This window comes from Pseudomonas sp. P4_C4 (assembly GCF_056402055.1).
This window is the reverse complement of sequence record NZ_JBFUID010000051.1, coordinates 1-57,671: the sequence shown is the minus strand read 5'-3', so window position 1 is coordinate 57,671 and position 57,671 is coordinate 1. Positions and strand designations below refer to the sequence as shown.

Sequence of the window (57,671 nt, the reverse complement as noted above, 5' to 3'; positions counted from 1 at the left end):
GCGTGCTGGTCAGGGAATCGAAAAACACCCACTGGCACTTCCCGATGCAAGTCGTGTTTGACAGTGAGGCCTTCTGGAAATGGTTCGGCGTCGTGGACGACGCTGACCTGCCCTCCACCTTCACAATCGATTACTTAAAGGTATGGCACCGAGGCCAGTAACCGGCGCTGATGTGTGCCTTTGCTCCCGCAGTACGCCCTTCCAGGCGGAATCAGGATTCCTTCGATTTTTGCGCAGGAGCCGGGTACCACTTGTCCCTGGGCACCCACTTTTCCTGTTGCGGATCGCCCAGGTAGTGCGGCGACATGATCTGCACGCCGTACTCGTTGAATACATCCTGGATGTTGGCGTGCAGCATGCTCAGCAGCACCGCTCGCGGCCGAGGCTGGCTGGGAATGGCCTGGGCCACCAGCCGGTATTCCGGGTAGAAGTCCGACAATGCCGTCTGGAACACCTGGGCCGGCGGCACTTCGAGAATCCCCGGCGTGCGTTTTGCGGCCTCCAGCAACATCGCCTCCACCTGCCGCCACGGCGTGTCGTAGCCGATGGTCACGACGGTGTCGACCACGTAGCCAGGGCCTTGCACTACACGCGAGTAGTTCTTGGTGACGGTGCCGGTGATCATCGAATTGGGCAGGGTCAGCACCTCGCCCAGGCCGGTGCGAATGCTGGTGGTAAACATGCCCAGTTCGGTAACCGTGCCTTCGTAGTCGCCAATGCGCACAAATTCGCCGGGGCGCAGGGTACGGGTGTAGGTCAGGATCAACCCCGCCGCCGCCTGGCCAACCACGCTGGTGGCGCCCAGGGAAATCATCAGGCCGATCAGGACCGACAAGCCTTTGAATGCATCGGTGCCGGCACCCGGCAGGTACGGATAGGCCATGGCCAGGGCAAACAGCCAGATCGCCAGGGACGTCAGGCGTTGGGTCGGTTGCAGGGTTTCATGGTTCAGCCAGCTGACGGTTCCCGGTGCAGCCATGCGCCGCAGTATCCGCCGCATGAACGCGGTTGCGCCGCGGGCGATAAAGAAGATCGCCAGCGCCACGCCCAGCCCGGGTATGGCACCGACGATCCCTTGCAGCAGATAGCCGCCGAGTTCCAACAGATAGTTATTCAGGCTTTCGCCCCAGGGACGGGTATAGGGAAAGCGTGACAGGACAAAGCCCAGCCACTCGTACGTAAACAGCGCGACGACGATCCAGCGCACCAGCTCCAGCAGGCGGCTGACCAAGGGATACAGGTAATTGGCGTCGACCAGCGGAACTTTTCCGACTTTCAGGGCCTGGGTGTGCCGATGCATCAGTTCGGGCAGTTTCTTCAGCACTCTGCGCCGCAAAAACATCATGCCGTACAGCAGAGCGATGTAAATGCCGGTGGCGAGCAACGCGGCGACTACGGAACGCAGGATCAATTGCAAGCTACGGGCTTCCCGGGATTCGGCCACGACCTGGCGCAGCCTGTCAGCCGCGGCTTCCGCGGCCTGCTGTACCGAGTCGTATTCGGTCTCGTCGAAGTCCTTGGGCGAAACGATAAAGGCGCGCCGGCTACCCAGCAGCACCATGTAGCTTTTCATGATCGGGTCGAGGGTGACATTGAGGTCGTCGGCGTCATCCAGCGCCTCACCGATCACCACTTTCGCCCGTTTGACCCGCGAGGCCGGGGCTTCACCGAGGATGGTCGCGCGAAATACCATGATGCTGCGGTTGGCCACTTTCAATTCGACGGGAGCATCAACCGCTTTAGGTGCATCCTCGGCCCACAGTTGCACCGACCAAAACATCCCGAAAACAGTAACCATTACAGCGAGCAGCCTGCTCCGCATGTGTCGGATCCTTACGTCACAAAATTCAGATCGAGGGTACGTATCGCAGCGTAGTTCACCGATGAACGGTTGTCAGATTAGAGCTACAGGCAGTTTCCTTATCCGCCTGCTTCCTTGAAACAGCGAGCTCGGGGATCCTGTAGGAGCGAGCTTGCTCGCGATAAACCGGAGAGCACCGCGGGGCACCTGCCAACCAGCGTTATCGTTGACGACCATCGCGAGCAAGCTCGCTCCTACAGTGTGTTCCGTACCTGACTCAAGGGTTGACCTGATAACCCTTGCCCTGCAAACAGCTGCTGTAGGCCGACGCGGTATTCGTCTGGGTGGTTTTCGCATCCGCCCGGCGTTCCTGGCGTTGACGTGAACCACCGACCACAGCGCCGGCCGCTGCCGTCGACTTGGCGCGGTTCTGGCGATAGTCCTGTTTCGTGTCATCGTCGACGCGGTCATAAGCCTCGTCATGCTGATTGCCGCGTACCTGGGCAGCCGTTGCGCCAGCGGCGGCCCCCACAGCGGCACCCTTGACCCTCCCGCCGGAAGGCGTGGAAGCCGTCGAGGCGCTTTGGCTGGCGGCGATGCTGTTGCATTCGTTGATGTCGGCCTGGGTTTGTTGCGAACTTTGCCCTTTCATCGGAACCACCGATTGCGCCCATCCCGGGGCACTGAGAACCGACAAGGCAAGGCACAGACTGATGGGTGACAACCTTTTCATGATGACCTCCGACAGGCTTGCCACAACGGGCAAGCCTTTGGGTCGACTGGCGGCGGCAAGCGACGCCATGCGTCGCCTGCCGATCGGGTGGAGCAACTGAAAAGTGTAGTTCAATGGCTCCGCTGAGAAGGACTTCCGAACAAGCGGTGGGTGTTGTGTAGGAGTGAGCCTGCTCGCGATGGCGGTCGACCAGCCAGCATCTATGTTGGGAGTCCTTGCGCCATCGCGAGCAGGCTCGCTCCCACAGGGGTTGGGGTGTTAGTCAGGCATTGGTGGTCAGTGGATAGAGCTTGTCATCAAACTGCGCCAACTTCGGAAACACCAACGGCTGATCATCACTCAGATGCTGCAGCCGCTGGCCGTAATCAACCAGAAATTGCTGGCGCGCTTCGTCGCTGATGTACGGCACATGCCAGGCCACGAACGGTTCCAGCACATCGAACCCGACGTAAGCCAGGGTGCCACGCAGGATCGGCCGCAGCATGTCCTCTAGCGGGCCATGAATCGCGCCTTCGCCGAACATGTGTTCGCGCCCGCCCAGGGTCACGGTCACCAGTGCCTTCTTCCCAGCCAATCCGCCCTGATCGTAAAAGCGTTTGCCGCCGTAGCAGATGCCGGACACCAGCACCCGGTCGATCCAGCCCTTGAGCATCGCCGGGGTGGAGAACCAGAAGATCGGGAAGTTGAGGATCAGCAGGTCGGCCCACAGCAGTTTGTCCAGCTCGGCCTGGATGTCCGGCGCCAGCGACTGGCTCTTCACGCCCAGGCGTTGTTCCAGGGCATAGACCAGGTACTCGGGGTTTTCCCGATTCGAGAAGTCTGCGTCACTGGCCACCGGGTTCCAGTTCATTTTGTACAGGTCGCTGACCTGCACCTCGTGGCCCTGGGCTTCGAGGGTGGCGACAGCCTGGTCCCGCAGGGCGGCGGTGAAGGATTGCGGTTCCGGGTGAGCGTGGACGATCAGTACTTTCATGGTGGTTCCTTAGACTTTTTCCGGCGTATCGGTTGAAGGTGTGGAGTCGCAACATCGTGGGTGATGAACAGTTTGAGTCGCCAACCGTCACACCTGGATCGCCTTCACTTCGACGAACTCGTTCAGCCCCTCCTCACCCCATTCGCGACCGTTACCCGACTGTTTGTAGCCACCGAACGGCGCGTGATAATTGAACGCCGCACCGTTGAGGAAGCACTGACCGGCGCGCATCTGCCGTCCCAGGTGCAAGGCGCGTTCGGCACTGCCGGCCCAGACGCCACTGGATAAGCCGAACGGCGAGTCGTTGGCGATCTGGATCGCTTGCGCCTCATCGGTGTAGGGAATCAGGCACAGCACGGGGCCGAAGATTTCTTCCTGGGCAATGCGCATGCGGTTGTCGACATCGGCGAACAGCGTCGGGCTGACATGGAAGCCGCGCCCCGGCATGTCACCGCCGCACAGCAGGCGAGCGCCTTCCTGCTGGCCAACCTTGATGTAGTCGAGCACGGTGCGTTTTTGCCCGGCCGAACACATCGGGCCGAGGAAGCTTTGCGGGTCGAGGGGATCGCCCATGCGCAGGCTCAGGGTTTGCGCCAGCGCCACTTCCACAGCCTCGGCGTAGCGGCTGGCCGGCAGCAGCATGCGGGTCAACGCGGTGCAGGTCTGGCCGGAATTGATCATCACGTCCTGCACGCCGTAGCGCACGGCCGCTGCCAGATCCGCATCCTCGGCGATCAGCAGCGGCGACTTGCCGCCCAGTTCCAGGCACACGCGCTTGACCGAAGGTGCCGCCGCTTGCGCAACCCGAACCCCGGCGCCGGTGGATCCGGTGAACGACACCATGTCCACGTCCGGGTGCTTGGCCAGCGCTTCGCCGACTTTCGAGCCCGGACCGCTGACCAGGTTGAACACCCCGGCCGGCAGGCCGATGTCCTCGATCATTTGCGCCAACAGGAAGGCATGCAGCGGAGTTTCCTGGCTCGGTTTGACCACCACGGTGCAACCGGCGGCCAGTGCCGGGGCCAGTTTGCCGATCAATTGGTGCAGCGGGTAATTCCACGGGTTGATGAACGCGCAGACACCCACGGCCTCGCGGATCACCAGCGAATTGCCGACTTCGCGCACCTCGTCCATGAGATGAGCCAGTTCGACGTATTGCTCAAGGCCAGTGATCGGCCCATCGACCTGCACCGAACGGCACCATTGCACCGGCATGCCCAGCTCCATGGTGATGACCGAGGCCATCTCATCGGCACGCTTGCGCAGTTGATCGGCCAGTGCACGGATATAGCCCGCACGCACGCTGGACGGCGTGCGCGACCATGAATCGAAGGCCCGGCGTGCAGCCGCCACGGCGTTTTCGACATCGAGTTCATCACCCAGCGGCACGCTGCCGCACACTTGCCCGGTGGCCGGGTTGATCACCTCGGCGATGCCCTGCCCCGAAGGTTTCTGCCAGCGACCATCAATAAACAACGCCTTGTGGTTAAGCATATAGCTGAGCCTCCATCAGTTCTTGAGCACAACGGGCAATGCGCTGGCAGGCATCGCGCAGCGGTTCGGCGCCGACCACCAGACCGAGGCGAATATGCCCCGCCGCGCTCGGACCAAAGGCCTCGCCAGCCAGTACCGACACGCCGTGGCGATCCAGCAGACGGTCGGCAAACGCCTGGGCGCTGAGCCCGGTCTGGCGGATATCGAGCATCACGAACATCCCGCCATCGGGTTTCAACGGCCGCACGCCGGGGCAATCGGCCAGGCTGTCGCACACCAGATCACGACGCTGGCGATACGCTTCGCGCATGGCTTCGAGCTCTGGCAGGTTGCTTTCCAGGGCCACCACGGCGGCGTCCTGAATGAAATCCGGCGAGCCGTAGAGCATGCACAACGCGAGGTTTTCCAGGTGCGCGGCCAGGGATGGCGGCGCCACCACCCAGCCGACGCGCCAGCCGGTCATGGCGTGGGATTTCGACAGGCTGTTGAGGGTCGCGGTGCGCTCGGCCATGCCCGGCAGGCTCGCCGGGCTGACGTGCTCGCCGTCGAACAGCAATTCGCTGTAGACCTCATCGGAAATCAGCCACAGGTCGTGGCCGATGCACAGTTCAGCCAAAGCAGCCCAGGTGCTGCGCGGCAGACTCGCGCCTGACGGGTTGTGCGGGCTGTTCAGTGCCAAGGCACGGGTACGCGCAGTGATACGCGCGGCGACATCTTCTGGCAACACGCGAAAACCGTTTTCCGAGTGCACCGGCACCGGCACCACCACGGCACCGCAGGCACCGAACACCGCTTCGTAGGTGACGTACATCGGTTCGGCGACGATCACTTCGTCACCTGGATTGAGCACGCATTGGGCCACGCTGAACAATGCACATTGCGCCCCGGCCAGCACGGTGACCTGATCGGCCGAAACGGATTGGCCGCTGCGCTGTTGATAACGCCTGGCAATGGCTTCACGCAGGGCACGCTTGCCGCGCACCTCGGCATAGTGAGTGTTGCCGCTCAGCAGGCTGTCGATGGCGCCCTGCACGATGGGCTGTGGCGTGTCGAAATCCGGGTCGCCCACGGACAACAGCAGAATGTCTTCACCCTGCTCGCGCAGCGCCAGGGCGCGGTAGTGAATATCCCACGCGGCGGCGCCGTCACCGGCGATTCGTTGAGTCAGATCGGAAAAGCGCATGGCTTCATCCCCTTAATATGCAGATCAATGCGCGCAGGCATGCTTGAGTTCGATCAGGGTCACGCCGTTACGCTTGAAGCCATGGCGCAGGTCGGTCTGCAACTCGGCCAGGCTTTGCGGTTGAGTCACGGTGCAGCCGAACGCACGTGCGAGGGCGGCGAAATCCGGGTTGCGCGGCAACACGCCGATGGGCTCGATGTCGAGGCCGAGCATGTCGTCACGGATCTGCCCCAGCGCGTCGTTGTTCCACAGCAGCACCACCAGCGGGCTCTCCAGTTCTTCAACAGCCGTGGCCAGTTCCTGGGCGGTGTAGAGGAAACCACCGTCGCCCACCAGCACCAGGCCCGGCCGCTGCGGCGCGCCGAACTTGGCGCCGATGCCGGCCGGCAGGCCGTAACCCAAGGTGCCGTAGCCGGTGGGGTGCAGCCAACTGCGGATCGCCAGGCTGTCGAAGGCGTAGTTGCCGGTGTAGGCCAGTTGGGTCATGTCGGTGCTGATGAACGCGTTGTCCGGCAGCTCCGTGGCGATACGGTCGAGAATCGATTGATGAATGGACTGCAACGGTCCATGGCTGGCCTTGACCGCTTCGCGCAGGGCGACAACCGAGGCAATGGCGGCGCCAGCGTCGCGCACGTCGGTGGGCAAACGCTCAAGCAACCCACTGAGGGTTTGTTGTGCATCGCCATGCAACGCCACCGCGCACGGGTAGAAGTCGTTGAACTTGCGCGGGTCGATGTCGACGCGCAGCAGCTCGGCATTGAGCGGCAGGCGTTCACGCCAGTAGTCGGTGTCGGCCATTTCGGTGCCGACCGCCAGCACCACGTCGGCCTCGGCGATGAGGTTCCAGCCCGGCTCCACACACAGGGATGAGCCGGCGTTGAGTGGCGCATCCGGCGGTAGCAAGCCCTTGCCGGCGACGCTGGTGAACAGCGGCGCAGCGAGTCGGGTGCTGATGTCCTGTAGCTGCGAAGTGGCATTGAGCGCACCACCACCGGCGATGATCATCGGCCGCTTGGCAGCCTTCAGTTTGGCCACAGCTTGATCGATGGCGGTAACGGATGCCGGGCCACGACCCGGACGACGCACTACGTCGTTGCTCCAGTCACGAGCGATCGGCGCTGACAACACGTCCAGCGGCACCGAGATGTGCACCGGGCGCGGGCGCTCGCTGTCGAACACCGCGTAGGCACGGGCGATCAGTTCCGGCAGATCTTCGGCGGTCAGCGCCACTGCGGAGAACGCAGTAATCGGCGCGGTCATCGCACGCTGGTCCTGACATTCGTGCAGGCTGCCCCAGCCCTTGCCAAGGCTGGCGCTGTGGTTGACGCTGGAAATCACCAGCATCGGAATCGAGTCAGCGTAGGCCTGGCCGATGCCGGTGGCGGCGTTGGTCACGCCGGGGCCGGTAATGACGAAACACACACCGGGTTTGCCGCTGACCCGGGCATAGCCGTCGGCCATGAAGCTGGCGCCCTGCTCATGACGGGTCAAGACGTGGCGGATGCCGCTGCCGGGCAAGCCGCGATACAGCTCCAGGGTGTGTACGCCGGGGATGCCGAACACGGTATCGACGCCGTAGTTGGCCAACAGACGCACCAGGGCCTGGCCACCGGTCAAGGATTTGCTTTGCATATTCATGTCCTCACTCGTGGCCGAGGCGAATCAACGCATCGACCGCAGTCGTGCCTTGGGCACCGACCAACAATGGGTTCACATCGAGTTCCAGCAGGTGTGCGGAGGTCTCGCAGGCGTAATCGGCCACGGCGCGGATCGCGGTCACCAAGGCGTCCAGGTCAGCAGACTCGCGTCCACGGAAACCTTGCAGCAACGGCGCGCTGCGCAGACTGAGCAAGGCGTTGCGGATCGCGCCGTCGGTGGTCGGCAGCAACAGGCTGCGACTGTCCTTGAGCAACTCCACCAGAATGCCGCCGGCACCGATCACCAGCGCGAGGCCGAAATCGTTTTCGCGTTTGATGCCGACGATCAGCTCAGCCAGTGGCGGCTTGGCCATGGGTTCAAGCAACAGTTGATCGAACACTACGCCCGGGGCGTAGGCGGCAATGCTGGCGCGCATCTTCTCCAGTGCAGCGCCCAATGCCGCGCCGTCCTTGAGGTTCAGCGCCACGGCACCGGCCTCGGTCTTGTGTGGCAGTTGAGCGCTGACCGCTTTGAGTACCAGCGGATAACCCAATGCTTCGGCATCCTTCAGGGCCTTGTCCGGGGTGCTCAATACGCCATTTGGCGTTGGCAGGCCAAAGGCTTTCAACGCCTGTTTGGAGTTCCACTCATTGAGCAAACACCCCTCACCTTCCAGCGCTTGCGGGCATAACGGCACCAATGCTGATTCGCCCAAGGCCAGCAAGGCCTGGCGGTTGCGCTGATAACCGGCGATGCGACCCCACGCGGCCAGGCCATCTTCAACGCCTTGCAACGCCGCGACACCCTGCGCGTGCAAACGCTCGCGGGCATGGGGCGGCAGCAACTCGGGGAAGGCCGAAGTGACAAAACCGGTCTTGCCGTGGCGTTGCAGTGCCGCGCAGTACAACTCCAGCAGCAGGTCGCACTCCTTGCGCTCGCCGGTGAACTCCGACGGGTAGTCGAGCACCAGCATCGCCGCATCGGCTTCGGTGCGCAGCGCGCTGTCGAGCATGCGGTTCAAGGCTTCGCCGTCGCCCCAGATCGCCGTGGTGAAATCCAGCGGGTTGACCAGGTTGGCGTAGCTCGGCAGCACTTGCGCGAGTTCGCCGACCTGTCCTTGATCGAGTTTCGGCAGGCCCAGGTCGTTGCGTTCGGCGTAGTCGGCAATCAACCCGGCGTCGCCACCGGAGCAGGCCAGCGCGATCAGGCTGTTGCCCGCCGGCAGATTGCCGCAAGCCGCGGCTTTGAGGGTTTCGACAAAACTCACCGGGCCGCTGACGCGGATCACCCCGAGACGGTCGAACAACGCGTCGTACAGCGCATCGGAACCGGACAGCGAACTGGTGTGACTCAAGGCCAGTTCGGCGCCGATCTGCGACACGCCGGTTTTCAAGGCAATGATCGGGACGCCCTTCTCCAGTGCCTTGTGCGCGGCGCGGGCAAAACCCGGCACGTTCTTCAGGCCTTCCAGATGCAGGCCGATGGCGGTGACGCGCGGCTCGTCGAGCAACACGTCCATCAGTTCAGCGACACCCAGTTGCGCCTGATTGCCGACCGAGGCCATGTAGGCCACCGGCAGCGAACGGTCGCTCATGGACAGGTTGTAGGCGAAGTTGCCGCTCTGGGTCAGCACCGCCACGCCCTTCTCCACTGCCTTGCCGCCATGGGCCACCGGCCACAGCGCACAACTGTGCAGGTAGTCGAGCAGGCCGTAGCAGTTGGGGCCGAGCAAGGCCATGTCGCCAGCGGCCTTTAGCAGTCGCTGTTGCAGGGCCTGGCCTTCGGCGCCGGTTTCGGCGAAGCCCGAGGCGTAGCAGATCGCGCCGCCCGCGCCGATGGCGGCCAGTTCGGCGACGCAGGTCAGGGTCAGTTCGCGGTTGGTGGCGATGAACACGGCGTCCGGGCCGCAAGGCAACTCGGCCACGCTGCGCACGCACGGCACACCTTCAAGGCTGTCGTGTTGCGGGTTGACCAGCCACATCTGCCCTTGGTAGCCACCCTCGGCACAGCGCTTGAGGGCGCGGGCCATGTTGCGGCCGCCGACGAACGCCACGTGTTGCGGCGCGAGCATGCGTTTGAGGTTGTCACGAATGGTTTGGGACATGGGAATTCTCCGGGCCGATCAGCGCAACAGCGGCCGCAGCAGCTCGCGGGAAATGATGTGGCGCTGGATTTCCGAGGTGCCTTCCCAGATCCGTTCGATCCGCGCGTTGCGCCAGATGCGCTCCACCGGTCCTTCGTCCATCAGGCCCATGCCGCCGAAAATCTGCACCGCTTCATCGGCGGCACGACCGAGCACTTCACTGGCGAACAGCTTGGCCATGCCGGCCTCGCCATCGGTCATGGTGCCCTGGTCCATTTTCCACGCGGTGTGCAGGGTCAGCAGTTCGGCGGCACGGATTTGCGTGGCCATGTCCGCGAGCTTGAACGACACGCCCTGGTAGGTGCCGATCGGCTGGCCGAATTGCTTGCGGTCTGCCGCCCATTGCAAGGACACGTCCAGTGCGCGCTGGGCCTGACCGACGCAGTTGGCCGCCACCATCACCCGGCCGGCGGTCAGCCAGGCGTTGGCCACTTCCCACCCCTTGCCGACTTCGCCCAGCACTTTGCTGGCCGGTACGCGGCAGTCGTCGAAGAACATTTCGAAGGTGTGATAACCCCGGTTGCTCACGCACTTGGGCCCACGGCGAATGGTCATGCCCGGGGTATTGCGGTCGACCAGGAACGAGGTCACGGCGTTGCGCTTTTTGCCGTTGTGTTCGTAGGTGTCGGTCACGGCGAAGACAATGGCGAAATCGGCATGGCCGGCGTGGCTGATGAAATGCTTGCTGCCGTTGAGAATGAAGTCGTCGCCTTCACGCACGGCGCGGGTCTTGATCGCGTTGGCGTCGGAACCGGCACCCGGTTCGGTCAGGGCAAAGCAGTCGATCTTTTCACCCTGGATACACGGCAACAGGTAGTCGTTGATCTGGTCGCCGGTGCAGGCCATGAGGATTTTCGACGGACGCGCGACGAACACGTGCAGCGCCCAGGACACCTTGGACAGCTCACGTTCGATCAGCGCCTGGGACAGATAGTCCAGGCCACCACCGCCCACTTCTTCGGGCATGTTGAAGGCGTAGAAACCGGCGGCGATCGCCTTGCCGCGAATCTGCGCCGCCAGTTCCGGGGAGACCTCGTCGGCGCGGTCGACCTGCTCTTCATAGGGCAGCAGTTCCTTCTCGACGAAGCTGCGTACCGAGTCCACCAACATTTCTTGTTCTTGGGTCAGTTGGAAATTCATGGTGCTACCTGTTGTTCGTGTTCTGGGAGATGGAGAGGAATCAACGACCGATGAAGCGTGCCGGGCGTTTTTCCATGGCGGCACGCAGGGCTTCGTTGCCGTCTTCGCTGCGACCGCAGAGCAGGCCGGCGGCGAGTTCGGCTTGCAGTTGCTCGGCCAGGCTGCGTTCGGCGCCTTCACGCATGAGTTTTTTGGTCTGGGCGAAGGCGAAGGTCGGGCCGGCGGCCAGGCGTGCGGCGAGTTCGCTGGCCGCAGTCAGCAGTTGATCGTCAGCGCAGACGTCACTGACCAGTCCGGCACTCAGGGCACGGTCGGCGCCCCACAACTCGTCGAGGAACAGCAGGCGCTTGGCCTGCTCGCTGCCGATCAAACGCGGCAGGTGCCAACTGGCGCCGGCATCCGGCGAGTACGCCATGCTGGTATAGCCGGCCTTGAAGCGTGCCGATTGCCCGGCGATGCGCAGGTCGCAGCACAGGGTCAGGTCCATCCCGGCGCCGACGGCGGTGCCGTTGATGGCGGCGATGGTGGGTTTTTCCAGGCTGTGCAGGCGGGTCATCAGGGCGTGGGCGGTTTCGGTCCAGCCGTAGGTTTCCAGGGCGCCCCGGGCTTCGGCATCCGCCCATTCATCGAGGTCGGCGCCGGCGCAGAAGCTGCGGCCACTGCCCGTCAATACCACCACGCGCACCGCCGGATCGGCATTGAAAGCGTCGAGCAAGCCGTGCAGGTTTTTCAGCGTCGGAATGTCCAGCGCATTGCGCTGGGCAGTGCGATTGAGGGTGATCCAGGCAACGCCTGCTTCGACCTGGCTGAGCAGCGACGATTGAGTGGTCATGGGAATCCTCGAATTATTGTGATGGGTCTGAGGTGATGCGACTTGAGGCCATACTAAACGAGTGTTCAGTAAGGCGACAATCGGCGGAGAAATGAGCTGTAACAAGCTAAAAAATCGTGTAACACATTGGTTTTATTGAATTATTTATAGATGGGCGAGCGTAAGCCGCTGGCGCTGTTACAACTTCGAACAACTGGTGACAGGTGATGTTGAACCTGGTACCGCCATCGCGAGCAAGCTCGCTCCCACAGGGAATGTGCTGGATTGAAGGAATTACACAGTCGGCAAGCTCGGCGCCAACACGCCTTGACGCTTGCGATGGATCAGGAAGTACGCGCCATAGCACAGTGCAATGAATCCAAAGCCCCAATACAGCGACGGACGCTGGGTTTCATCCAGGGCCAGGAACACGAACAGCGAGCAGCACAGCGTGATGCACATCAGCGGCAATACCGGGAACCACGGTGCGCGGTACTTCAGGTCGCTGAGTTTGCCGCCGTCACGCAGATACGCCTTGCGGAACTTGTACTGCGCCAGCGCGATGACAATCCAGGTCACGGTGCCGGCCATGCCGCTCACCGCCATCAACACCATGAACAAGGTGTCGGCGGCGACGAAGCTGGTCATCAACGACACCAGCGCGAAGCACAAGGTGATGCTCAAGGCGCGCAGCGGCACGCCACGCTTGCTCAGCGGTGAAAGACTTTTCGGCGCCATGCCGGTTTTCGACATCGCCCACAGAATGCGCGTCGAGGCATACAGGCCGGAGTTGCCCACCGACAGGATCGCCGTGAGGATCACGAAGTTCATCAGGTCGGCGGCGTAGGGAATGCCGACCATGTCGAACACCTGCACGAACGGGCTTTCCATCAGGCCCGCCTGCTGCCACGGCACGATGGCCGACAGCACGATAATCGCCAGCACGTAGAAGATCAGCACGCGGAACACCACGTTGCGCACGGCGCGGGGAATGCTCTTTTCCGGCTGATCGGTTTCACCGGCGGCCACGCCCATGATCTCGCAACCCTGGAACGCGTAGACCACGGTCATCATCACCGCGAACACCGCCGACAAGCCATTGGGGAACAGCGAGTCGCCGATCAGGTTGGTCGCCATCGGTGCCGGTGCGCCGCTGCTCAGGGGCATCACGCCGAGGATCACCAGCACGCCGACCACGATGAAGCCGAGAATCGCCGCGACCTTGATCCCCGAAAACCAGTATTCCGCCTCACCGAAAGCGCGGGTCGCCATGGCATTGATACCGAACAGCACCACCACGAACAGCGCCGACCAGTACCAGATCGGCACCGTCGGGAACCAGCGGGTCATCAGCATGCCGGCGGCGGTGAACTCCAGGCCGACGGTGGTGGCCCAGCTCATCCAGTACACCCAGCCGATCATGAACCCGGTGGCCGGGCCGATGTATTTGGTGGCGTGGGTCTGGAACGAGCCCGACACCGGCATCTGCACCGACAGTTCGCCCAGGCAGACCATCACCAGGTACATCAGGAAACCCGCGACCAGGTATGCCAAGATCGCCCCCACCGGGCCGCCCTGATTGATGGTCACACCGGAGCCCATGAACAACCCGGTGCCGATGACGCCGCCCAGCGACAGCATGAAGATGTGACGGCTCTTGAGGGCACGGGTCAGCTGGATGCCTTTATGATCAGTGCTGCGATCAGTATTTTCGTTCATGTCGGCACCTCAGCAGTCAATGAGGTGTGCAGCGCGCGACAGGACGTCACGGCGCAGGGAGGGATCAGCTTTACGGCAATTCATTATTATTATCTCCAATAAGCTTCGAAGACCGCGCTGCGGCGGTTGCGTCGATTATTGGAAAGCCATGTAAGTTCGCGTTGACCGTAAAGATCGAAGTTGTACAAAGTCGTAACAAACTTGTACGTCAGCTCTGCAACAGGCCTTTGAGGGTAGTCAGTGCCTGCTGCAATTGTTCATTCAACGCGGGGTTCATGTGGCGGATCGCCGACTCATCGTTGCCCAGGGCCAACGTCTCCAGCGCCCTGAGCGTCGCGGCCAGTGAGCGAAAGCCCAGAGAATCGCAACTGCCAGCCAGACGATGCGCCAGTTGTGCGACCTCTGTGCAGTCATCGGCGGTCAGGGCTTCATTCAACGCTTCGCGGTGCTGGAGAATCGAGTCGCGCAGCACCGCCAGCAGACTCTGGACCTTTTGCTCGCCGAGCAGGTTGCGATGGGTCTGCAACAACGGCCAGTCCATTGCCTCATCGCTCAGCAGCGACTCGGCCACAGGCGCATGCCCTTCCAGCACCTGGCGCAGGTTTTCCAGCTTCAAGGGCTTGGCCAGGACACCGTTCATGCCGGCCTCCAGATAACCGCGCACCAACGCCGGTTGCACGCTGGCGGTCAGGGCGAAGATGCGGGTGTGGCGATTCGGCCCGTCGCTGTTGCGGATCTGCCGGCACAACTCGACCCCGCTGATGCCCGGCAGATGCACGTCCAGCAGCAGCAGATCGAAAACCCGCGCCGCGCAGTGTTCCAGCGCCTGTTCTGCCTCTTCGGCCAGCCATACCCGGTGACCGTCCCGCTGCAGCAAACCCTTGGCCACTTCGCGGTTGAGCACCACGTCTTCGACCACCAGGATGTTCAGTGCCGGCCCCACCGCCCGCACCGGTTCCGCCTCAACCACGCCGCTGGCCGGCTGCAAGGACAGCTCGAACCAGAAACAACTGCCGCGCCCCACTTCACTGTCCACACCGATGCAACCGCCCATCTGCTCCACCAGATGTTTGCAGATCGCCAATCCCAGCCCGGTGCCGCCAAACCGTTGCGCGACTTCTTCGCTGGCCTGGGTGAAACGCTCGAAAATCTTCGCCTGCATCAACGGGGCAATGCCGATGCCGTCGTCCGTGACACTGACCCGCAGGCGCTGCCCGGTCTGTTCGCCGGTTTCGCTGAGCAGCGCCACCTCGACGCTGACTGCGCCGCCTTCGGTGAACTTGATCGCGTTGGCCAGCAGGTTGCTCAGCACCTGCCGCAGGAACTGCTCGGCGCCGTGGTGATACTCGGCAATGCGCTGATCGACCCGGCAACTGAGGATCGTATCGTTGTTCAGCGCTCGCGGTTCCAACAGTGTCAGCACCTCGTCGAGTAACTGGCGCAGCGAGAAATCCACCGGCTCGGGATGGCTGACGCCCTCCTCCAGCTTGGCGAAATACAGCACTTCGTTGAGGATCGTCAGCAAGCCTTCGCCGGCCTTGTGCAAGGCGTCCAAACGCTTGCCGTCCCGGGCATCCAGACGCGCGCCGCGCAGCAGTTCGGCCATGCCGAGGATGCCATTTAGGGGCGTGCGCAGTTCGTGGCTCATGGTCGCCAGGAACCTCGACTTGGCAAGGTTGGCCGCTTCCGCCTCGTCTTTGGCGCGCATCAGGCTGGCGGTACGGCGCTCAACCATTTTCAGCAGCTCGTCACGGTTGTCCTGCAAGGCCAGGCGATCGGTTTCCCGGCGCTCGATGTCCCGCAGGATCGCCCGGCGCATGTCGTCCAGTGCGTGGGCCACGGTGTCGATTTCGTCGCTGCCGCGGCGCTTGTCCAGGTGCAGGGGTTCCTGCCATTCACCGGCGGCGATACGCCGGGCAAACTCGGCCATGACTTTCAGGTGCCGGGTCACCAGTCGATAAAACAGCCCCGACAAGGCAACGGCCAGACCGCAGAGGAACACCGCCATCCACAACAGGCTGGTCAAACCGGTGGCGTAGAGACGCTGGTACACCGCCCCCAGATCGGTACTGACCTCCAGCTCGCCAAGGTGGCGCAAAGGGCCTGACGGCGGCTGATAGTCCAGGGCAAAGCGCTCGATACGCAACGGTCCCGCAGGGTCCGGATTGCCTTGTACCAGATCGAAATCGGCGCTGGTCAAGTGCACCCGCGCGACGTCGGAGAAGTCCACCAGCCCGCGCAACTGCACGTTCAACTGTTCCTGGTTCAAGTCCCAGAGGCTGCGTTCCAGGCTGGCCAGGTAGCCGGCGCGGATCAGCTCCATGCGCGAATCGATATCGCGCATTTCCCGCCGATACTCGATGTACAGTTGCACGCTGCTGGCCAGCACGGTGAAGCACAGGCTGAACAACAGAATGAACAGCAACAGGCGTTGCAACAGTCCACCGGGACGGGCGCGAATCATTGCGCATCTGCCGGCAGATTGATCATGTCACGGTAGGTCACTTCGCTTTCGTTGAGCCAGCGTTCGATGTCGCCGGCATCGACCATGCGCTGCAACTGCGCATTGATCTCGGGCATGCGCTGGGCCAAGGGTGAGCGCCGCGACACGGCGACGCGCAGATAGTCCACGCTCAAGGCCTTGGGCAAGGCAATGATGTCCTGGCCGCCGGGCAGGTTTTCCACATACAACTGGCCGGTGCGCCGCTCCTGGGTGATGAAGTCGATACGCCCGCGAATCAGCTTGCCGAAGTTCTGGTGGCTGTCGGAAACCCATTCGATATTGTTGTTGTGCGCAACCATGCGATCGAACTCCACACCGTAGCTCTCGCCGAACAACAGGCCGCCACGGTAATGGGCCAGATCGTCCAGTTGTTCGAATTTCACCGGGTGTTGGCGATTGATGAACAGCGCCACTTCTTCACGCAAGACCGGCACCGTCGAGAACAGCATGCTCTGCTCGCGTTGCGCGGTGCTGTAGGCCAGCACCACGTCGACCCGGCCTTCGGCGGCGTCCAGCAAGCAGCGTTTCCAGTTGCCCAGCACGACCATCTCGACCTCATATCCCAACTGGCCGAACAGGCTTTTCACCACGCTCGGCGCCAGTCCGCGCACCTGTTTGCCGTCGCTCCAGGAGATCGGCGGGTACACCGGGTAATCGCAATAGCGAACCTTCTCCGCCGCGACGGCATGGCCGGCCACCAGCATCGCCAGCAGGCAAAGACATCGCGGCATCAGGTTCAGGCTGCCACGCTGGCGGTGAACAGGTAACCGGCGCCGTGAATGGTGATGATCAACTGCGGTTCGGCCGGATCGTCGTGCAACTTGCGGCGCAGGCGCCCGACCAGCACGTCGATGGAGCGGTCGTTGGGCACCCATTCGCGGTTGCGGATCTGGTCCATCAACTGATCGCGGCTGAGGGTGTGGCCACTGTTGCGCAGGAACACGCTGAGCAACTGGTATTCGCCGTGGGTCAGCAAGGTTTCGCTGCCGGACGAATCGATCAGGCGACGGCGGTCGGTGTCCAGCGCCCAGTCGGCGAACTGCTTGACCGGCTTGGCCGCCACGACGGCTGGCGCTGGCGTTTGCGCATGACGTACCCGGCGAATCAGGTTTTTCGCCCGGGACACCAGTTCCCTTGGATTGAGGGGTTTGATCACGTAGTCATCGGCGCCGCATTCGAGGCCGACGATGCGGTCGATCTCATCAAAGCGCCCGGTGATCAGGATGATCCCGACTTCCGAACGCACCCGCAACTCGCGGGTCAGGGTCAGGCCGTCCTTGCCCGGCAGGCGGATGTCGAGCATCACCAGGTCCACGGTCTGGCTGGCGAGGAAGGTTTCCGCCAGTTCCGCCGTGGCGGCGCAATGGACGTCGTAGCCTTCCTGGGACAGGTAGGCATGCAGCAGATCGCGAATCAGCGGATCGTCATCGACGATCAATACCCGAGGAGTCATCGCTTGGTGTCCGGCTCAGGCCCGAAGGCCAGTTTCTTATTAGAGTGTTTTCCTGCATCGGCGCCAGAGAGTATCGATTGCTGAACGACTGATCAACAGTCGCTCGTCTACACGCAGAAGCGCTGGCGTCCGCCGGCCTGCAACCCGTCGACCCAGGCCTCGCAAATCTGGATGCCTTGCTCCGGCGTGAAGGTACCTGGGTTCAGCCCGGACTCCAGCCACAAACCGTCGAGCAAGGCGCTCAGGCTGATGGCGGCGAGGTCGGCGTCGAAGTTTTCCCAGCCCTCCTCCCGGGCCAGTTCCGCCAGCACCTTGCGCAGGACGCCGCGATACTCGCCATAGGAATGATCGTGGGCCTGGTTGATGGCCTCGGCGGTTTTCACCGCGCCCCAGAACGCCAGCCACGCATCGAGCAGTTGCGGATCGAGCAGTTCGGCGGAAAACGACCCGCGGAAGAACGCCGACAAGCGCTCCCGGGCATTCGGCGCAGCTTGCTCCATGGCGTCGCGCAGCAAGGTCATGACCCGCCCGGTGATCGCCATGTAGGCCTCGGCCACCAGTTCGTCCTTGCCGGAATAGTGATGGCTGATCAGCCCCACCGAGACCCCGGCCTCGGCTGAAATCTTGCGGATCGACGCGCCCTGGAAGCCGTGACGCTTGAGGCACACCAGCGTCGCCTCGATCAGGTTGGCTTTGCGCAACTCCGGTTCCATACGGGAAAAACGGGCTTCCTGATTCATCGGCGACACGCTCCTTGGTTGAATCGTTCAGGCTCGCGCGGGTTAGCGGCGGGCTGAACGACTGTACAGCAAGAGCGGGCCAAGTCTCCAGTCGGGTGTAAGTCTGAGAACCGAGGCGCCCCCATCGCGAGCAAGCTCGCTCCCACAGGGTTARCGGGTGTTCGCAAGATCTACGAACAACCCAAACCACTGTGGGAGCGAGCTTGCTCGCGATGACGTCAGCCCAGACAGCCGAGGTCTCAGATCAGTCCCGATACCCCGGCGCCACTCGATCCAGCATTCGCAACAACGCCGCCCAGGCCAGTTGCATGGCATCCGGATCACTCAACTCCCCATCCTCCAACGGTCGCCCCGGCTCATTGAACTGCCGTTCGGTATGCGCGCAGACCTCGTGCGACGGCAGCACTACTTCCCCGGCAGCCTGCGCGGCCAACTGAATCTCACAAGCCTTTTCCAGGTAATACATGCGCAAAAACGCCTGGCTCACGGTCTCGCCGACGGTCAGCAAACCGTGGTTGCGCAGCATCAGTACCGATTTGTCGCCCAGGTCCGCCACCAGCCGTTGTTGCTCACTGAGGTCCAGCGCCACACCCTCGTAGTCGTGGTAGGCAACACGGCCATAGAACTCCATGGAAATCTGGTTCACCGGCAACAACCCGCACTTCAACGCCGCCACCGCGCACCCGGATTTGGTATGGGTGTGCAGCACGCATTGCGCATCTTCACGGGCGCCATGAATGGCACTGTGGATCACGAAACCGGCCGGGTTCACCGGGTACGGCGACGACTCCACGGCATGACCATCGAGGTCGATCTTCACCAGATTCGACGCAGTGATTTCATCGAACATCAACCCGTAAGGGTTGATCAGAAAGTGATGCTCCGGCCCCGGAATGCGCACCGAGATGTGGGTGAAGATCAAATCGGTCATGCGAAAGTGCGCAATCAAGCGGTAACAGGCCGCCAGTTCCTCGCGCAGGCGCTGCTCGGTAGCGCTGCGCTCGGGAGCCAGGTGAGTGGCGATTTTATTCATTCTCGTGGTTCTTCAGGCTGATCGGCTGGGGGCAGACAGTAAGGCTGGACGCTTCGACACGTCCAGCCATCCGCGTTTATTTACTGGCCCAGGCGTTGAAGCGCTCCTCGAGCTCTTCGCCATGATCGACCCAGAAACCGACGTTCATCGACAGTGCGCCCTTGAGGTTCTGCGGCGCGGTGGGCACCCATTGCGCCAGTTTGTCGTCCAGCCGTGCGGCGGCCTGGGTGTTGGTCGGGCCGTAGGGAATCTGCTGCACGTAGTTGACCTGGGCGTCCGGCTGGTTGGCGAAGGCGATAAAGCGCTTGGCCTGATCCACATGCCTGGAGCCCTTGATGATCGCCCAGTAGTCCATGCCGTACAGGCTGCCGGGCCAGACCAGCCCGAGGTGGCTGCCTTTCTGCGCGGCGTCGGCGATGCGTCCGCTGTAGGTCGAGGTCATCACCACATCGCCGGCGGTCAGCCATTGCGGCGGTTGCGCGCCGGCCTCCCACCACTGGATGTAAGGCTTGAGTTCAGTGAGTTTGGCGAATGCCCGGTCCACACCCTTCGGGGTGCCGAGCACCTTGTAGACGTCTTCGGTCTTGACCCCGTCCGCCAGCAAGGCGAATTCCAGGTTGTACACCGCGCGTTTACGCAGCCCACGCTTGCCGGGGGTTTTCTTCACGTCCCAAAAGTCTGCCCACGAGGTCGGGGCCTGGGCCAGTTTGTCGGTGTCGTAGGCAATCGCCACGCTCCACACCAGCGCGGCGGAACCGCATTCCTGCGCCGCTTCGGGGATCAACTGGTCGGCGTGGCCCAGGCGGGTCCAGTCCAGCCGCTCGTACATGCCTTCCTCGCAGCCGCGCATCAGGTCCGGGCCTTCGATCTGCACTACGTCCCAGTCGACGTTGCCGGTGTCGACCATCACTTTGATCCTGGCCATCTCGCCGTTGTATTCGCTCTGGATCACCTTGCTTTGATCCACGGCGGCGAACGGTTGAAAGAACGCCACGTCCTGGGCTTTCTGTCCGGCTCCGCCGTATCCGACCACCACCATGTCCGATGCTGCCTGAGCGCTGCCCAGGCCCATGGCCACGGACAACACCAAGGGATAAAAACCGTGCTTGAGCGTGTGCGATTTCATCAGTGGTTCCTCTTGCAGGTGCCACGGGACCCAAGGCCCATGCAGCCCTTTTTTATTGTTGTGAGGTTTGGCCCGGGAGCGGGCTCGAGACGAAATTACTGCAAGGCTAAGTAAAAAAACAAGTTGATTTTTTACTGAAGGTAAATTTCTATAGACCAATAATAACAACGCCGAAAACCTAAATGCCTCTGTAGGAGCGAGCTTGCTCGCGATGGACCTGAGGGCGACGCGTTCATCCAGACAACACGCGTTATCGTTAACGTCCATCGCGAGCAAGCTCGCTCCTACAGGTCAGCCTGCCAGGAGTACCGCACCATGCCGACCTCGACACCCGCCTTCGCGCACCTGTTCGAACCCCTGGAGATCCGTGGCAAGCGCCTGAAAAACCGTATCATGTCCAGCGGTCACGACACCTCGATGCCCACCGACAACCTGGTCAATGAACAATTGATCGCCTATCACCGGGCGCGTGCCGAAGGCGGTGCCGGGTTGATCGTGCTGCAAGTGGCCGGGGTGCATGACAGTGCGCGCTACACCTCCCACGTGCTGATGGCCACCGACGATGCGTGCATCGAGGGCTACCGCAAACTGGCGCAAACCTGCCATGCCCACGGCACCCTGGTGTTGTCCCAGGTGTTCCATCCGGGGCGGGAGATCATGGAGTCCAGCGATGGTCTGCTGGCGGTGGCCTACTCCGCCTCGTCGGTGCCCAACGAACGTTTCCGGGTGATGCCCCGGGCGCTGGACCAGGCCATGATCGACGAGATCATCGCCGGTTATGCCGCTGCCGCCCGGCGCCTGCATCAGGCCGGGATCGATGGCGTCGAGGTCGTGGCCAGCCACGGTTACCTGCCGGCGCAGTTCATCAATCCGCGAGTCAACCGGCGTACCGATGGTTACAACGGTGAACTGGAACAGCGATTGCGTTTTCTCCGTGAAGTGATCGCCGCGGTGCGTGCGGCGACCGATGAACAGTTCATCATCGGCCTGCGCATTTCCGCCGACGAGCGCGACCCGGAAGGCCTGACCGAAGACGAATCCCTGGCCGCCGTGCAGTCGCTACAAGCGCAGCTCGATTATGTGCATATCGTCGCCGGCACCTCGGCGTCCCTTGGCGGTGCGGTGCATATCGTGCCGCCGATGGCGATCGAGGCGGCGTACCTGGCCAGGGAAGCCGGGACGTTCAAGGCAAGCCTGGACATTCCGCTGTTCGTCACCGGGCGCATCAACCAGCCTCAGGAAGCCGAGCTGATTCTGGCTCGCGGCCAGGCCGACGTGTGCGGAATGACCCGGGCACTGATCTGCGATCCGCAAATGCCCAACAAGACCGACACCGGCCGCGTCGAAGACGTGCGAGCGTGCATTGCCTGCAATCAGGCGTGCATCGGCCACTTCCACAAGGGCTTGCCGATTTCCTGCATCCAGCACCCGGAAACCGGGCGCGAGCTGATCTTCGGCGAACGCCGACAAGCGCCACAGCGCAAACGCATCATGATCGCCGGCGGTGGTCCGGCCGGGATGAAAGCGGCCACCGTCGCGGCCCAGCGCGGGCATGAAGTGACGCTGTACGAAGCCAGTTCGCAACTGGGTGGTCAGGTGTTGCTCGCGCAGTTGCTGCCACGGCGCAGCGAGTTCGGCGGCGCCAGCACCAACCTGCAGCGAGAAATGCAACTGGCCGGTGTGCGCGTGGTGCGCAATACCCGGGTCGACCGCGCGCTGGTGGAGCAGGAAAAACCGGACATGGTGATCGTCGCTACCGGTGCCGAGCCGTACTGGCCGGCCTTCGAACGCGGCGGTGAGTTGCAGGTGGTAGACGCCTGGCAAGTGCTGCGTGACAAGGTGCAGATCGGCCGTTCGGTGGCGGTGGTCGACTGGCGTTGCGACTGGATCGGTCCCGGCATCGCCGAACGCCTGGTGCGCGCCGGGCATCAGGTGCAACTGGCGGTCAACGGCACCCATTGCGGGGAAAACCTGCCGCTGTACGTGCGCGATCAACTGGCCGGCGAGCTGCACAAGCTGGGCGTGCCGATCACGCCTTATGCGCGGCTGTATGGTTGCGATGACAACACGGTGTACCTGCAACACACCGCCAGTGGCGAGCCGATGCTGATGGAGAACATCGATACGCTGGTGCTGTGCCAGGGCCATCAACCGGTGGATACCCTGGGTGCCGAGCTGCAAGGGCTGGTGGAGTTCCGCCGCATTGGCGACTGCCTGGCGCCGCGTACCGCCGAAGAAGCGATTTATGAAGGCCTGAAAGTCGCGTGGGAGCTTTAAGGCTGTTTATACTCTGGGGCTTTAGATTCAAATGATCGCTCTCTGTAGGAGCGAGCTTGCTCCGGGCGGCGCTCCGACGATGGTCGCTAACGATGACGCGTGTTTTCTGGATAAGACGCGGTGTTCTGAAGTCCATCGCGAGCAAGCTCGCTCCTACAAGGGGCGAAGTGCAGCCCCCGGTTCGGAACATTCCATGAGCAACAACAGCAAGACCCCGCCCGCCTCAGGCAGCGCCGAACCGCATTTCCTCGGCACGCGCATTCGCGGCCTGCGTAAACGCCGGGGCATGACCCTGGCGGAACTGGCGCAACAGAGCGAGCTCACCGCCGGCTACATCAGCCAGCTGGAGCGCAACCTCGCCTACCCGTCGATCCCGGCGCTGTTCAACATTGCCCGCAGCCTCGGCGTCACCATCCAGTGGTTCTTCGCCAGTGAAGCGGTCACCGCGCCCGAAGATGACGGCATCGTGGTGCGCAAGAACAGCCGCCTGAACGTGCATTACGAAGACGGCATCGTCGATCAGTTGCTGACCCCGCAAGCCAACCGCCAACTGGAAATGCTCCACTCGCGTTTCCCGCCTGGCACCTACAGCCAGCAAAGCTACAGCCACGACGGTGAAGAAGCCGGTTACCTGCTGTCCGGCAGTTTCGAGTTGTGGGTCGGCGAACGCCATTTCCAGCTCAATGAAGGCGACAGCTTCAGCTTTTCCAGCCAGGAACCACACCGCTACGGTAATCCCGGCGAGGTGGACGCGGTGGTGATCTGGGTGATTACGCCGCCGACGTTCTAGCGCCGGCCGCGCCCGTTTGCCTGCGCGGCACTCGCACGCTTGAGGGTTTCGCTGGGCAATTCCTGGAACAGCGCACGGTAGCTGCTGGAAAACCGCCCCAGGTGCCAGAACGACCAATGCATGGCCACTTCGGCCACGGTGGTTTGCGTGGGCGTGCGGCTGAGCAATTCGCGGCGGGCGCTATTGAGGCGGCGCAGGCGCAGCCATTGGGTCGGCGCCATGCCGGTGTAGGTCTTGAACGCATGCTGCAGCTGGCGCAGTGAAACCCCGGCAACCTGGGACAGTTCCAGCAGGTTGAGGTGTTCTTCCGGGGTGTCCGCCGCCCATTCCCCTACCCGTTTCATGATCGCCCGCTCTCCCGCACGGCGCTGCAAGGCACCCTGGTCGAGGCCGACACAGGCGTTGTCGAGGATGAACAGGCAATCTTCCAGCAGTTGCTGGGTCAGCGCTTCGCGGCTCGGTGGATCGAAGGTCTGCGACAGCCGCGTCAGGGTCCCGCTGAGCCAGCGGCAGAACAGCGCGTTCTGCCGGGAGTTGAGCGGCGCCATGAACAGCCCTTCGAGCCTGGCGATGTCCAAGCTGTGGCGCTTTACAAATTCCGGCCCGAACACCACGGCGATTTCCTGGTAGTTCTCCGGGGTGATCCAGATGTTGCGGCTTTCGCCATTCAACACGTACAGCGCGTTGTCACCGCGATCGAAACAGAACGACAACGAACCCTGGGGCGCGCTGAAATTCTGCTCGACCCGGGTGTTCATCGACTCTTCGTAAATCTCCACGCCCTGCAGGTCCAGATAACGCACCCTACCCGCGAAATGCCCCGGCGACATCTGCTGGTAATGCTGCACCCAGCCCGGTGTGGCGCGGATTTGCTCGGCGACATCGGCGGTGTTGAAGGCTTGGACCAGGAGTGAATTGGAACCTGTCATGGGGCGACCTTACGCACTCTTTTGGTGCGCTTTGTGCTGCTTAAAGTGGATAGATGGAACCGCAAGGCTCGCCCAAGATAGACGTCAACGCGCTACAGGGGAAGTGTCCGGCGGATGAAACCGGCCTCTCCTGGCGTTAATAAAACCAATAACGAGGTCTTTATGAATGCCCCTTTCGATCAGCTGTTCACTTGGCTGAAAGATCACAAGATTACCGAAGTCGAGTGCGTCGTCAGCGACCTGACCGGCATTGCACGCGGCAAAATCGCACCCACCAACAAGTTCCTGCATGAGCGAGGCATGCGCCTGCCGGAAAGTGTGCTGTTGCAAACGGTAACCGGGGACTTTGTCGACGACGACATCTACTACGACCTGCTCGATCCGGCTGACATCGACATGGTCTGCAAGCCGGATGCCGACGCCGTTTACGTGGTGCCGTGGGCCATCGAGCCGACCGCCATCGTGATCCACGACACCTTCGACAAGTTCGGCAACCCGATCGAACTGTCGCCGCGCAACGTGTTGAAGAAAGTCCTGCAGTTGTACACCGACAAAGGCTGGCGGCCGATTGTGGCGCCGGAAATGGAGTTCTACCTGACTCAGCGCTGCGAAGACCCGGACCTGCCGCTCAAGGCGCCGATGGGCCGTTCGGGCCGTGCCGAAAGCGGTCGCCAGTCGTTCTCCATCGATGCGGCCAACGAATTCGATCCGCTGTTCGAAGACGTCTACGACTGGTGCGAACTGCAAGGTCTGGACCTCGACACGCTGATCCACGAAGACGGCCCGGCACAGATGGAAATCAACTTCCGTCATGGCAACGCCCTGGACCTGGCCGACCAGATCACCGTGTTCAAACGCACCATGCGTGAGGCGGCGCTCAAGCACAACGTGGCGGCAACCTTCATGGCCAAGCCGGTCGGCGATGAGCCGGGCAGCGCCATGCACCTTCACCAGAGCGTGGTGGACATTGCCACCGGCCAGCCGATCTTTGCCGATGCCGATGGCAACATGAGCGAGCTGTTCCTGCATCACATCGGTGGCTTGCAGAAGTACATCCCGAAAGTGCTGCCGATGTTCGCGCCGAACGTCAACTCGTTCCGCCGCTTCCTGCCGGACACCTCGGCACCGGTGAACGTCGAATGGGGCGAAGAAAACCGCACCGTCGGCCTGCGCGTGCCGACCTCAAGCCCGGACGCCATGCGCGTCGAGAACCGTCTGCCGGGCGCTGACGCCAACCCATACCTGGCCATCGCCGCCAGCCTGCTGTGCGGTTACCTGGGCATGGTCGAGCGCATCGAGCCGAGCGCTGCGGTACAGGGCCGCGCCTATGAGCGTCGCAACCTGCGCCTGCCGATCACCATCGAGGACGCCCTGACCCAGATGGAAGAGTGCGACACCATCGGCCGCTACCTGGGCAGCAAGTTCGTGCGGGGCTATGTCGCGGTCAAGCGCGCCGAGCACGAGAACTTCAAGCGGGTGATCAGTTCATGGGAGCGCGAGTTCCTGATGCTCAGCGTCTGAGATCTCCGCTGTCCGTAACGACCTCATCGCGAGCAAGCTCGCTCCCACAGGGGAACGCATTTCAAATGTGGGAGCGAGCTTGCTCGCGATGAGGGCCGACAGACCACCAAAGAATCACCTGAAGAATCCAATAACTCCAAGAGGTGTCGATATGCGTCTATTGAAATCCGTGGTCCCGGCCGCGCTGGCGGTCCTGTTCAGCGCCGTTGCCCAGGCTCAGCCACAGGTCAGCGTCTACAACTGGACCGACTACATCGGCGAAACCACCCTCGTCGACTTCCAGGCGAAAACCGGGATCAAGGTGATCTACGACGTATTCGATTCCAACGAAACCCTGGAGGGCAAGCTGCTTGCCGGTCGTACCGGGTATGACGTGGTGGTGCCGTCCAACCACTTCCTCGCCCGTCAGGTGAAGGCGGGTGCGTTCCTCAAGCTCGATCGCGAGCAACTGCCGAGTTTCCAGAACCTTGACCCGAAACTGCTGACGCTGCTGGAGAAAAACGATCCGGGCAACTCGCACTCGGTACCGTACCTGTGGGGTACCAACGGCATCGGCTATAACGTCGACAAGGTCAAGCAAGTGCTGGGCATCGATCACATCGATTCCTGGGCAGTGCTGTTCGAACCGGAAAACATCAAGAAGCTCAGCGCCTGCGGCGTGTCGATGATGGACTCGGCGGACGAAGTGTTCCCGGCGATGCTCAACTACATGGGCATGGACCCGCGCAGCGAAAACCCCGAGGACTTCAAAAAGGCCGAAGCCAAGCTGCTGCAGATCCGCCCCTACATCACCTACTTCCACTCCTCCAAGTACGTTTCGGACCTGGCCAATGGCGATATCTGCGTGGCCTTCGGTTACTCGGGTGACGTGTTCCAGGCCGCCAACCGCGCCAAGGAAGCCAGGAACGGCGTGAACATCGCCTACGCCATTCCCAAGGAAGGCGCCAACCTGTGGTTTGACCTGCTGGCCATCCCCGCCGACGCCAGTAATCCGAAAGAAGCCCACGCCTTCATCAACTACCTGCTGGACCCGCAAGTGATTGCCAAGGTCAGTGCTTCGGTCGGTTATGCCAACCCGAACCCGGCCGCCAAGCAGTACATGGACCCTGAGCTGGTCGGCAATCCCGAGGTTTATCCGTCCCAGGAAGTCCTCGACAAACTCTACATCTCCACCACGCCGCCGCAGTCGATCATGCGTCTGATGACCCGCTCGTGGAGCAAAGTGAAGTCCAACAAATGAATCAGTACACCAAGGAACACACCCTCTCCTATTACGCGGCGTCCGCCAGGGGCATGCGACAGCGTCCCGCGCTGTCCTCGGACCTGGAGGCCGATGTCTGCGTGGTCGGCGCGGGCTTCACCGGCATCAACACCGCCATCGAACTGGCCCAGCGCGGGCTCTCGGTGGTCCTGCTGGAGGCTCGGCGGATTGGCTGGGGCGCCAGCGGGCGCAACGGCGGCCAGTTGATTCGCGGCATCGGTCATGACGTCAGCGGCTTTGCAAAGCACATCGGTGCCGAAGGCGTGCAATACCTGGAGTACGCCGGGACCGAATCGGTGCAGGTGGTGGCCAATCGCATCCGAGAGCAAGGCATCGATTGCGACCTGCGCTGGGGCTTTTGCGAACTGGCCAATACCCCGGCCCAGTTCAAGGCGTTCAAGGCCGAGCAGGCAGAGCTGATCGAGTCCGGCTATGCCTTTGAAACCCGGCTGGTCGCGCCGGAGCAGATCCGTGAACAGGTGGTGAACTCCGGCGTGTATGCAGGAGGCCTGGTCGATATGGGCTCGGGACATTTGCATCCGCTGAACCTGGCGCTCGGTGAAGCGAAGGTCGCCGAGTCACTTGGCGTGCAGATCTTCGAGCAGAGTCCGGTGCTGGAGTTGATCCACGGCAGCACGGTGCAGGTCCGTTGCGCCGGTGGCACGGTGCGTGCCGGTACGCTGGTGCTGGCTTGTAACGCGCATCTCGAAGAGCTTGAACCGAAGCTCAGCGGCAAGGTGCTCCCGGCGGGCAGCTACATCATTGCCACCGAACCCTTGTCAGAAGATGCCGCGAGACAACTGATCCCTCACAACCTCGCGCTGTGCGACCAGAAAGTCGGCCTGGATTACTACCGGCTCTCGGCTGACCGGCGCTTGCTGTTCGGCGGAGCCTGCCATTACTCCGGGCGCGATCCTTCGGACATCAGCGCCTACATGCGCCCGCAGATGCTCAAGGTGTTCCCGCAACTGGCCAATGCGCGCATCGACTTTCAGTGGGGCGGCAAGATCGGTATCTCGGCCAACCGCTTCCCCCAGGTCGGGCGCCTGAGCCAGCACCCGAACGTGTTCTACGCCCAGGGTTACTCCGGCCATGGCCTGAACGTGACCCACTGGTGCGCGAAGTTGTTGGGCGAAGCGATCCATGCTGGCCACAGCAAAGGCTTCGACGTGTTCAGCGCCGTGCCGCACATGACCTTCCCCGGCGGACGCGCCCTGCGTTCACCGTTGCTGGCCCTTGGCATGTTCTGGTATCGGATGCGGGAAGTGCTCGGTTGACCGGGTAGCCGTGGCGAGGGAGTTCCCCCGCCTGGCTGACAGAAATGCAGCGGTCTTGAGCAAGACCGCTGCCGCACCGCTAGTTAGGCACCGGGATATTGACGCCCTCCTTCTGCAAGCTTTCCCGAATCGACTGGAATTTCTGGTACTTGGACAACTCGATCGGCCCGTCATAGCCCATGCTTTGCAGCTTGCGTGGCGGGTATTTGATGTAGGTCTGCATCAGCTTGTTGATCGCCTGACTGATCGGCACCATGGTCCAGGTGCGCTCGGTGACGTTACTCATGAAGATGTCGTAGCGCTCCTGTGGATCTTGCAGCAAGTCAAAGACTTGCGGCACGACCGCCACGTACTTCGACTCCCCTTTCCAGCCCAGGTTGGTGTCCACGGCCAGGCCGCCGGTCGGCACTCCGTTGTCGCCACGCAGGTTGAACACGGCCTTGTAGTTGCCTACGCGGGCCGCCCCCGGCGACAACTCGTTTTCGGTGAAGTAGAACCACTCTTTACGTGGGTCGGGGCCAGTGCCGGTTATCACCGGGGTCATGTCGTAGCTGTCGAAATAGATCGGCTGACCTTCGCGATCTTTCTCCGGCAACTTGATGCCGGCCACCGAGGCGAAGGTCGCCATCAAGTCGAGCCCGCCGAGAATGTCGTGGTTCTTGGCATTGGGCTTGATTTTTCCAGGCCAGGTCATGATTGCAGGGACCCGGTTACCGCCCTCGCGCACGGTGCCCTTGGTGCCACGGAATGGCGTGTAGCCGGCGTCCGGATAAACGTCCTGCCAGGCGCCGTTGTCGGTGGTGTAAACCACCAGCGTGTTCTTATCCAGGCCCAGCGCCTTGAGCTTGTCCATGATATGGCCGATGCGCGTATCCAGTTCGACCACCGAGTCGGCGTACTTGGACTTGGAGATCGACTTGTGAACGAACTCCGGTGCCGGCAGGTTCGGCTGGTGCACTTTCATGAAGTTGACGTTGATGAAGAACGGCTTGTCGGATTTGGCGGCGGTGTCGAGGAATTCCAGTGCGGCTTTTTCGACATAACCGTCAAAGTAGGGGATCCCGACTACACCGGGTTTGCCATCGATGACCGGCGTATCAACATACTGGCCGTTGATCTTGAACTCTTCGACGACCTTTTCTCCCGCCTTGCCCGAGAGTGCGCCCTTGGTCACCTTGGTAAACATTTCCCGGGTTTCCGGGTCCATGTCGGGGAACCATGTCGGGTCGGCGTAGGTGTAGGCATTGAGGTGATAGAGGCCGACGTACTTCATCACGTCATAGCCCTGGGCATTGGGCAACGCATAGTCGGCTTCACCCAGGTGCCACTTGCCGGTGAAGTAGGTCTCGTAACCGCCGGTCTTGAGCACCGAGGCCAGCGTCCACTCGGCGGCGGGCAAACCACCGCCCTGGCCCTGGAAGGCCACGGTGGTCATGCCGCTGCGATTGGGGATGCGCCCGGTCTGCATCGCGGCTCGCCCTGGCGTGCAGCTTGGTTGCGCGTAGAACGAGTAAAAGGTTGTGCCCTCAGCGGCCAGTTCGTCGATGCTGGGTGTCGGCATGCCCCGGCCGACACCGCCACCGTACGGCCCCAGATCGCCGTAGCCGGTATCGTCGGACACGATGAACAGGATATTGGGCTTTTCTGTTTGTGCTGCCAGGGCCATACCGTTAAGCGCTATCAGTAATGAACCTGCAATGTAGAACCTTGAGCGATGCGAGAGTTTTTTCATGGCGACCTTCCTTTATCGGGACGGATCCTTGTGGCCGGCTACTTGTTTTCAAGTAATCCGTGACCGGACCCTGGTGAGTTACCCCAAACCATGCCCTCTGGTTAGTTCCAGGCGTTCAACGACCCAAACAATGGAACTCCCGTTGCTACTCAAGGCACCCGAGTCAGCCTAGTACGGTTATTTTTAAAACGCCCATTGCAGGCAGTGGAATTCGAAGTCGTTCGTCGCTTGCTTCCCATGTAATTCCGTGGGTCGAGTCATCCCCCGGCGGCGGATAGCCTTCAGCTTGCGACTTTCGATTTGCTCAATTGCGAGTCACTTCTATATTGAGGGGGTGCTCTGAACTTCCTGCCTTCTGTTGAGCTTGACCCATGGCAACTACTGATCAGCTGATCATCTGCGAGCACTGCGACAGCGTGTACCAAAAAGTAACGCTCGCCAAACATCAGAAAACCCTGTGTACGCGCTGCGGCGGCGTGCTTCAGCGCTATAACGGCCTCACGGTGGAACAGCGTCTTGCCTTGACCTTCACGGCGCTGATGCTCTGGGTATTCGCCAATTTCTATCCGGTGATGAGCATCAGCTTCAAAGGCGTGAAGAACAGCGCAACGCTCTGGGACTCGGTGCTGGCCCTGAGCCTGGGGCCTATCACGTTCATCGCCATGGTGGCGGCAATCGCCATGATCATCGCGCCGATTTTCCAGCTGTTGCTGCTGATCTGGGTGCTGGGCTTCGCCCTCTCCCGGCAACGCTCGCCCGGATTCAAATTCTGCATGCGCTGGCTGGAAACCCTGAGGCCCTGGAGCATGCTCGAAGTCTGCCTGCTGGGCGCCATGGTCGCAGTGATCAAACTCGCCGGACTGCTCGATGTGCTGCCCGGCATAGGGTTGTTTGCCCTGGCTGCGCTGAGCCTGATGATGATCCGCATCGCCGGGCGCGATATCCGCGAACTATGGGACATCGTATGAGCACACCTCCGTACGCCGACGAGCTCAACCTGTGCCTGTGTCACACCTGCGGGCTGGCCTGCGACATGACTGGCGAACCTCACGAATGCGAACGCTGCGGCGCGCCTTTGCATCGACGCAAGACCAATGCCATGACCCGGACCTGGGCCTACATGATCGCCGCCCTGGTGTTTTACATCCCCGCCAATTTGCTGCCGGTAATGAACACCAAAATGGTCGGCCATGGCGCCGACAGCACGATCATGAGCGGCGTGCTGGAGTTCTGGCAAGCCGGAGCCTGGGACATCGCCCTGATCATCTTCATTGCCAGTATCGCGGTGCCGGGCATCAAGTTCGTCGCCGTCACGCTGCTGCTGGTCACCGTGCAACGCGACAGCGAGTGGGCACGTAAAGAGCGGTCGACGCTGTACCGCTTCGTCGAGGTCATCGGTTACTGGTCGATGCTCGATGTGATCGTGGTCGCCCTGGTGGCCTCGCTGGTGAAATTCCAGGCCCTGGCCGACATCGAGCCGCGCCCGGGCATTCTGTTTTTTGGTCTGGTGGTGGTGTTCACCATGCTCTCGGCCATGAGTTTCGACCCGCGCATGATCTGGGATAAAGAACGGGAAAACCCACACAATGAGGAGGTCACGGATGAAGTCACAAGCCACTGACGGGCCGCAAGCCCCCGGGCCGGCGCCGATCAAGACCCGCCGTTTCAGCGTCTCGCTGGTCTGGATCGTGCCGATCGTCGCGGTGTTGGTGGGTATTTCGCTGGTGGTTCACAGCATTCTGCAGCAAGGCCCGACCATCGTTGTCACGTTCAAGACCGGGGACGGCCTGACCGCGAATAAAACCGAGGTCAAATACCGCAATGTCGTGATTGGTCATGTCTCCGATGTGGAACTGAGCGCTGACCAGAAGAGCGTCAACGCCACGATCAAACTGGAAAAGCAGGCCGAAAGCTTTACCCGTGAAGACTCGCAGTTCTGGGTCGTGCGGCCGCGCATTGGCGCTGGCGGTGTGTCCGGCATCGATACGCTGCTGTCGGGCGATTACATCGGTGCCGATATCGGCCAGGCCAACGGCCGGGCAAAAAACTTCATGGGGCTGGAGAGTCCGCCGCCCATCACCTACGGCGAGCCGGGCAAGCGTTTCACCCTGTTCACACAGGACCTGGGGTCGCTGGATATCGGCTCTCCGGTCTACTACCGCAAGATCCCGGTGGGTCAGGTGGTGGCCTACGCGCTGGACCCGGATGGCAAAGGCGTGAACATCGAGCTGTTCATCCATGCACCCAATGACAAGTACGTCACCGAAAACACCCGTTTCTGGAACGCCAGCGGCATAGACGTGAGCGTCGGCGCCAACGGTTTTGCGGTCAAGACCGAATCGTTGTCTTCCTTGCTGGTGGGCGGTATTGCCTTCCGCGCGCCCGACTACAGCCCTGACGATAAACCTGCGGCTGCCGAGTACGCCTACGAACTGTTCGAAGACCAGCAAACCGCCCTCGCCCCGCCAAACGGCAAGCCGCAGTACCTGGCCATGCGTTTCGACCAGGCAATGCGCGGGCTCAAGGTCGATGCTCCGGTGGAATTCCTCGGCGTGGAAATCGGCAAGGTGGTGGCAGTCAATCTGGATTACGACGAGAAAAAACGCTCCTTTCCGGTCAACGTCGGCATCGTGATTTACCCGCAACGCCTGGGCCAGGCCCACATCAAAATGCTCAAGGCGCTCAATCATGACCCTAATAACGAAGCCGCTGGCGTACGCTTGATCGGCACCTTCATCGAAAACGGCCTGCGTGCCCAGGCCCGCACCGGCAACTTCCTGACCGGCCAGTTGTACATCTCCCTGGACTTCTACCCCAAGGCCGACAAAGTCGCCTTCGATGCAAATGCACGCCCGGTCATGATTCCGACCCTTCCCGGCAGCCTCGAGCAATTGCAGGAAAAACTCGAGTCCATGGTCGACAAGATCAACAAACTGCCGATCGAGCGAATCGCCGGCAATCTCGATGGCAATCTCGTCGAACTGCGCAAAGGCATCATGCAATTCAACGGCAAGATCATGCCTGGCGTGCAGACCACCTTGTCAGATGTCAGCAAAACCCTGGAAACCGCCAATTCGACCCTGCAGTCCGCCAGTTCGACCTTGGCCGACGATTCACCGCAACGGGAAAAACTGGGGCAAACCCTGGATGAACTGGGACGTACGTCGAGATCCTTGCGTGATCTTTCGGATTACCTGGGACGGCATCCGGAATCGCTGCTTCGCGGCCGTCCGAACAATGCCGCACCCGTGGATCTGCAGGGGCCACCGCGCAATTGAACACAGGAGCAACACCCATGGCTTTTCCGCTGAAGTTCACCCTGGTCACCGCGATATTGCTGCTCGCCGCTTGCCGCAGTGACCCGATTCAATTCCACACCCTGACCCCGGCCCAGGTGGGCGATCATTCAATGACCACCGTCGGGGTGATTCAGATCGAGACGATCAGCGTGCCGCCCCAGGTCGATCGTGCGCAGATCGTCATTCGCCAAGGCAACAGTGGCCTGGCGATCCTGGAAACCCATTGGTGGGCTGCGACCCTCGTGGATGAATTGCGCGGTGCGCTGGCCGATCAACTGAGCAACAGTCCGGTACAAGGCAAATATTCGGTGCGGGTCGATGTGCAGCGTTTTGACTCGGTCCCCGGTCAATACGCGTTGATGGACGTGAAATGGCGTCTGCGCAGTGCCGGCATCGGCGACACGGCACGGGTGATTTGCCGCAGCACCTTGCAAACACCGTCAGGTGCGAGCATCGATGACCTGGTGCTTGCCCAGCAAAACAACGTCAAACGCCTGGCCGCGCTGATCAGCCAGGCTGCCGCCAGACCACAGGCGAGCTGCCCTTCGCCCTGAACGCCTTTTCTCCTGCTTCCCGGATTAACGGCGACACGTTCGCCGTTAATCCCAACCCATACGCCCTCTCTGTTTCCCGCTGTCATTCCATGCAAGTGTAAAAGACAACGTTTCTCAGTACCAAACAAATTATCCGAGCGAACCTCCTATGCAATTTTTTCACATTCCTTTCACCGCCCCGACACCTGCACGGATTTAACGTGGGCCGCAGTTAATTCGCTGAACTTAGTCTCGGCGGACATTTTTTGTGCTGTTTCAGGTTTTGTTTAACAGTACTTCCCTGGCGCTCCTATTGGTGGACAAACTTGGTCAATTCCGTCTCGCGTAAACCGTCTTCGCGCCTGTCTAAATCGGTCGTGGCCATTGCTGCACTGACCGTCGCCGCGGTGGTCACCGGTTTGGTCCTGTGGCCGAAATCCCCGGCCAACCTGGCCCATGAGGGCGCGCAAGCCCGGGCCCAATTGCTGCAACAATGGAGTGCCGGCGAGATCGCGGTGCTGGTTCGTCATGCCGAGCGCTGCGACCGTTCCAGCAATCCTTGCCTGGGCCCGGCTGACGGTATTACCCGAATCGGCAGTGAAGCGGCCGCCGGTGTCGGGCAAGGCCTGGCACGCCTGGGTTTGACGCAAGCCGACATCCTGACCAGCCCGGTGACGCGCACCGTGCAGACCGCGCATTACATGTTCAACAGCGACCCACGGACCCAGGAGTGGCTGGCGACCTGCGGCACGACCCTGCGTAACGATGTCGTGGCGCACAAGGTAGCCCATCGCAACCTGGTGCTGGTGACCCACAGCGGTTGCATCGCCGACTTTGAAAAGCAGGCCGGCCTGAAGCATTCGGCGAAGGACGCCGAGTACGCCAGCGCGCTGTTTGTCCACATCGATGGAAATGGTCAACTGCAAGTACTCGGTATTGTGAATGCCGAAGACTGGAACACTCTGTTACAAGAAAAAAACTGAAATCATTACGGACCGAGAACTTTGCCACTAAGTTGTTTCAAGCCGGACTGAATGGAACCTGAACAAAACAGCGAGAAGTGTGATTGCACTTCTCGCCGTTCAATATCATTCCGGTTTTCTCTCTCACTAGTTGCACATCACTTTTCAACCAGCCATCTAAGCGCMAAGGTCGAGACATGACGTCTAATCAGCCATTGCCAGATTTTACTGGCCATTCTTCCCGTCTGTACGCCCCACCCGCGCCGACCAGCGAGCGCTGGATGCTATTGGCGTTGTTACTGGCGTTCATCGTGTTCTACTTGCTGCCGCTGATGAGCCACGGTCTGTGGATTCCCGATGAAACCCGTTATGCCCAGATCAGCCAGGAAATGCTGCAGGGCGGGAACTGGATCTCACCGCACTTCATGGGCTTGCGTTATTTCGAGAAGCCGATTGCCGGGTACTGGATGATTGCCATCGGCCAGGCGGTGTTTGGTGACAATCTGTTCGGGGTACGCATCGCCTCAGCGTTGAGTACCGGGCTGAGCGTGTGGCTGACCTACCTGATTGCCCGCCGGTTCTGGGGCGATCCGCGCAAAAGCTTTGCCTGCGCACTGTTGTACATGAGCTTCGGGCTGATTGCCGGTCAGGCCGGGTACGCCAACCTCGATCCGCAGTTCACCCTGTGGGTCAACCTGAGCCTGGTTTCACTGTGGTTTGCCATCGACAGCCGCACCACGCGTGCCCGCCTGGGTGCCTGGACGATGCTGGGTATCGCCTGCGGCATGGGCTTCATGACCAAGGGCTTTCTGGCCTGGCTGCTGCCAGCGGCGATCGCCCTGCCCTACATGCTCTGGCAGCGCCGCATGGGTGAGCTGTTGCGTTACGGGCCACTGGCTGTTGTGGTCGCCGCGGCCGTCTGCTTGCCCTGGACATTGGCCATTCATCATCAGGAACCGGACTTCTGGAATTTCTTCTTCTGGAACGAGCACGTACGCCGCTTCGCCGCCGACAATGCGCAACACGCCCGGCCGTGGTGGTTCTACCTGCCGATGCTGGTCGTCTCCGCCCTGCCCTGGGCCGCGTTGTTGCCGACAACGTTCATCCAGGCCTGGAACGACAAGCGCCAGCCCGTCAGCGGTTTTCTCCTGCTCTGGCTGTTGTTGCCATTGGCGATTTTCAGCGTGAGCAGCGGCAAGTTGCCGACCTACATCATGCCGTGCCTGTTGCCGCTGGCGCTGCTGATGGGTCATGCGCTGACCAGCCTGCTGGAACGCGCACAGGGGCGGACGATTCGCGTCAACGGCTGGCTCAACGTGGTCATTGCCACGACGGCCTTGATCGCTTTGCTGTACCTGCAACTGAGCAAAGAGGTTTTTGAGAATACCGAGATGTTCAGCCTGTCCCTGGCGTTCATCGTGCTGTTGGGCTGGATCATCGCCAACGCCCTGCAAATCCTGCGGCCATTGACGTTATGGGCGATGCCGGCCCTCGGCATCTGGCTGCTGGTGGCACTGCTGCCCGCCGCCATGCCGGGCCAGATCGTCGACAGCAAGATGCCCGACCGGTTTATCGCCGAACACCTGGACAGCCTGAACCAGACCACCTCGCTGCTGAGCAACGACCTGGGAGCGGCCTCGGCCTTGTCGTGGCTGACCAGGCGACCGGAAGTGGCGCTGTACAATGTTGTCGGCGAGCTCAAGTATGGTCTTTCGGATCCGGACGCGGCCTCGCGCAAAGTGACTCAGCAAGACATCGGGCAATGGATGACCGAAGCGCGTAAGAAGGGCTCGGTCGGGGTGGTGATGAGGGTCAACAGCGTCGATGAAATTCAGGAAGTCGAGGCGCTGCCCATCGACGGAAAACGCTATCAGCGCGGCAACCTGCAAGTCCTGATCTTCCCGCAAATCCAGCCCTGACAGGCAAGACGCAAAAAACCCGAGAGGTCGAACCGGCCTCTCGGGTTTTTCGTTTTCGCATCGTTTAAGCGACGAGTCGAACCACAGTGGGCACAGCGCTGCTAATCTGAATGAAAATTACATGTATTTACGGTTTTTTTTACGTTATTTTCTCATTTGGATCTCTACATTCCCTGCAATTCAAAATATGCAAATGATTCGCATTGATTTACAAACGTTTCAATGCGCATGACTTTCAAAAAAATGCACCAGGAGCAGCCCGCAGAATGATTCCCAACATCCCTTCGTTCTTGAAAAAGGCCCTGCTGGCCACCGCTTTGCTCAGCGCTGGCCAGGTCTACGCAGCTGACTCCGTCGGCATCGTGGTGTACAACGCGCAACACGAAGGCCTGACCAAGGCCTGGGTCGAGGGCTTTACCCAGGAAACCGGTATTCCCGTGACCTTGCGTAACGGCGATGACACCGAGATGGGCAACCAGATCGTGCAGGAAGGCACGGCTTCTCCGGCGGACGTATTCCTGACCGAAAACTCCCCGGCCATGGTACTGGTCGACAACGCCGGGCTGTTTGCGCCTGTCGACAAGACCACGCTGGAACAGGTTGACTCCGCCTACCGCCCGGCCCACGGCAAATGGGTCGGGATTGCCGCGCGCTCCACGGTGTTTGTGTACAACCCGGGCAAACTGTCGGAAGCCAATCTGCCGAAATCGATCATGGATCTGGCCGATCCGAGCTGGAAGGGTCGCTGGGCTGCCTCGCCAGGCGGTGCTGACTTCCAGGCCATCGTCGCTGCCATCCTGGAACAAAAGGGTGAAGCCGCCACGCTGGAATGGCTGAAAGCGATGAAAACCAACTACACCAACTACCGTGGCAACAGCTCGGTACTCAAGGCGGTGAATGCCGGGCAGATCGACAGCGGCGTGATCTACCACTATTACAGCCTGGTGGATCAGTCCAAGACCGGCGAAAACAGCAAAAACACCGCCCTGCACTATTTCAAGCACAAAGATCCGGGCGCTTTTGTTAGCATCTCCGGCGGCGGCGTCCTCGCTTCCAGCCAACACAAAGAACAAGCCCAGGCGTTTCTCAAATACATTACCGGCAAGGATGGCCAGGCCGTCCTGAAGAACGGCAAGTCGTTTGAGTACGCCGTGGGCAAGAACGCTGAATCCAACCCTAAACTGGTGCCCCTGCAGCAACTCGATGCGCCGACTGTCGATGCTTCCAAACTCGACAGCAAAAAAGCCGTGGAGCTGATGACACAGGCCGGACTGCTCTAAATTGATGCCTGAAACCCTGCCTGCGGGTGTCGCCGAGGCGACACCCGCACATTTGCGTCGACGATCCCGCGGAGTCTTTGCGGGACGTGGCGGTGTATGGGTGATCGGTTTGTCGGTGCTGGTTTCATTACTGGCACTGCTACCGATCGCTTACGTTATTGGCGTGTCCCTGCAGACAGGCTGGTCAACCGTCGTGACCCTGGTGTTCCGCCCCCGGGTTGGCGAACTGCTGATCAATACCGTATTGCTGGTACTGCTGACGATTCCGTTGTGCGTGGCGCTGGGGGTGACACTGGCGTGGCTCACAGAACGTACAAATTTGCCCGGACGACGCTGGTGGTCGTTGCTGGCCACCGCACCGCTGGCGGTGCCCGCGTTCGTTCACAGCTACGCCTGGGTCAGCCTGGTGCCACCGATCCACGGCTTGTTTGCCGGTGTCCTGGTCTCGGTCATCGCCTACTTCCCGTTCCTGTATTTGCCGGTAGCGGCCACCTTGCGCCGGCTCGACCCGGCCATTGAAGACGTCGCCGAATCCATGGGGCTAAAACCCTGGAAAGTGTTTTTCCGCGTGGTGTTGCCGCAATTGCGTCTGGCGATCTGCGGTGGCGCCTTGCTGGTCGGCCTGCACCTGCTGGCCGAATACGGCCTGTACGCGATGATCCGCTTCGACACCTTTACCACCGCGATCTTCGATCAGTTCAAATCGACCTTCAACGGCGCAGCGGCGCACATGCTGGCCAGCGTGCTGGCGTTGTGTTGCCTGGCGATGTTGACGGCCGAATCCGCCGCCCGGGGTTCTGCCCGTTATGCTCGCGTCGGTTCGGGAAGCGCCCGGGAGCAACGGGTCGTGTGCCTGAAACCGGCATCCACCCTGCTCTCGTTGACCCTGCAAATCGTGACCTGCACCCTGGCCCTGGGCGTGCCCTTGATCACCCTGGGCAAATGGCTGATCGCCGGCGGTGTGGAAGTCTGGGACATGGCCGAATTGCTGCCGGCCCTGGAGCAAACCCTGTTGCTCGGTATTGCGGGCGCGGCGCTGACCACCTGCGCGGCGATCCCGATCGCCTGGCTGTCAATCCGCTACCCCGGCCGACTGCAACGGGTACTGGAAAGCTGCAACTACATCACCAGTTCCCTGCCGGGAATTATCGTGGCGCTGGCGTTGGTGACCGTCACGATCCATTTTGCCCGGCCGATTTACCAGACCACCTTCACCGTGCTGCTGGCGTACCTGTTGATGTTCTTGCCCCGCGCGCTGGTGAGCCTGCGCGCAGGCATTGCCCAGGCCCCGGTGGAACTGGAAAACATTGCCCGCAGCCTGGGCCGCTCGCCGGCCCGGGCACTGTGGCTGATCACCTTGCGACTGGCCGCTCCAGGGGCTGCCGCCGGCGCGGCGCTGGTGTTCCTGGCGATCACCAACGAGCTGACCGCCACCCTGTTGCTGGCTCCGAATGGCACGCGCACCCTGGCGACCGGATTCTGGGCCATGACCAGCGAAATCGATTATGCCGCCGCTGCACCCTACGCCTTGTTGATGGTTATGCTGTCGCTGCCGCTGACCGGACTTCTTTATCACCAATCGAAAAAAACGGCTGGCCGATGAACACTCTTGAATTGAATGCCCTCTACAAATCCTATGGCGCCCATTGCGCCCTGGACAACGTCAGCCTGTCGGTGCCCAGCGGCAGTCGCACGGTGATCGTCGGTCCTTCCGGCTCCGGTAAAACCACGTTACTGCGGATGATTGCCGGCTTCGAATTCCCCGACGCCGGACGTCTTTCGTTCAATGGCCAGACCCTGGTCGACGGCACCCACGAAGTGCCGGCCCATCAACGCCTGATCGGCTACGTGCCGCAGGACGGTGCGCTGTTCCCGCACATGACCGTGGCCGCGAACATCGGCTTCGGCTTGGCGACCAAGGGCACTGAAAAACAACAGCGAATCGCCGAACTGATGGACAGCGTGGCGCTGGACGCGAAGATGGCCGAGCGCTGGCCTCACGAATTGTCCGGTGGCCAGCAACAGCGCGTGGCCCTGGCCCGGGCGTTGGCGCAACAGCCACGGCTGATGCTGCTGGACGAGCCATTCTCGGCGCTCGATACCGGATTGCGCGCCGCAATGCGCAAGATGGTTGCGCGGCTGCTGGAAGACGCAGGCGTCACCACCATTCTGGTCACCCATGACCAGAGTGAAGCCCTGTCGTTCGCCGACCAGTTGGCGGTGATGCGCCATGGCCGACTGGTCCAGTCAGGGCATCCGCTGGACCTCTACCGCTACCCCGAGGATGAACAGACCGCCCTGTTCCTGGGGGATGCCGTGGTCATGCCCGCGCGCATCGAGGCCGGTTGGGCCCATTGCGACCTGGGGCGAATCCCGGTCAACAACCACCGCAACAACAGCGCGGCACAGATCATGCTGCGTCCCGAACAGCTGCAACTGGCCAGCATCCTGCCCAGCGACCCGGAAGCCAGCGGTTGCCGGGCCGTGGTCACCGACCGGGACTTCAGCGGCAACACCTGCACGCTGACGGTGGAACTCCAGCCATTGACCAGCCGCGAGCAACCGGGCCGATCACTGCTGGTGCGCAGCTCAGGCATGTATGCACCACCCGCCGGCAGCTCGGTTCAGGTCTCGACCATCGGCCATGCCCATGTGCTGAGCGAGATGTGATCGCTCACAGATCGAATCGATCCACTGCCCGACGCCGCTCGTTGTCATCGCGCACATCGTAGTTGGCTGTGGTCTGGATGTTGCTGTGGTGCGCCAGCTTCTGCGCAATCGACAAGTCATGCTCTTCGATCACCCGGGTTATGAATGAACGCCGGAAGTCGTGGGGCATGATTTTCACCCCGACCTGCGCGCCCCGCTGCCGGGCGATGTAGTAAATCGCGTGCTTGGTGATGCGCTCACGGGTGATATGGCTGCCCCGGCGGATGCGGTTGAACAGGAACGGGTCGTCCGGCTCGCCGTCCTTGAGCAGCGAACGGCGCAGCTCAAGCCAGGCTTCAAGCTTGGCGAAGGCCCAGGCCGGGGCGTACTTGATCAACTGTTTGTTGCCCTTGGCCGTCACCCGCAGGCTGCGCTCGGTGAAATCGACCTGGTTCAGCTCCAGGTTCACCGATTCGGATTTGCGCATCCCCGAACCGTACAGAATCCCGATGATTGCTGCATCCCGCAGGCCTTGCGGCCGCGGATCGGCGGCGCAGACCGCCATCAATTCCTGAATCAGCGTGCGCCTGAGATTGCGCCCCTGGGACAGCCGTGTCCCGGCCATGCCCTTCACCGTACGCATCTTCAACAGATGGTCCTGAGAGATCAGGCTCATGCGCCACGCTTCGTTCATCACCCCGCGCACCGCGTTGACATACAGCGAGGAGGTGTTCGGCGCATAACCATCCGAACGCAAAGTGGCCACCAGGGCGATCACATCCTCGGGCTGCAAGTTGTGCCAGGGTATCTCCTCGATATCCTGGTCTTCGAAGCCCAGGCGGTCGGCGGCATCTTGCAGCACATAACGCATGGTCAGTTGGCTGGATGGCGCCAGTCGCGCCAGATACAGGGTCAGCGGATTGGTGAGGGGTGAGCGTGAGTCAGTAACAGGTAAGTCAATCAAACGAAACGGCCTTGAATGTAAACAGTTCAATGAAACAACTAAGAAGTGAAATAACGATGATATAAAAGACAATACACTTGTAGGACTTTTCCTAAAAACGCGGTAAACGGAAGAAGTCTGAACAGCGGCTTAATAGCCTTCAGATAAAACGATTCCCCAACCGTTTTTTCATGTTCCTTTCACAAAATCGGGCATAACCTTCTGTAAAGTCGGCGCAACCCAAATGGACGTCCAACCTGCCGGCCATGGCGAAAAAAGTCAACCGACGCGGTTTTTCACCTCCACACCAGTAACTAGTTGATTTGATGCAGATTCTGATTTAGCGTCTATGCTGATTTTTGGATCCCTTTTAGCCTCAAAGGCTATTTACGTTTTCAGCCCCTGAGGTGCCCATGAGTCAGGCGTTTCTCCCTTTCTCCCGTCCCAGCATCGGCGACGAAGAAATCGCGGCCGTAGAGCAAGTATTACGCTCCGGGTGGATCACTACCGGACCGAAGAACCAGGCACTGGAAGAACACTTCGCCAACTACGTCGGTTGCCGACATGCCGTGGCACTTTCCTCGGCCACCGGCGGGATGCATATCACCCTGCTGGCATTGGGCATCGGTCCCGGCGATGAAGTCATTACGCCCTCGCAAACCTGGGTTTCCACCGCCAACATGATCACCCTGCTGGGTGCCACGCCGGTGTTCGTCGACATCGACCGCGACACGCTGATGACCGACGTGGCCACTATCGAAGCTGCGATCACTTCGCGCACCAAAGCCATTATCCCGGTGCATTACGCCGGTGCGGCATTCGACCTCGATCCGCTCTACGCCCTGGCCGACAAACACGGCATTGCCGTGATCGAAGACGCCGCCCACGCGGCAGGCACTTTCTATAAAGGTCGCCACGTCGGTTCCAAAGGCACGGCGATCTTCTCGTTCCACGCGATCAAGAACATGACCTGCGCCGAAGGCGCCATGTTCGTCAGCGACGATGAAGCCCTGGCCTCGCGGGTACGCATGCTCAAGTTTCACGGGCTGGGGGTTGATGCCTACGACCGCCTGACCCACGGCCGAAAGCCCCAGGCCCAGGTGGTCGAACCCGGCTTCAAGTACAACCTGGCCGACATCAACGCGGCCATCGCGCTGGTGCAACTGGAACGCCTGGACGAAATCAACGCCAGGCGCACTCAACTGGCCCAGACCTACTTGCAGCGCCTGGAAGGCTTGCCGGTGCAGCCGCTGGCCGTTCCCGCCTATTCGCAAAAACACGCCTGGCACCTGTTCATCCTGCGTATCGATGCCGAGCGCTGCGGGCTCGATCGCGAAGCGTTCATGAAAGCGCTCCAGGAACAGAATGTCGGCACAGGTATTCACTTCATTGCAACGCACCTGCACACTTACTACCGCCAGCGTTACCCCAACCTGTACCTGCCCAACACCGAATGGAATTCGGCGCGGCTGTGTTCGATCCCGTTGTTCCCCGACATGACCACCGATGATGTCGAGCGCGTCGTCGGTGCCATCGAAAACTGTATGGACAGAAGCCTTTGAGACCTTACCCAATCAACTTCGTTTCGATCGTCATTCCGGTCTACAACGAACAGGAAAGCCTGCCTGAGTTGCTCCGGCGCACTGAAGCGGCTTGCCAGCAGTTGCACCAGGCCTATGAAATCGTGCTGGTCGACGACGGTAGCCGTGATGACTCCGCGCAGATCCTGGAAGACGCCGCCTCCCGCGAAGGCAGCCCGGTGGTGGCGGTGATCCTCAACCGCAACTACGGCCAGCACGCGGCGATCATGGCCGGTTTCGAACAGTGCAAGGGCGATGTCGTCATCACCCTCGATGCCGACCTGCAAAACCCGCCCGAAGAAATCCCGCGGCTGGTGGCCCAGGCCGAACTTGGCTATGACGTCGTCGCGACTGTACGCAACAACCGCCAGGACTCGGCCTTGCGCCGCTGGCCGTCGAAGCTGATCAACCTCGCCGTGCAGCGTTCCACCGGCGTGGCCATGAGCGATTACGGCTGCATGCTCCGCGCCTACCGACGCACCATCGTCGACGCCATGCTCGCCTGCCGTGAACGCAGCACCTTCATTCCGATCCTGGCCAACAGCTTTGCCCGCCACACCACGGAAATCCCCGTGACCCACGCCGAGCGTGAACACGGCGATTCCAAGTACAGCCCCATGCGCCTGATCAACCTGATGTTCGACCTGGTCACCTGCATGACCACCACGCCGCTGCGACTGCTGAGCATCGTCGGCGTCGGCATGGCGGCCCTGGGTGTTCTATTCGCCATTGCGCTGATCCTGTTGCGTCTGGTGTTCGGTTCCGGCTGGGCCGGTGGCGGTACCTTCGTACTGTTCGCCGTGCTGTTCGTCTTCACCGGTGGTCAATTCATCGGCATGGGCCTGTTGGGTGAATACCTGGGCCGCATGTACAGCGACGTACGCGCACGTCCGCGCTTCTTCATTGAAAAGGTGCTGCGTAGCCAGCCCGCCCCCCCCTCTTCCGTTGTTACCGTCGACGGCCTTACTTCCACTTCTTCAGATCAGGTTCCTTCATGAGTGCAAAAGCTGTTGTCTTCGCCTATCACGATATTGGCTGCGCCGGCATCGAATCCCTGCTCTCCACAGGTTTTGAGATCGCTGCGGTGTTCACCCACGCCGACGATCCGAAGGAGAATGCGTTCTACGGTTCCGTCGCACAGTTGTGCGCCCGCCACGGCATTGCCGTGCATGCACCGGAAGATGCCAACCACCCGTTGTGGATCGAGCGTATCGCCAAACTCGATCCCGACTACATTTTCTCCTTCTACTACCGCAACCTGCTGAGCGAACCGCTGTTGGCCACTGCGCGCAAAGGCGCGTTCAACCTGCACGGTTCCCTGTTGCCACGCTATCGTGGTCGCGCACCGGCCAACTGGGTACTGGTCAACGGCGAAACGGAAACCGGCGTGACCCTGCACCGCATGGTCAAGCGCGCCGATGCGGGCGCCATCGTGGCCCAGCAAAAGGTCGCCATCGAGCGCAGCGACACCGCGCTGAGCCTGCACGGCAAGTTGCGCACCGCCGCCGCTGAACTGCTGCGCGACACCCTGCCGGCGCTGCTGCAAGGCAAGGTCAGCGAAACACCGCAAGACGAATCCAAAGCCACGGTGTTCGGCCGTCGCACTCCGGCTGACGGCAAACTGGTCTGGGCCAAGCCGGCCGAAGAACTGTTCAACCTCGTGCGCGCCGTGACCCAGCCATACCCCGGTGCCTTCTGCGCGGTAGGCGAGCACAAGCTGATTGTCTGGAGCGCTGAAGTCGCCAAGGGCAACGAAGGCCTGGCGCCAGGCCGCGTCATCAGCGTCGACCCGCTGCGCATCGCCTGCGGTCAAGATTCGCTGATCATCAACGCCGGCCAGCGCAACGACAACGGTCTGTACCTGAGCGGTCCGCAACTGGCCAACGAACTGGGCCTGGTGGACGGTTCCGTGCTGCGCGGTGCCGAATCCGGCCGTGCCCCACGTCGCACCCGCGTGCTGATCCTCGGCGTCAACGGCTTCATCGGCAACCACTTGTCCGAGCGCCTGTTGCGTGACGACCGCTACGAGGTCTACGGCCTGGACATCGGTTCGGACGCCATCGAGCGCCTGCGCAGCCACCCGAACTTCCACTTCGTCGAAGGCGACATCAGCATCCACTCCGAATGGATCGAGTACCACATCAAGAAGTGCGACGTCGTACTGCCGCTGGTGGCCATCGCCACGCCAATCGAATACACCCGTAACCCGCTGCGCGTGTTCGAACTGGACTTCGAAGAAAACCTGAAACTGGTTCGCTACTGCGTCAAGTACAATAAGCGCGTGATCTTCCCGTCGACCTCGGAAGTCTATGGCATGTGCCAGGACAACAACTTCGACGAAGACAACTCCAACCTGGTGGTCGGCCCGATCAACAAGCAGCGCTGGATCTACTCGGTCTCCAAGCAACTGCTGGACCGCGTGATCTGGGCCTATGGCCAGAAGGGTCTGAATTTCACCCTGTTCCGTCCGTTCAACTGGATGGGTCCACGCCTGGACCGTCTGGATTCGGCCCGAATCGGCAGCTCCCGCGCCATTACCCAGCTGATCCTGAACCTGGTGGAAGGTACGCCGATTCGCCTGTTCGACGGTGGCGAGCAAAAACGCTGCTTCACCGACATCGCCGACGGTGTTGAAGCCCTGGCACGGATCATCGATAACGACAACGATGTCTGCAATGGCCAGATCATCAACATCGGCAACCCGGAAAACGAGGCCAGCATCCGTCAGTTGGGCGAAGAGCTGCTGCGTCAGTTCGAAGCCCACCCGCTGCGCGCCAACTTCCCTCCGTTCGCCGGTTTCCGCGACATCGAAAGCAAGGCGTTCTACGGCACCGGTTACCAGGACGTGTCGCACCGCAAGCCGAGCATCGCCAACGCCAAACGCCTGCTGGACTGGACGCCAACCGTGGAGATGAGTGAAACCATCGGCAACACCCTGGACTTCTTCTTGCGCGAAGCCATGCTCGAAATCGCGGACAAGCGTTGATGCAGGCGGGACTGCGGATCGATGTCGACACCTACCGGGGCACCCGAGAGGGAGTGCCTCGGTTGCTGGAAATCCTTGATGAAGCACAGATCAAGGCGACGTTCTTCTTCAGTGTCGGGCCGGACAACATGGGGCGCCACTTGTGGCGCCTCATCCGTCCACAGTTTCTCTGGAAAATGCTCCGTTCCAACGCAGCCGGCCTGTATGGCTGGGACATTCTGCTGGCCGGCACCGCATGGCCTGGAAAACCGATCGGCCGCGACCTGGGGCACTTGATGCGCCAGGCCCGGGATGCCGGGCATGAGGTTGGCCTGCACGCCTGGGATCACCACGGCTGGCAAGCCAAYGCCGGGCGCTGGAGCGACGCACAACTGGTCGAACAGATACGCCGTGGCGTGGACACCCTCAGCGACATTCTCGGGGACAAGATCACCTGCTCGGCGTCCGCCGGCTGGCGTGCCGACGAGCGTGTGATCGAAGCCAAGCAGGGCTTCGGCTTTCGCTATAACAGCGATTGTCGCGGCCTGAGCCTGTTCCAGCCACGATTGGCCGATGGTCGCCTGGGCGCACCGCAAATTCCGGTGGACCTGCCGACCTTCGACGAAGTGGTCGGGCCGACCGTCGCCGCCAAGGACTTCAACAGGTTCATCCTGGACCGGTTCACGCCGGAAAAACTCAATGTCTACACGATCCATGCCGAGGTAGAAGGGATTCTGATGGCTAATGATTTCCGTCAACTGCTGAGCGATGCACATCAGCGGGACATCCGTTTTCAACCCTTGGGCGACTTGCTGCCCCAGGCCCCTGACAGTTTGCCGATCGGCCGCGTGGTACGCGGTGCGCTCGAAGGTCGCGAAGGCTGGCTGGGAGTGCAAGGCGCATGAGCAAACGCTGGGCTTTGCCGTTACTGCTGGCCATGGTGGCGCTGGCATACCTGCTGCCATTGGGCAGCCATGGTTTATGGATTCCTGACGAAACCCGCTACGCCCAGATCAGCCAAGGCATGCTCCTGAGCGGCAACTGGGTGTCGCCACACTTCATGGACGTGCGCTATTTCGAAAAACCCGCGGCCGGCTACTGGATGATTGCCATCGGTCAGGCGCTGTTCGGCCAGAACCTCTTCGGAGTGCGCTTCGCTTCGGCACTGAGCACCGGTTTGAGCGTGCTGCTGTGCTACCTGGTCGCCCGCCGGATGTGGAACGAACCGCGCAAGAGTTTCGCCTGCGCGCTGCTGTACATGAGCTTCACGGTCATTGCCGCTTCGGCGGGGTATGCCAACCTCGATCCGCAATTCACCTTCTGGGTCAATCTGAGCCTGGTCGCGTTGTGGTTTGCCCTGGACAGCGTCACCCGCGGTCAACGCCTGATCGCGTGGGCGGTGCTGGGCCTTGCCTGCGGCATGGGCTTCATGACCAAGGGTTTCCTGGCCTGGCTACTGCCGGTGCTGATTGCGCTGCCCTGGATGATCTGGCAAAAACGCTGGCGTGAACTGCTGGTCTACGGCCCGGTGGCGGTCGTGGTCGCCATCGCCGTCAGCCTGCCATGGGCGCTGGCAGTGCACGCCCAGGAGTCTGACTACTGGCGGTTTTTCTTCTGGCACGAACACATCCGCCGTTTTGCCGGGGACGATGCCCAGCATAACGCGCCATGGTGGTATTACCTGCCGTTGCTGGTCGCTTTCAGCATGCCGTGGGTTGCATTGCTGCCGCCCGCGCTGAAGCAAGCCTGGCAGACCCGACGCCAGTCCAATATCGGGTTCCTGCTGCTGTGGCTATGGATGCCGTTGTTCTTCTTCAGTCTGAGCAAAGGCAAGTTGCCGGCCTACATCCTGCCGTGCCTGTTGCCCCTGGCATTGTTGCTCGGCCATGCACTGGCTGACCGATTGAAGCTGGAGCAAGGTCGCGTCCTGGGCATCAACGGCCTGCTGAACCTGGTGGTAGGTGTGGTCACCCTGCTGGCCCTGGTTTATCTGCAACTGAAAAAGCCGATTTACGATCATGAACTGCACAACCTGGTGTTGGTGTTCATCGGCTTGATCGGCTGGATCATGGCCAACCTGCTGCAGGCCTTCCGCCCGTTGCAGTGCTGGGCAGCCCCGGCTTTTGGCAGCCTGCTGCTCATCGGTTTATTGCCTGCCGGACTGCCCAATTCCGTAGTCGCCAACAAAACGCCTGACCAGTTCATCCTCGATCACGCCCAGGAGCTTGGCCAGAGTGCCAAATTGTTGAGCAACGATCTGGGTGCCGCGTCGGCATTGTCCTGGCGGGTGAAACGGCCGGAAGTGGCTTTTTTCAACACGATAGGCGAATTGAAATATGGCCTTGCCTATCCTGATTCGCTCAAGCAGCGCGTCAACCCTGACCAGGTGCAACAGTGGATGCACGACGCTCGCCAACTAGGCTCGGTCGGTGTGGTCATGCGGGTCAAGGGCGAAGAAGAGCTGCGCGAACTTGATCAATTGCCCAAAGAGGGCAAACGGTATGAACAAGGCAACCTGGTTATTTTGATTATCCCTCAGGCGACGCTATGAGCCTGCTATTGCTACTGGTCGCCTGCCTGCTGACCTGCCTGGGCCAGATTGCCCAGAAATATGCGGTAGAAAGCTGGCGCGGCAAACCTTCCGGGTGGATGGAGAAACTGCGCTCACCCTGGCTTTGGCTGGCCCTGGCCTCTTTGGGACTGGGCCTGCTGGTGTGGCTGCTGGTGCTGCAACGCCTGGAAGTCGGGATTGCCTACCCGATGCTGAGCCTGAACTTCGTGCTGATCACCCTGGTCGCGCGTTTCGTGTTCCACGAAACCATCGACCGCCGCCACTGGCTGGGTGTGGCGCTGGTGATCGGCGGCGTTGCACTGCTGGGGCAACACGCATGAACCTGAGTCGCGGTATCACCTTCGCACTGGGCAGTGTGTTGCTGGTCAGCGCCGCTCAACTGGGCATGCGCTGGAGCATGAGTCATCTGCCACAACCCGAACACTGGCTCAGCGCCCACATCGACCTGACACCCGTTGCCGTGGTGCTCGTAGCCATCTTCGCCTATGCCTTGTCGATGCTCTGCTGGCTCGCCGCCCTGCGGGACCTGCCCCTGGGCCGGGCCTACTCGTTGCTGAGCATCAGCTACGCGCTGGTGTACCTGCTGGCCGCCAGCCTGCCGCTGTTCAACGAATCATTCAGCCTTACAAAAAGCCTTGGCGTGGCATTGGTCATCCTCGGCGTCATTACCATCAATTCTCGACCTGCTCGTGCGCCCGAATTAAGGAGTGCCCCATGAAAATCAGTGTGTTTGGTAGCGGTTATGTTGGCCTGGTGCAGGCAGCGGTATTGGCGGAAGTCGGCCACGACGTAGTCTGCATGGACGTTGACCAGAAAAAAGTCGAACTGCTCAAGCAGGGCCACGTGAGTATTTTCGAACCCGGGCTGGCCAGCCTGGTACGCGAAGGCCTTGACGCCAAACGGTTGCAGTTCACCAGCGATGAAAAGTTCGCGGTTCAGCACGGACAGGTGCTGTTCATCGCGGTCGGTACTCCATCCCGGGACGATGGCTCGGCGGACTTGCGCTACGTGATGTCGGTGGGCGAAGCGGTAGCACGGCATCGCGAACAGCCGGCGATCCTGGTGGAGAAATCCACCGTTCCGGTCGGCACCGGAGACGCCTTGCGTGCCCACATCGACAAATGCCTGCTCAATGCCGGGCGTGAATTGCAGTTCGATATCGTGTCCAACCCGGAGTTTTTGAAAGAAGGTTCGGCCGTGGCCGACTGCCGCCGCCCGGACCGTATCGTCGTCGGCTGTGAACGCGACGAAGTGCGTGACGTGATGCGTGACCTGTACTCGCCCTTCAACCGCAACCATGAGCGCATCATGTTCATGGACCTGCGCAGTGCCGAACTGACCAAGTACGCCGCCAACTGCATGCTAGCGACCAAGATCAGCTTCATCAACCAGATCGCCGAACTGGCCGAACACCTGGGTGCCGACATCGAATCGGTACGCCTGGGCATCGGCGCCGACTCGCGAATCGGCTACCACTTCATCTACCCCGGTTGCGGCTACGGCGGCTCTTGCTTCCCCAAGGACATGCGCGCCCTGATCCACAGCGCCGAAGAGGCCCATTGCTCCAGCGACCTGCTGCAAGCGGTGGAAGCCATCAACGAGCGGCAGAAACACAAACTGTTCGAACGCATCAATGCGTTCTACAAGGGCGATTTGCGTGGCAAGACCTTTGCCTTGTGGGGCCTGGCGTTCAAGCCAAACACCGACGACATGCGCGATGCACCAAGCCGGGTGTTGCTGGAATCTTTGTGGGCCGCCGGGGCGAATGTCCGTGCGTTCGATCCGGAAGCCATGCAGGAAACCCAGAAGCTGTATCCCGACGAATCGAAACTGATGCTCATGGGTACGCCTGAGTCGGTCTTGTCCGGTGCCGATGCACTGATCATCTGCACCGAATGGCAACAGTTCAAGGCGCCGGACTTCGAGCTGATCCAGCAGCGGCTCAACGCACCGGTGATCTTCGACGGCCGCAACCTGTACGACGCAGACCGTCTGGCACGCATCGGTTTCACCTACTTCCCGATCGGCCGCGGCGAATCGCGCAAATTGCCGATTCCTTACCAGCAATGGTCAACCGAATCAGTGGTCGCCTGAATCTCATGATCCCTCGCATCCGCCAACAGTCCCTCGCGCTGGGTCTGTTGGCGCTGATGTTGTTCTGCGCCGGAATGTATCAGCAGGCGGCCATCGGTTTCGATTCGCGCTTCGTGCTGTTCGCCCAGGAGATGCTGCGCAATGGGCCGTCGTTTTTTCCGACGACCTATGGCCAGCCCTACGCAGACTATTCGGGACTTTCAACGCTATTCATCTGGCTGCTTTCACTGCCGCTCGGCCAGGTCACCAGCCTGACCGCATGGCTGCCGAGCGCCATCGCCGCAGCGGTCATCGTCACCTTGATGTACCGCCTGCTGGCACCCTATTCCACGCGTTGGGCGCTGCTGAGCATCGCCTTGATGCTGTTGACCAACACCTTCATCACGGAAACCCGCGCGGTTTCCCTCGACCTGATGCTGGCGGCTGTCGCGTTCAGCGTGTTCTACCTGGGCTACGCCGCCGATCACTTCGCGGCGCCGCGCCGCCGGGTTCTGATCTTTGCCTTGCTGATGCTGGGCTTCTGGATTCGCGGGCCCATCGGCCTGGTTATTCCTACGGGGATGCTGTGCAGCTATTTCCTGGTCAATCGCCAATGGCGACGGCTGATCGTCTTCGGATTGCTGGCAGCGGTGCTGCTGGCGGTGTGCATCGGTCTGTTGTTGTGGCTGGCGGACGTCAGCGGCGGCCCGGCCTTCTTGCAGGACGTGATTCGCATGCAGTTCATGGGACGCATGGACGGTAGCGAAGGCTCCAACGAGGTGTTGTATTACTTCACCAGTTCGGTAGGCAACTACGCACTGGCTTGGCCACTGGCAGTGCTGGCGCTGGTGGCGATCGCCGCTTCTGGCCGACAACAGTCAGGCCCGGCATTGCGCCTGACGCTGTACTGCGCAGCCGCCGGGCTGATCGTGATGGTCGGCCTTTCTGTCCCGCAGGCGAAAAAGGCCCGTTACCTGCTGCCGATGCTGCCCATGGCGGCGATCATTGCGGCTTATCCGTTTTACGCCTTGCAAGGTCGGCTGTTCGGTTGGCTGCGCGTATTGATGCAGGGCTTATGGCTGCTGATTCCGGGGCTGCTGATCGTGACCTTGCTGGTGATACAGCGAAGATTCCCCGAAGACGTGGCCCATCTCACGTCGTTGTTCATCATTCTCGGCGCGCTGCAAGCGGTCGCCGTCGTAGCGCTCAGGCATCCCCGCTGGCGCGCGCAGACTCTCGCCCTTTGCGCAGTCCTGGCACTGTGGTCGGTATATATCCTGCAGTTCGAGCCGATCCAGCGACAGCTTTACGACACCCGGACCTTCAGCCACGAAGCGTTTGAACTCGTGCAAAAAGACCCCGCACCACTGGTGATGCACGCGATGGGCAAGGATGCCAAAGCCATCAAGTTCATGGTCAACATCAATCAAGGCCTGCAACCGGAGTTCACCGATTCACTCCTGGAACTTGACGCCCTCAAGGGCCCGGCGTGGCTGATGATGGACCTGAACGTTTACAAGACACTGCAAGGCACGGCCATAGGTGCCTTGCCACCCGTGCTGAGCGGGCGTTTCGACAAGAATGATTTCGTGCTGCTGCACCTCCAGTAAACCCCGTAGCAAAGACCGAGTGTCCGACTGCCAGAGTAGTAGCGCTCACGACCGGGCTGATGCCGGCCCGATTGAATAAGGACATTCACGCCGTGACCACCTACTCCCCCCTCATCCGCCGCCTGCTGATCTGCTCTTTGACCATCGTCGTCAGCCGCGCCATTACCAGCCCGCTGCTCACACTGTTCATCAGCGACAAACTTGGCCTCAACCAACAGGACGTTGGCTTGCTGCTCGGAATTGCGGTGTTCGTCGCCACCCTGCTCTCGCTCTACGGCGGCTACATCATCGATCGCTTCGAAAAACGCCGGCTGCTGATTCTCTCGATGGCATCCAGCGCTGTCGGCCTGGTGTTGCTGACCTTTGCTGAAAACCTCTACCTGACCACGATCACCCTGATCGTCACCGAAACCGCCTCATCGCTATTCCTGATCGGTTCGAAAGCGATCCTAAGCGACAACCTGGCGGTGGGTCAGCGCGCCAAGGCGTTTTCCCTGAGCTATACCCTGACCAACATTGGCTACGCCGTCGGGCCGATGCTCGGTGTGCTGATCGCCGGCGCCTTTACGAGTGCACCGTTCCTGGTGGCTGCGGCCATCGCTTTTTTCAGTATTTTCCTGATGACCGGGATCGCGAAGGACCCGGCGCGTTCGTCTGTCCCTGGTCAGGCGCAGAGCTTTCTCAAAACCCTGATCACCCTGAAAAACGACCGCACGCTGATCATGTTCACCGCCGGTTGCCTGCTCAGCACGGTGGTGCACGGGCGATTTACCTTTTACCTGTCGCAGTACCTGCTGGTGACCAGTAATCCCCGGCACACCATGGAAATCATGGCCGCCCTGCTCGCCTGCAACGCCATCAGTGTGATCTTGCTGCAATACCAGATCGGGCGTTTTCTCAAGCGCGAGCAACTGCGTCAGTGGATCGTGGCCGGCACCGGCCTGTTCATCCTCGGGCTGATCGGTTTCAGCCTGGCGGACAGCCTGGTGAGCTGGTGCGTGGCGATGTTTATCTTCACCCTCGGTGAAATCATCATTTACCCGGCCGAGTTTCTCTTCGTCGATACCCTGGCTCCGGAAGAACTGCGCGGCAGCTACTACGGCGCGCAAAACCTGGCTGCGCTCGGCGGTGCGTTGAGCCCGGTGATTTGCGGCGTCATGTTGATGCACACCCCGGCGCCAACGATGTTTTATGCCTTGAGCGCACTCGCTGCCCTGGGTGGTTTGCTGTGCTACATAAGCGGCCGACGGGGCAACTTACAGCAAAATTAATGCACTGAAAGCTCATTTATATGAATTTGTCAGTGGCTGGATTGAACGGCACACTGTGCGCGTTCCTCCCCCAACAGTTGGAACACCTTCAAGGGCTTTCTGGGTTTCCCAGCCAAGCCCTTTTTTTTACCTCGATTTTTCCTTGTCGGAGTTTTTGTCAGAATGCTTGCTCGCTGGTTGCCCGCCGCCATCAATACCCGCCCCACCGAATGGAGCCGCGCCGCCATCGGCATGGCCTTGGGGACACTGATGAGCGTGTGGCTCTGTAGCCAGGTGTTCGGCATTGAGGTGGCCCAGCACCTGATCGGCCCGCTGGGGGCGTCGGCGGTGCTGCTGTTTGCCGTGTCTTCGGGCGCGCTCGCCCAACCCTGGTCGATTCTGGGCGGCTACTTGTGCGCCGGGGTGATCGCCTTGCTGGTGGCCCATGTGTTGGGCCGAACCCTCGGTAGCGCTTGCCTGGCGGCGGGCATGGCGTTGATTCTGATGTGCTGGCTGCGGTGCCTGCATCCACCGGCCGGTGCATTGGCCCTGACCCTGGTGCTGGCCGATCCGGCGACCATTGCCATGGACTGGAGAGCCATTGGACCGGTGATGCTCAGCGCGGCGACGATGCTGCTCTGCGCCCTGGCCTACAACAACCTGACCCGCGTTCGTTACCCCAAGAGTGCCAGCGAGCCGGTGGCCAGGATTCCTGCCGATCACCCGCCGGTCGACCGTCAGGCCATCACCGCCGAAGACCTGAAACTGGCGCTGGCCGACATGGAAGCGTTCTATGATGTCACGCCCGAAGACCTCGAACAGTTGATCCAGGCCAGCCAACTGCACGCCAAACGCCGTAGCGTGGCCGAGGTGTTCGCCCCGCGCCTGTAAGTCGCTGTTTTTGGAGGTTCTTTTGCCGTGGTCGGGCGGTTCTGGCATCCTGCGCCTCCATTTTCTGACCCGGCCCGCCTTCTGGCACGCAAACCACCATGACCGCCTCCGAAAAAGCCCCTGCTCCACGCAACAGCGACCTGATCTACGGCCTCGATGACCGTCCGCACCTGACCGCCACCGTCTTCGCCGCCCTGCAACATGTGCTGGCAAGTTTCGTCGGCATCATCACCCCGACGCTGATCATGGGCTGCGCCCTGGGCCTGCAAAACGAAATTCCTTATCTGATCAGCATGGCGCTGTTCGTCTCCGGCCTGGGCACCTTCGTGCAAGCGCGGCGCTTTGGCCCGGTGGGCTCCGGCCTGTTGTGCCTGCAAGGCACCAGTTTCTCGTTCATCAGTGTGACTCTCAGTGCCGGCTTCATGGTCAAGGCCCGGGGCGGCGGCACCGATGAAATTCTCTCGACCATCTTCGGCGTGTGTTTTTTTGCCGCGTTCATTGATTTCCGTCGGCATGGGCCTGGGCGTGGCCGCCGTGCCGGAAGTCTTGCGTGAACTGCCCAAGGCCCTGCACAACATTTTCGAATCGCCCATCACCGTCGGCGCGCTGTGCGCTATCGTTCTTAATATCTTCCTGCCCGAGGAATTCATCGAACTGGAAGAGGACGAATTCGATCCGGAGGCCTCAGTGCTTCAGGTGATGCAGAACCCCGATGTGACCACCAGGGATGAACCCGCAAAGCCTGCGATGGTCGCACAGTCGAACCACTAGACGGGCTCAAGGGCTGAGCCGCTGGCGGTTCAGCCCTATTCAGATGAGAGCACGTCCATGCGCAGCCTCCACGCGGTCCTGATTTCCCTCCTRCTCTGCCTGAGCGCTTGTTCTTCTCTGCCCAATCGAGACCCATTGAAAATCAACGTCGTGGGCGTCGAGCCCCTGCAAGGCGAGGGCTTGGAAGTGCGCTTTGCCGTGAAAATCCGCGTGCAAAACCCCAATGACACCACCCTCACCTACAGTGGCGTTGCTTTGGATCTGGACATCAACGGCCAACCCTTCGCTTCCGGCGTCACCGATGAGAGGGGCACGATCGGGCGTTTTTCCGACGTCGTCGTGAGCGTACCAGTCAGCGTTTCGGCGTTTTCGATGGTCCGCCAGACCTATGGCATCAGCCAAATGAAAACGCTCAACAACATGCCTTATATCCTGCACGGCAAGCTCTCGGGTGGCCTGTTCAACACCATGCGCTTCGTGGACAGTGGCACGCTCAATCTGCCGGGATCGGCCACTGGCAGCCGTTAACAGCCTGCGAAGAAATGACCGTTGCGCCGCTGAACCTACTCGGTGTCATTGAGAATCAGGCTGCGGTAATGCCCAGGATTCGACCCCGACCACTTGCGAAACGCCTTGTAGAACGAACTCACGTCAGCGAACCCCAGCCGCGTGGCGATCTCGCTGAAGCTGATCGCCGGCTCGGCCAGCCAGACAATCGCCAGCTCCTTGCGCACGCTGTCCTTGAGACCCTGATAGGTTTGCCCTTCTTCGGCCAGTCGGCGGCGCAGGGTTGATGCCGACATGCACAGGCGTTGTGCCAGGACTTCGGTTTCCGGCCAGTGTTCGGCCGGCAGATGGCGTAGATCGTGTTTGATGCGACTGGCCAGGCTCTGCGGATCGCGGTACTTGACCAGAATGTTCGCCGGCGCATGGGCCAGGAATCGCTTGAGTTCTTCAGGGCTGCGCTTGATCGGCAAGTCCAGACAATCGGCGGAGAAAATCATCCGCGTGCGCGGACGGTCGAAACGCAGGTTCTCGGAAAACATCACCTGATAGTCATCGCAGAAATCCGGTTTCGCACAGCGCAGTTCGATGGCCAGGATTGGAATCCGCCGCCCTGCCAGCCAGCACGCAACGCCGTGCACGATCATCCAGTAGGTGAAATAGGTGAAGGCCCGGCGCGGGTCTTTGTCGTCCTCCAGCAGGACGATTTCCGCCAGGCTTTGCTGACGCACCAACTGTGCCGGCAGGTGTTCGAGGATCAATGACAGAAACCCCAGGCCGCTGGACAGTCCCGCCGCCACGTTGGGCTGGTGCATGGCGCTGCGACACAGAAAGGCAAAGCTGCCGGATTTCAGTTTGCGTGGGTCCATGCCAAAAAACTCATCGTCCCCGCGCCGTGCCAGCAGCCGCCACAGGCGCGCATAAGCCGTGGCCGGAACGCGGGCGCCGGTGTTGCCCAACAGCAGCGGGTCGATGCCAACCTTGATCAACACCTCGTCCGTGGCGATTCCCGGCGCGCAGCTTTGCAACAGTGCTTCACGCACCAGTTGGATGGAGATGGTGTCTTTTTCCGACATGGATCGCGGCAAGCCCTGTTCTTGTTCGAGTGGGGGGCATATTAGCTGAAAGCACCCGCCTGGCGCTGATCCCTGTGGGAGCGAGCTTGGTCCGGGCGGCGTTCCGACGATGGCTGCTTGGCGGGCGATATGGATTTTTGAGGGTGTACATATCCATTGCTGCGGTAACGGCCACTATTGCTTCCGCCCTTACGGCGGGTCACTTGGAAGAGCCCCAAGTAACCAAGGGCTTTTGCCCCTGACGTTCGGTGCCTCGCTTAGGCTCGGCATGCCCTCGCTCCGGTCCTGCTCCGTGGGCCCGCCGCCATCGGCCATCCATGGCCCAGAGTGTGTAAAAACTCCAAAGCAAACCCTTGCTATGATTTCCCAGGATTTCATCGCAAGGGTTGCCCATGAAACGCTTCATTCAAGGTGAACACCGAGGTCAAAGGACCCTGCTCCCCGAGAGCCTGGACGATTACGTCAGCGAGACTAATCCGGTGCGTGTTGTCGATGTCTTCGTTGATGAACTTGACCT

At 61.2% G+C, this 57,671-nt stretch carries 48 protein-coding genes and 1 pseudogene (1 of these 49 running past the window's edge); 29 read left to right on the top strand and 20 right to left on the bottom strand.

The features are described 5' to 3' along the window. Positions 1-161, top strand: the final stretch of a protein-coding gene (locus tag AC1DXW_RS23310) for a family 16 glycosylhydrolase (RefSeq protein ID WP_477760502.1). Its footprint begins 1,315 nt before the window's first position; only the last 161 of its 1,476 coding nucleotides appear in the window; its start codon lies beyond the left edge, outside the window; it ends in the stop codon at positions 159-161. Between the two features lie 50 nt (positions 162-211). On the opposite strand, the gene AC1DXW_RS23305 is transcribed toward AC1DXW_RS23310, so the two are convergent. The 16 genes from AC1DXW_RS23305 to AC1DXW_RS23230 all read right to left on the bottom strand — a co-directional run bounded on the left by AC1DXW_RS23305 (position 212) and on the right by AC1DXW_RS23230 (position 20,490). Beyond that, positions 212-1,822 carry a mechanosensitive ion channel family protein gene (locus tag AC1DXW_RS23305; RefSeq protein WP_477760501.1) on the bottom strand — a complete coding sequence of 537 codons (1,611 nt, stop codon included), beginning with the start codon at positions 1,820-1,822 and terminating at the stop codon, positions 212-214. A gap of 256 nt (positions 1,823-2,078) precedes the next feature. Continuing rightward, a complete protein-coding gene (locus AC1DXW_RS23300; protein WP_477753776.1) occupies positions 2,079-2,534 on the bottom strand; it encodes a hypothetical protein in 456 nt (151 codons plus the stop codon). A gap of 262 nt (positions 2,535-2,796) precedes the next feature. Next, complete coding sequence (locus AC1DXW_RS23295; protein WP_477753775.1) at positions 2,797-3,507, bottom strand: NAD(P)H-dependent oxidoreductase; 711 nt, start codon at positions 3,505-3,507, stop codon at positions 2,797-2,799. An 87-nt stretch (positions 3,508-3,594) separates the two neighbouring features. Next, positions 3,595-5,001, bottom strand: a complete 1,407-nt coding sequence (locus AC1DXW_RS23290) for an aldehyde dehydrogenase family protein (RefSeq protein WP_477760500.1) — start codon at positions 4,999-5,001, stop codon at positions 3,595-3,597. Beyond that, entirely contained in the window at positions 4,994-6,184 is a 1,191-nt protein-coding gene (locus tag AC1DXW_RS23285) for a pyridoxal phosphate-dependent aminotransferase (RefSeq protein WP_477753773.1), read from the bottom strand. Before AC1DXW_RS23285 ends, AC1DXW_RS23290 begins: the two co-directional genes overlap by 8 nt. Positions 6,185-6,208: 24 nt before the next feature. Continuing rightward, complete coding sequence (locus AC1DXW_RS23280) at positions 6,209-7,816, bottom strand: 5-guanidino-2-oxopentanoate decarboxylase (protein WP_477753781.1); 1,608 nt, start codon at positions 7,814-7,816, stop codon at positions 6,209-6,211. Between the two features lie 10 nt (positions 7,817-7,826). Further along, the gene (locus tag AC1DXW_RS23275; RefSeq protein WP_477760499.1) at positions 7,827-9,926 is read right to left on the bottom strand and encodes an acetate--CoA ligase family protein; all 2,100 of its coding nucleotides are present in this window, start codon (positions 9,924-9,926) and stop codon (positions 7,827-7,829) included. An 18-nt stretch (positions 9,927-9,944) separates the two neighbouring features. Next, a complete protein-coding gene (locus AC1DXW_RS23270; RefSeq protein ID WP_108215771.1) occupies positions 9,945-11,105 on the bottom strand; it encodes an acyl-CoA dehydrogenase family protein in 1,161 nt (386 codons plus the stop codon). Between the two features lie 40 nt (positions 11,106-11,145). Then, the gene (locus AC1DXW_RS23265; protein WP_477753771.1) at positions 11,146-11,937 is read right to left on the bottom strand and encodes an enoyl-CoA hydratase/isomerase family protein; all 792 of its coding nucleotides are present in this window, start codon (positions 11,935-11,937) and stop codon (positions 11,146-11,148) included. Between the two features lie 273 nt (positions 11,938-12,210). After that, positions 12,211-13,635, bottom strand: a complete 1,425-nt coding sequence (locus tag AC1DXW_RS23260; protein ID WP_477753770.1) for an amino acid permease — start codon at positions 13,633-13,635, stop codon at positions 12,211-12,213. A gap of 208 nt (positions 13,636-13,843) precedes the next feature. After that, a complete protein-coding gene (locus AC1DXW_RS23255; RefSeq protein WP_477760498.1) occupies positions 13,844-16,099 on the bottom strand; it encodes an ATP-binding protein in 2,256 nt (751 codons plus the stop codon). Further along, positions 16,096-16,869 carry a substrate-binding periplasmic protein gene (locus AC1DXW_RS23250; RefSeq protein WP_477753768.1) on the bottom strand — a complete coding sequence of 258 codons (774 nt, stop codon included), beginning with the start codon at positions 16,867-16,869 and terminating at the stop codon, positions 16,096-16,098. Before AC1DXW_RS23250 ends, AC1DXW_RS23255 begins: the two co-directional genes overlap by 4 nt. Before the next feature lie 5 nt (positions 16,870-16,874). Further along, positions 16,875-17,591, bottom strand: a complete 717-nt coding sequence (locus AC1DXW_RS23245; RefSeq protein WP_477753767.1) for a response regulator — start codon at positions 17,589-17,591, stop codon at positions 16,875-16,877. A 107-nt stretch (positions 17,592-17,698) separates the two neighbouring features. Continuing rightward, complete coding sequence (locus AC1DXW_RS23240; RefSeq protein WP_477753766.1) at positions 17,699-18,331, bottom strand: TetR family transcriptional regulator C-terminal domain-containing protein; 633 nt, start codon at positions 18,329-18,331, stop codon at positions 17,699-17,701. 244 nt (positions 18,332-18,575) lie between these two features. After that, a complete protein-coding gene (locus AC1DXW_RS23235) occupies positions 18,576-19,364 on the bottom strand; it encodes a class II aldolase/adducin family protein (RefSeq protein WP_477753765.1) in 789 nt (262 codons plus the stop codon). 76 nt (positions 19,365-19,440) lie between these two features. After that, a complete protein-coding gene (locus AC1DXW_RS23230) occupies positions 19,441-20,490 on the bottom strand; it encodes an ABC transporter substrate-binding protein (RefSeq protein WP_477760497.1) in 1,050 nt (349 codons plus the stop codon). A 315-nt stretch (positions 20,491-20,805) separates the two neighbouring features. On the opposite strand from AC1DXW_RS23230, the gene AC1DXW_RS23225 reads away from it, so the two are divergent. Further along, positions 20,806-22,767 (top strand): oxidoreductase, encoded by a 1,962-nt coding sequence (locus AC1DXW_RS23225; RefSeq protein WP_477753763.1) that lies wholly within the window; start codon positions 20,806-20,808, stop codon positions 22,765-22,767. Between the two features lie 193 nt (positions 22,768-22,960). Next, complete coding sequence (locus tag AC1DXW_RS23220) at positions 22,961-23,557, top strand: helix-turn-helix domain-containing protein (protein WP_477753762.1); 597 nt, start codon at positions 22,961-22,963, stop codon at positions 23,555-23,557. Here the strand turns inward: AC1DXW_RS23220 and AC1DXW_RS23215 are convergent. Then, positions 23,554-24,486: a helix-turn-helix domain-containing protein gene (locus tag AC1DXW_RS23215; protein ID WP_477753761.1), complete on the bottom strand. Its 933-nt coding sequence runs from the start codon at positions 24,484-24,486 to the stop codon at positions 23,554-23,556. The genes AC1DXW_RS23220 and AC1DXW_RS23215 overlap by 4 nt on opposite strands. A 162-nt stretch (positions 24,487-24,648) precedes the next feature. Between AC1DXW_RS23215 and AC1DXW_RS23210 the strand changes: the two genes are divergently transcribed. From AC1DXW_RS23210 to AC1DXW_RS23200, 3 genes are all read left to right on the top strand, one after another. Next, entirely contained in the window at positions 24,649-26,007 is a 1,359-nt protein-coding gene (locus tag AC1DXW_RS23210) for a glutamine synthetase family protein (RefSeq protein WP_477760496.1), read from the top strand. A gap of 151 nt (positions 26,008-26,158) precedes the next feature. Next, positions 26,159-27,247 carry a polyamine ABC transporter substrate-binding protein gene (locus AC1DXW_RS23205; RefSeq protein WP_477753667.1) on the top strand — a complete coding sequence of 363 codons (1,089 nt, stop codon included), beginning with the start codon at positions 26,159-26,161 and terminating at the stop codon, positions 27,245-27,247. After that, a complete protein-coding gene (locus AC1DXW_RS23200) occupies positions 27,244-28,545 on the top strand; it encodes an NAD(P)/FAD-dependent oxidoreductase (RefSeq protein ID WP_477753666.1) in 1,302 nt (433 codons plus the stop codon). The genes AC1DXW_RS23205 and AC1DXW_RS23200 overlap by 4 nt, the downstream gene beginning before the upstream one ends. A 79-nt stretch (positions 28,546-28,624) precedes the next feature. Here AC1DXW_RS23200 and AC1DXW_RS23195 read toward each other — a convergent pair whose 3' ends face one another. After that, positions 28,625-30,277, bottom strand: a complete 1,653-nt coding sequence (locus AC1DXW_RS23195; RefSeq protein ID WP_477753665.1) for an arylsulfatase — start codon at positions 30,275-30,277, stop codon at positions 28,625-28,627. 371 nt (positions 30,278-30,648) lie between these two features. Here AC1DXW_RS23195 and AC1DXW_RS23190 point away from each other — a divergent pair, with 371 nt between their 5' ends. The 9 genes from AC1DXW_RS23190 to AC1DXW_RS23150 all read left to right on the top strand — a co-directional run bounded on the left by AC1DXW_RS23190 (position 30,649) and on the right by AC1DXW_RS23150 (position 40,940). Beyond that, the gene (locus AC1DXW_RS23190) at positions 30,649-31,245 is read left to right on the top strand and encodes a paraquat-inducible protein A (protein ID WP_477760495.1); all 597 of its coding nucleotides are present in this window, start codon (positions 30,649-30,651) and stop codon (positions 31,243-31,245) included. Continuing rightward, positions 31,242-31,898, top strand: coding sequence for a paraquat-inducible protein A (locus tag AC1DXW_RS23185; RefSeq protein ID WP_477753663.1), 657 nt, complete (start codon positions 31,242-31,244; stop codon positions 31,896-31,898). Before AC1DXW_RS23190 ends, AC1DXW_RS23185 begins: the two co-directional genes overlap by 4 nt. After that, complete coding sequence (locus AC1DXW_RS23180) at positions 31,879-33,555, top strand: PqiB family protein (RefSeq protein ID WP_477753662.1); 1,677 nt, start codon at positions 31,879-31,881, stop codon at positions 33,553-33,555. The genes AC1DXW_RS23185 and AC1DXW_RS23180 overlap by 20 nt, the downstream gene beginning before the upstream one ends. Before the next feature lie 17 nt (positions 33,556-33,572). Beyond that, complete coding sequence (locus AC1DXW_RS23175; RefSeq protein WP_477760494.1) at positions 33,573-34,130, top strand: PqiC family protein; 558 nt, start codon at positions 33,573-33,575, stop codon at positions 34,128-34,130. 305 nt (positions 34,131-34,435) lie between these two features. Further along, complete coding sequence (pmrG, locus tag AC1DXW_RS23170) at positions 34,436-35,092, top strand: lipopolysaccharide core heptose(II)-phosphate phosphatase PmrG (RefSeq protein ID WP_477753660.1); 657 nt, start codon at positions 34,436-34,438, stop codon at positions 35,090-35,092. A gap of 176 nt (positions 35,093-35,268) precedes the next feature. Then, positions 35,269-36,990, top strand: a complete 1,722-nt coding sequence (arnT, locus tag AC1DXW_RS23165) for a lipid IV(A) 4-amino-4-deoxy-L-arabinosyltransferase (protein WP_477753659.1) — start codon at positions 35,269-35,271, stop codon at positions 36,988-36,990. Positions 36,991-37,256: 266 nt separating this feature from the next. Further along, the gene (locus tag AC1DXW_RS23160; protein ID WP_477753658.1) at positions 37,257-38,270 is read left to right on the top strand and encodes an iron ABC transporter substrate-binding protein; all 1,014 of its coding nucleotides are present in this window, start codon (positions 37,257-37,259) and stop codon (positions 38,268-38,270) included. A 4-nt stretch (positions 38,271-38,274) separates the two neighbouring features. Continuing rightward, positions 38,275-39,873, top strand: a complete 1,599-nt coding sequence (locus AC1DXW_RS23155; RefSeq protein ID WP_477753657.1) for an ABC transporter permease — start codon at positions 38,275-38,277, stop codon at positions 39,871-39,873. After that, the gene (locus AC1DXW_RS23150; protein ID WP_477753656.1) at positions 39,870-40,940 is read left to right on the top strand and encodes an ABC transporter ATP-binding protein; all 1,071 of its coding nucleotides are present in this window, start codon (positions 39,870-39,872) and stop codon (positions 40,938-40,940) included. The genes AC1DXW_RS23155 and AC1DXW_RS23150 overlap by 4 nt, the downstream gene beginning before the upstream one ends. A 4-nt stretch (positions 40,941-40,944) precedes the next feature. On the opposite strand, the gene AC1DXW_RS23145 is transcribed toward AC1DXW_RS23150, so the two are convergent. After that, complete coding sequence (locus tag AC1DXW_RS23145) at positions 40,945-41,883, bottom strand: site-specific integrase (protein ID WP_477753655.1); 939 nt, start codon at positions 41,881-41,883, stop codon at positions 40,945-40,947. Positions 41,884-42,275: 392 nt separating this feature from the next. Here AC1DXW_RS23145 and arnB point away from each other — a divergent pair, with 392 nt between their 5' ends. The 13 genes and pseudogenes from arnB to AC1DXW_RS23080 all read left to right on the top strand — a co-directional run bounded on the left by arnB (position 42,276) and on the right by AC1DXW_RS23080 (position 56,102). Further along, entirely contained in the window at positions 42,276-43,424 is a 1,149-nt protein-coding gene (gene arnB / locus AC1DXW_RS23140; protein ID WP_477753654.1) for a UDP-4-amino-4-deoxy-L-arabinose aminotransferase, read from the top strand. Then, positions 43,421-44,440 carry an undecaprenyl-phosphate 4-deoxy-4-formamido-L-arabinose transferase gene (gene arnC / locus AC1DXW_RS23135; protein WP_477753653.1) on the top strand — a complete coding sequence of 340 codons (1,020 nt, stop codon included), beginning with the start codon at positions 43,421-43,423 and terminating at the stop codon, positions 44,438-44,440. The genes arnB and arnC overlap by 4 nt, the downstream gene beginning before the upstream one ends. Then, positions 44,437-46,428 (top strand): bifunctional UDP-4-amino-4-deoxy-L-arabinose formyltransferase/UDP-glucuronic acid oxidase ArnA, encoded by a 1,992-nt coding sequence (gene arnA / locus AC1DXW_RS23130; RefSeq protein ID WP_477753652.1) that lies wholly within the window; start codon positions 44,437-44,439, stop codon positions 46,426-46,428. The genes arnC and arnA overlap by 4 nt, the downstream gene beginning before the upstream one ends. Then, positions 46,428-47,312: a 4-deoxy-4-formamido-L-arabinose-phosphoundecaprenol deformylase gene (arnD, locus tag AC1DXW_RS23125; RefSeq protein ID WP_477753651.1), complete on the top strand. Its 885-nt coding sequence runs from the start codon at positions 46,428-46,430 to the stop codon at positions 47,310-47,312. Before arnA ends, arnD begins: the two co-directional genes overlap by 1 nt. Further along, the gene (gene arnT / locus AC1DXW_RS23120) at positions 47,309-48,958 is read left to right on the top strand and encodes a lipid IV(A) 4-amino-4-deoxy-L-arabinosyltransferase (RefSeq protein WP_477753650.1); all 1,650 of its coding nucleotides are present in this window, start codon (positions 47,309-47,311) and stop codon (positions 48,956-48,958) included. Before arnD ends, arnT (AC1DXW_RS23120) begins: the two co-directional genes overlap by 4 nt. Beyond that, complete coding sequence (gene arnE, locus AC1DXW_RS23115; RefSeq protein WP_477753649.1) at positions 48,955-49,299, top strand: 4-amino-4-deoxy-L-arabinose-phosphoundecaprenol flippase subunit ArnE; 345 nt, start codon at positions 48,955-48,957, stop codon at positions 49,297-49,299. The genes arnT (AC1DXW_RS23120) and arnE overlap by 4 nt, the downstream gene beginning before the upstream one ends. Continuing rightward, complete coding sequence (gene arnF / locus AC1DXW_RS23110) at positions 49,296-49,697, top strand: 4-amino-4-deoxy-L-arabinose-phosphoundecaprenol flippase subunit ArnF (RefSeq protein ID WP_477753648.1); 402 nt, start codon at positions 49,296-49,298, stop codon at positions 49,695-49,697. Before arnE ends, arnF begins: the two co-directional genes overlap by 4 nt. Then, the gene (locus AC1DXW_RS23105; protein ID WP_477753647.1) at positions 49,694-51,073 is read left to right on the top strand and encodes a UDP-glucose dehydrogenase family protein; all 1,380 of its coding nucleotides are present in this window, start codon (positions 49,694-49,696) and stop codon (positions 51,071-51,073) included. The genes arnF and AC1DXW_RS23105 overlap by 4 nt, the downstream gene beginning before the upstream one ends. A 5-nt stretch (positions 51,074-51,078) precedes the next feature. After that, complete coding sequence (locus tag AC1DXW_RS23100) at positions 51,079-52,662, top strand: ArnT family glycosyltransferase (protein WP_477760493.1); 1,584 nt, start codon at positions 51,079-51,081, stop codon at positions 52,660-52,662. A 92-nt stretch (positions 52,663-52,754) separates the two neighbouring features. Continuing rightward, entirely contained in the window at positions 52,755-53,933 is a 1,179-nt protein-coding gene (locus tag AC1DXW_RS23095) for an MFS transporter (protein ID WP_477753669.1), read from the top strand. Positions 53,934-54,095: 162 nt separating this feature from the next. Further along, entirely contained in the window at positions 54,096-54,803 is a 708-nt protein-coding gene (locus AC1DXW_RS23090) for an HPP family protein (RefSeq protein WP_477753645.1), read from the top strand. Between the two features lie 98 nt (positions 54,804-54,901). After that, positions 54,902-55,574 (top strand): annotated as a pseudogene (locus AC1DXW_RS23085) (solute carrier family 23 protein). Between the two features lie 57 nt (positions 55,575-55,631). Continuing rightward, positions 55,632-56,102: an LEA/WHy family protein gene (locus AC1DXW_RS23080; protein WP_477753644.1), complete on the top strand. Its 471-nt coding sequence runs from the start codon at positions 55,632-55,634 to the stop codon at positions 56,100-56,102. Positions 56,103-56,137: 35 nt separating this feature from the next. On the opposite strand, the gene AC1DXW_RS23075 is transcribed toward AC1DXW_RS23080, so the two are convergent. After that, positions 56,138-57,154: an AraC family transcriptional regulator gene (locus AC1DXW_RS23075; protein ID WP_477753668.1), complete on the bottom strand. Its 1,017-nt coding sequence runs from the start codon at positions 57,152-57,154 to the stop codon at positions 56,138-56,140. Between the two features lie 392 nt (positions 57,155-57,546). Here AC1DXW_RS23075 and AC1DXW_RS23070 point away from each other — a divergent pair. Beyond that, positions 57,547-57,671 (top strand): hypothetical protein (locus AC1DXW_RS23070; protein WP_477760512.1); only part of this gene is annotated, 125 nt, incomplete at its 3' end.

What these genes read in the sequence shown, in the direction of transcription:
- AC1DXW_RS23305 (WP_477760501.1), bottom strand. Translation starts at nt 1,822, where the DNA reads ATGCGGAGCAGGCTGCTCGCTGTAATGGTTACTGTTTTCGGGATGTTT.
- AC1DXW_RS23300 (WP_477753776.1), bottom strand. Translation starts at nt 2,534, where the DNA reads ATGAAAAGGTTGTCACCCATCAGTCTGTGCCTTGCCTTGTCGGTTCTC.
- AC1DXW_RS23295 (WP_477753775.1), bottom strand. Translation starts at nt 3,507, where the DNA reads ATGAAAGTACTGATCGTCCACGCTCACCCGGAACCGCAATCCTTCACC.
- AC1DXW_RS23290 (WP_477760500.1), bottom strand. Translation starts at nt 5,001, where the DNA reads ATGCTTAACCACAAGGCGTTGTTTATTGATGGTCGCTGGCAGAAACCT.
- AC1DXW_RS23285 (WP_477753773.1), bottom strand. Translation starts at nt 6,184, where the DNA reads ATGCGCTTTTCCGATCTGACTCAACGAATCGCCGGTGACGGCGCCGCC.
- AC1DXW_RS23280 (WP_477753781.1), bottom strand. Translation starts at nt 7,816, where the DNA reads ATGCAAAGCAAATCCTTGACCGGTGGCCAGGCCCTGGTGCGTCTGTTG.
- AC1DXW_RS23275 (WP_477760499.1), bottom strand. Translation starts at nt 9,926, where the DNA reads ATGTCCCAAACCATTCGTGACAACCTCAAACGCATGCTCGCGCCGCAA.
- AC1DXW_RS23270 (WP_108215771.1), bottom strand. Translation starts at nt 11,105, where the DNA reads ATGAATTTCCAACTGACCCAAGAACAAGAAATGTTGGTGGACTCGGTA.
- AC1DXW_RS23265 (WP_477753771.1), bottom strand. Translation starts at nt 11,937, where the DNA reads ATGACCACTCAATCGTCGCTGCTCAGCCAGGTCGAAGCAGGCGTTGCC.
- AC1DXW_RS23260 (WP_477753770.1), bottom strand. Translation starts at nt 13,635, where the DNA reads ATGAACGAAAATACTGATCGCAGCACTGATCATAAAGGCATCCAGCTG.
- AC1DXW_RS23255 (WP_477760498.1), bottom strand. Translation starts at nt 16,099, where the DNA reads ATGATTCGCGCCCGTCCCGGTGGACTGTTGCAACGCCTGTTGCTGTTC.
- AC1DXW_RS23250 (WP_477753768.1), bottom strand. Translation starts at nt 16,869, where the DNA reads ATGCCGCGATGTCTTTGCCTGCTGGCGATGCTGGTGGCCGGCCATGCC.
- AC1DXW_RS23245 (WP_477753767.1), bottom strand. Translation starts at nt 17,591, where the DNA reads ATGACTCCTCGGGTATTGATCGTCGATGACGATCCGCTGATTCGCGAT.
- AC1DXW_RS23240 (WP_477753766.1), bottom strand. Translation starts at nt 18,331, where the DNA reads ATGAATCAGGAAGCCCGTTTTTCCCGTATGGAACCGGAGTTGCGCAAA.
- AC1DXW_RS23235 (WP_477753765.1), bottom strand. Translation starts at nt 19,364, where the DNA reads ATGAATAAAATCGCCACTCACCTGGCTCCCGAGCGCAGCGCTACCGAG.
- AC1DXW_RS23230 (WP_477760497.1), bottom strand. Translation starts at nt 20,490, where the DNA reads ATGAAATCGCACACGCTCAAGCACGGTTTTTATCCCTTGGTGTTGTCC.
- AC1DXW_RS23225 (WP_477753763.1), top strand. Translation starts at nt 20,806, where the DNA reads ATGCCGACCTCGACACCCGCCTTCGCGCACCTGTTCGAACCCCTGGAG.
- AC1DXW_RS23220 (WP_477753762.1), top strand. Translation starts at nt 22,961, where the DNA reads ATGAGCAACAACAGCAAGACCCCGCCCGCCTCAGGCAGCGCCGAACCG.
- AC1DXW_RS23215 (WP_477753761.1), bottom strand. Translation starts at nt 24,486, where the DNA reads ATGACAGGTTCCAATTCACTCCTGGTCCAAGCCTTCAACACCGCCGAT.
- AC1DXW_RS23210 (WP_477760496.1), top strand. Translation starts at nt 24,649, where the DNA reads ATGAATGCCCCTTTCGATCAGCTGTTCACTTGGCTGAAAGATCACAAG.
- AC1DXW_RS23205 (WP_477753667.1), top strand. Translation starts at nt 26,159, where the DNA reads ATGCGTCTATTGAAATCCGTGGTCCCGGCCGCGCTGGCGGTCCTGTTC.
- AC1DXW_RS23200 (WP_477753666.1), top strand. Translation starts at nt 27,244, where the DNA reads ATGAATCAGTACACCAAGGAACACACCCTCTCCTATTACGCGGCGTCC.
- AC1DXW_RS23195 (WP_477753665.1), bottom strand. Translation starts at nt 30,277, where the DNA reads ATGAAAAAACTCTCGCATCGCTCAAGGTTCTACATTGCAGGTTCATTA.
- AC1DXW_RS23190 (WP_477760495.1), top strand. Translation starts at nt 30,649, where the DNA reads ATGGCAACTACTGATCAGCTGATCATCTGCGAGCACTGCGACAGCGTG.
- AC1DXW_RS23185 (WP_477753663.1), top strand. Translation starts at nt 31,242, where the DNA reads ATGAGCACACCTCCGTACGCCGACGAGCTCAACCTGTGCCTGTGTCAC.
- AC1DXW_RS23180 (WP_477753662.1), top strand. Translation starts at nt 31,879, where the DNA reads ATGAAGTCACAAGCCACTGACGGGCCGCAAGCCCCCGGGCCGGCGCCG.
- AC1DXW_RS23175 (WP_477760494.1), top strand. Translation starts at nt 33,573, where the DNA reads ATGGCTTTTCCGCTGAAGTTCACCCTGGTCACCGCGATATTGCTGCTC.
- arnT (WP_477753659.1), top strand. Translation starts at nt 35,269, where the DNA reads ATGACGTCTAATCAGCCATTGCCAGATTTTACTGGCCATTCTTCCCGT.
- AC1DXW_RS23160 (WP_477753658.1), top strand. Translation starts at nt 37,257, where the DNA reads ATGATTCCCAACATCCCTTCGTTCTTGAAAAAGGCCCTGCTGGCCACC.
- AC1DXW_RS23155 (WP_477753657.1), top strand. Translation starts at nt 38,275, where the DNA reads ATGCCTGAAACCCTGCCTGCGGGTGTCGCCGAGGCGACACCCGCACAT.
- AC1DXW_RS23150 (WP_477753656.1), top strand. Translation starts at nt 39,870, where the DNA reads ATGAACACTCTTGAATTGAATGCCCTCTACAAATCCTATGGCGCCCAT.
- arnB (WP_477753654.1), top strand. Translation starts at nt 42,276, where the DNA reads ATGAGTCAGGCGTTTCTCCCTTTCTCCCGTCCCAGCATCGGCGACGAA.
- arnA (WP_477753652.1), top strand. Translation starts at nt 44,437, where the DNA reads ATGAGTGCAAAAGCTGTTGTCTTCGCCTATCACGATATTGGCTGCGCC.
- arnT (WP_477753650.1), top strand. Translation starts at nt 47,309, where the DNA reads ATGAGCAAACGCTGGGCTTTGCCGTTACTGCTGGCCATGGTGGCGCTG.
- arnE (WP_477753649.1), top strand. Translation starts at nt 48,955, where the DNA reads ATGAGCCTGCTATTGCTACTGGTCGCCTGCCTGCTGACCTGCCTGGGC.
- arnF (WP_477753648.1), top strand. Translation starts at nt 49,296, where the DNA reads ATGAACCTGAGTCGCGGTATCACCTTCGCACTGGGCAGTGTGTTGCTG.
- AC1DXW_RS23105 (WP_477753647.1), top strand. Translation starts at nt 49,694, where the DNA reads ATGAAAATCAGTGTGTTTGGTAGCGGTTATGTTGGCCTGGTGCAGGCA.
- AC1DXW_RS23100 (WP_477760493.1), top strand. Translation starts at nt 51,079, where the DNA reads ATGATCCCTCGCATCCGCCAACAGTCCCTCGCGCTGGGTCTGTTGGCG.
- AC1DXW_RS23090 (WP_477753645.1), top strand. Translation starts at nt 54,096, where the DNA reads ATGCTTGCTCGCTGGTTGCCCGCCGCCATCAATACCCGCCCCACCGAA.
- AC1DXW_RS23075 (WP_477753668.1), bottom strand. Translation starts at nt 57,154, where the DNA reads ATGTCGGAAAAAGACACCATCTCCATCCAACTGGTGCGTGAAGCACTG.